Origin of the sequence: Streptomyces bambusae (genome assembly GCF_020532645.1) — a bacterium.
GTDB lineage: Bacteria > Actinomycetota > Actinomycetes > Streptomycetales > Streptomycetaceae > Streptomyces > Streptomyces bambusae.
Genome location: NZ_JAJAUZ010000008.1, coordinates 57,672 through 114,918, shown reverse-complemented (window position 1 = coordinate 114,918; position 57,247 = coordinate 57,672). Strand labels below are relative to the sequence as shown.

Genomic DNA, 57,247 nt, shown 5'->3' with positions numbered 1-57,247 from the left:
CTACAGGGGATCGCGCTCCCCCGACTGGACTCGAACCAGTAACCTGCCGGTTAACAGCCGGCTGCTCTGCCAATTGAGCTACAGGGGATTGCTGCGTTGCACCGAACAGCCCCACCTCCGGCTTGCCGGGGGGCGGGCGCCCGTTGCGAGACATAGATTAGCGCAAGCAGGGGGGTGCTCCGCCAATCGGTATCGACAGACGTACCGCGGGGCGGCCGGCACCGGCACAACGAAGGGTGGCAGGCATGCGGTACAAGCTCACGTTCGTCGTCGGACTGGCCCTCGGGTACGTGTTCGGGACCCGCGCGGGACGGGAGCGTTACGAGCAGCTGAAGAAGTCCGCGCAGGACCTCGCGCACAACCCGGCGGTGCGGAACGCCGCCGAGACCGCCGGGCAGACCGGGCGGCAGTACGCGGGCAAGGCGCTGCACGCGGTCGGCGACAAGGTCGGGGACGCGATGCCGGCCGCGCTGGCCGGGCGGATGCGCTCGCTGCGGGACCGGAACGGCTTCGACGACGAGTGGGGCACCAGCAACACGTGACCGGGCCGGCGGGCGGCCGTACGGCAGGGACCGGGGCGCCGTCCGCCGGACCGGGTGGTGCGGCACAATCTCCGGCATGGGGATAGTCGCCGGGCTGGACAGCTCATCCACTTTCACTCGCATCGTCGTCTGCGACACGGACACGGGTGCCGTACTGCGGCAGGGCTACGCGCCCCATCCCCAGCCCGAGGGCGAGACCACACCGCACGAGACCGATCCGCAGTCCTGGCTGCTGTCGCTGGGCGAGGCCGCCGGCGGCGGCCTGCTGGAGGGCGTGCAGGCCATCGGGGTCTCCGCGCAGCAGCACGGGCTGCTGCCGCTGGACTCGCAGGGCGCGCTGGTGCGGCCCGCGCTCGTCGGCAACGACAAGCGCGCCCAGGTCGCCGCCCTCGACCTGATCGACGCGCTCGGCGGCCGGCAGGCGTGGAGCGAGGCGGTGGGCTGCGTCCCCCAGTCGGCCCAGCCGGTGGCGAAGCTGGCCTGGATGGCGCGCACCGAGCCCGAGGCGGCCCGCCGCACGGCCGTGCTGATGCAGCCGCACGACTGGCTGGTCTGGCAGCTGCTGGGCCGGCCCGCCCGCCGCACCACGGACCGGGGCGCCGCCTCCGGCACCGGCTACTGGTCGCCGCGCACCGGCTCGTACCGGCCCGATCTGGTGGAGCTGGCGCTCGGCCACCGGGCGATGCTGCCGGAGGTCCTGGGACCCGCCGAGGCGGCCGGCACCACCCCCGAGGGCCTGCTGATCTCCGCGGGCACCGGCGAGACCATGGCGGCGGCCCTGGGCCTGGGTCTGGCGCCGGGTGACGCGGTGGTGTCCCTGGGGGCCTCCGGGTCGGTCATGGCGGTGCACCACGAGGCGGTGACCGAGCCGAACGGCATGGTGACCTCGCTCGCCGACGCGGCCGGGCTGCACCTGCCGGTCGTGTACACGTCCAACGCGGTACGGACCCTGCGCGGCACGGCCGAGTTGCTGGGCACCGACCTGGAGGGGCTGTCCGCACTGGCCCTGAAGTCCACCCCGGGCGCCCACGGCCTGGTGATGCTCCCCTACCTGGAGGGCGAGCGGACCCCGGAGCTCCCGCACGCGGCCGGCACCCTCAGCGGGCTGCGGCGCGACTCGATGAAGCCGGAGCACCTGGCCCGGGCCGCCTTCGAGGGCATGCTCTGCGGGCTCGTGGACGCGCTCGACGTGCTGCGCAGCCGGGGCGTGGAGATCCGGCGGGTGTTCCTGCTGGGTGCCGCGGCCGGGCTGCCGGCCGTGCAGGCGGCCGCGCCGGGCCTGTTCGCCACCCAGATCGTGGTGCCGCAGCCCGCGGACTACGCGGCCCTGGGCGCGGCCCGGCAGGCCGCGTGGGCGCTGGGGGTGCAGCAGGGCACCCTGGCCCCGCACACACCGCCGGCCTGGCAGGGTGCAGCCGTGCAGGTGTTTGAGGCGGGTGAGGAGTTCGCGTCCTGGCAGGCGGTGCGGCAGCAGTACGTCGCGACGCGGGAGCAGCTGCACCCCGGGGCGTTCTGAGACCCGAACGGGCGTAGGTCGTAGGTCTCCGGGCTGGTCTGCGGAAGGCTTTGGCCCGGCTTTGCGAAAAAGGGTGGGGCTGGGCGTCCGGGTTGGTTGAAGATGGGGTGAACCCCCCCGATCTTGCCGACCCGGAGCCTACGCGTGCTCATCAGACTTCTCCGGACCCACCTGGGCCCGTACCGGAAACCGATCGCACTGCTGGTCCTGCTCCAGCTGCTGCAGACCAGTGCGACCCTCTACCTGCCCACCCTGAACGCCGACATCATCGACAACGGCGTCATCAAGGGCGATACGGGCTACATCCTGGGCTTCGGCTCGCTGATGCTGGCCGTCAGCCTGGTGCAGCTGGTGTGCAACACCGGAGCCGTCTACTTCGGCGCCCGCACCGCGGCCTCGCTGGGCCGGGACGTGCGGGCCGCCGTGTTCGACCGGGTGCAGAGCTTCTCGGCCCGCGAGGTGGGCCACTTCGGCGCACCGTCGCTGATCACCCGGACCACGAACGACGTCCAGCAGGTCCAGATGCTGGTGCTGATGGCGTTCACCCTGATGGTGTCGGCTCCGATCATGTGCATCGGCGGCATCGCGATGGCGCTGTCCCTGGACGTGCAGCTGTCCGGCGTGCTGCTGGCCGTGGTGCCGGTGCTGGGCATCGCCGTCGGCAGCATCGTGTACCGCACCCGGCCGCTGTTCCGGCAGATGCAGACCCGGCTGGACACCGTGAACCGGGTGCTGCGCGAGCAGATCTCCGGCAACCGGGTGATCCGCGCCTTCGTCCGCGACGCGTACGAGCAGGACCGCTTCCGGCAGGCGAACGCCGGGCTGACCGACGTGTCGCTGTCCGCCGGGCGGCTGATGGCCTTCATGTTCCCGGCGGTCATCGTCGTGGTGAACGTGTCGAGCGTGGCCGTGGTCTGGTTCGGGGCGATGCGGATCGACAGCGGCGGCATGGAGATCGGGGCGCTGACCGCCTTCCTCGCCTACCTGATGCAGATCGTGATGTCCGTGATGATGGCCACGTTCATGTTCATGATGGTGCCGCGCGCCGAGGTGTGCGCCGAGCGCATCCAGGAGGTCCTGGACACCGAAACGAGCGTGGTGCCGCCCACCGACCCGGTCCGGGAGCTGGGCGTGCGTGGATCGCTGGAGCTGCGCAGTGCGGACTTCCGCTATCCGGGTGCCGAGGCCCCGGTGCTGATCGGCGTGGACCTGCTGGCCCGGCCGGGCGAGACCACCGCGGTGATCGGCTCGACGGGCAGCGGCAAGTCCACCCTGCTGGGGCTGGTGCCGCGGCTGTTCGACGCGACGGGCGGTGAGGTGCTCGTCGACGGCGAGGACGTCCGGCGGATCGATCCGGAGCTGCTGGCGCGGACGGTCGGGCTGGTGCCGCAGAAGCCGTACCTGTTCTCGGGGACGGTCGCGAGCAACCTGCGCTACGGGCGGCCGGACGCCACCGACGACGAGCTGTGGCGGGCCCTGGAGGTCGCGCAGGCCAAGGAGTTCGTCACCGCGTTGGAGGGCGGCCTGGACGCGCCGGTCACCCAGGGCGGCACCAACGTGTCGGGCGGCCAGCGCCAGCGCCTGGCCATCGCCCGGACCCTGGTCCAGCGGCCGGAGATCTACCTGTTCGACGACTCGTTCTCGGCGCTCGACTACGCGACGGACGCGGCGCTGCGCGCGGCGCTGGCCCGGGAGACCGTGGACGCGACGGTGGTGATCGTGGCGCAGCGGGTGTCCACGATCCGCGACGCCGACCGGATCGTGGTCCTCGACGAGGGCCAGGTGGTGGGGGTCGGCCGGCACCACGAGCTGATGGCCGGCAACGAGACCTACCGGGAGATCGTGCTCTCCCAGCTGACGGAGGCGGAGGCCGCATGAGCGGGCCCGGTGGACGGATGATGATGGGACCCGCCCAGCGGTCCCTGGACTTCAAGGGCTCGGGCAAGCGGCTGCTGAAGCAGCTGGCGAAGGACCGGGTCAAGCTGGCGGGCATGGTCGCGGCCGTGGTCGCCAGCGTCGCGTTGACGGTGATCGGGCCGAAGATCCTGGGCCGGGCGACCGACCTGGTGTTCGCGGGGCTCGTGGGCCGGGAGATGCCGGCGGGCACCACCAAGGAGCAGGCCCTGGAGGGACTGCGGGCCCGCGGCGAGGGCGGCATGGCGGACATGCTGTCCGGCACCGACTTCACCCCTGGCGAGGGCATCGACTTCGGTGCGGTGGGTGCAGTGGCCCTGTGGGCGCTGCTGGTGTTCGCGCTGGCCGGCGTGTTCATGCTGGTGGCGACGCGGCTGTCGAACCACGTGATGAACGGCATGCTGTTCCGGATGCGCGAGGAGCTGCAGGCGAAGCTGTCGCGGCTGCCGCTGTCGTACTTCGACCGGCAGAAGCGCGGTGAGGTGCTGAGCCGGGCGACCAACGACATCGACAACATCGGGCAGACGCTTCAGCAGACGATGGGCCAGCTGCTGAACTCGCTGCTGACGATCGTCGGCGTGCTGGCGATGATGTTCTGGATCTCGCCGCTGCTGGCGCTGGTCGCGCTGGTGACGGTGCCGGTGTCGATCGTGATCGCGGCGCGGATCGGCAAGAAGTCCCAGCCGCAGTTCGTGGCGCAGTGGAAGACCACGGGTGCGCTGAACGCGCACATCGAGGAGATGTACTCGGGCCACACGCTGGTGAAGGTCTTCGGCCGCCAGCGGGAGTCGGCGGAGGTGTTCGCGGAGTCCAACGAGGCGCTGTTCCGGGCCTCGTTCAAGGCGCAGTTCGTCAGCGGTCTGATGCAGCCGGTGATGTTCTTCGTCTCGAACATCAACTACGTGCTGGTGGCGGTCGTCGGCGGGCTGCGGGTGGCCTCGGGCACCCTGTCGATCGGTGACGTGCAGGCGTTCATCCAGTACACCCGGCAGTTCTCGATGCCGCTGACGCAGGTGGCGTCGATGGCGAACCTGGTGCAGTCCGGTGTGGCTTCGGCCGAGCGGGTGTACGAGCTGCTGGACGCGCCGGAGCAGGAGCCGGACGCGGAGCTGCCGGAGCGGCCGGCCGCGCTCAAGGGGCAGGTGACGCTGGACCGGGTGGCGTTCCGCTACGAGGCGGACAAGCCGCTGATCGAGGACCTGTCGCTGACGGTGGAGCCCGGGCACACCGTGGCCATCGTCGGCCCGACCGGCGCCGGCAAGACCACGCTGGTCAACCTGCTGATGCGGTTCTACGAGGTCACGGGCGGCACGATCGCCCTGGACGGGGTGGACATCTCGAAGATGACCCGCGAGGAGCTGCGGGCCGGGATCGGCATGGTGCTCCAGGACACCTGGCTGTTCGGCGGGACCATCGCGGAGAACATCGCGTACGGCGCGACCCGCGAGGTGTCCCGGGAGGAGATCGAGGAGGCGGCCCGCGCGGCGCACGCGGACCGGTTCGTCCGGACGCTGCCGGACGGCTACGACACGGTCCTCGACGACGAGGGCGCCGGGGTCAGCGCGGGCGAGAAGCAGCTGATCACGATCGCCCGGGCGTTCCTGTCGGACCCGGTGATCCTGGTCCTCGACGAGGCGACCAGTTCCGTGGACACCCGTACCGAGGTGCTCATCCAGAAGGCGATGGCACGGCTGGCGCACGGCCGGACCTCGTTCGTGATCGCGCACCGGCTGTCGACGATCCGGGACGCGGACGTGATCCTGGTGATGGAGAACGGCTCGATCGTGGAGCAGGGCTCGCACGAGGAGCTGCTCGCGGCCGGGGGCGCGTACGCGCGGCTGTACGCGGCGCAGTTCGCGCAGGCGGTGGCCGAGGTGGACTGAGGCGGGCCCGTCGGGTCCGGGAGCGGGGGGAGGGCTGCGGCCCTCCCCTTCCGCTTGTCCGGGGCCGTCGGGGCCGGGCGTCAGTCGAGGTAGCCACGGAGCTGGTCGGCGAAGGCGTGGTCGCGGAGCTTGTTGAGGGTCTTGGACTCGATCTGGCGGATCCGTTCGCGGGTGACGCCGAAGATCCGGCCGATCTCCTCCAGCGTGCGGGGGCGGCCGTCGACGAGTCCGTAGCGGAGCTGGACGACCTTGCGTTCCCGTTCGCCGAGGGTGGAGAGGACGGCTTCGAGGTGCTCGCGGAGCAGGAAGAACGCGGCGGACTCGACCGGGGAGGCGGCGTCGCCGTCCTCGATGAGGTCGCCGAGGGCGACGTCGTCCTCTTCGCCGACGGGGGCGTGCAGGGAGACCGGCTCCTGGGCGAGGCGGAGCACTTCGCCGACCCGTTCCGGAGTCAGTTCGAGGTGCCCGGCGACCTCTTCGGCGGTGGGCTCGTAGCCGCGTTCCTGGAGCATCCGGCGCTGCACCCGCACGACCCGGTTGATGAGCTCGACGACGTGCACCGGGACGCGGATGGTGCGGGCCTGGTCGGCGAGGGCCCGGGACATGGCCTGGCGGATCCACCAGGTGGCGTACGTCGAGAACTTGTAGCCGCGGGCGTAGTCGAACTTCTCGACGGCGCGGATCAGGCCGAGGTTGCCCTCCTGCACGAGGTCGAGCATGGTGAGGCCGCGGCCGATGTACCGCTTGGCGACGGAGACGACCAGGCGCAGGTTGGCCTCGATGAGGCGGCGCTTGGCCATCCGGCCCATGACGACGAGCCGGTCGAGGTCGACGGCGAGCTGGGAGTCGAGGTCGGTGGCGGTGCCCAGCTTCTCCTCGGCGAACAGTCCGGCCTCGACCCGGCGGGCGAGTTCCACTTCCTCCGCCGCGGTGAGCAGCGGAATCCTGCCTATCTCGCGCAGGTACTGGCGGAACAGGTCCGAGGTGGGACCGCCGGTGTCGTTCCGTTTGGGCTCGGGGGCGGCCTCGTCGAGTTCGGCCGCGGCGGCGTCTCCGTCGGGCAGGTCCGGCCCGGGGCCGTCCTCGTCCGGTGCGTCGGGTTCGGGCGCTTCCGCGGCCACGGGGTGCTCGGCCGGGTGCGCCGGGTCCGCCGGGGACGCAGCTTCGGTCAGGGTCTGGGTCTGCACGGGGGCGACCTCCAGGGCTCCGAGGACTCAGGCACCGTTCCTCAGTGTGGGGTACGACACATCGCCGCCACGAGGGGCGTGCGGGCACTTTCTGAGTCCGGTGCGTGACCGGATGGTTACCCGCCGGAGGAACTCCGATGCCGCTCGCACACACGTCTGAGAAGATCGCGCGGTGTACGAGTACGAAACGCACGTCACCGTCCGGTGCGCGGGTGCGGAGCTGGGCCGGCTGGAACGGTGGGCCGCCGCGCGCGGCCTGAAGGTGACCCACATCGTCCTGGCGCGGGGCCGGATGACCTCGCAGCCGATGCTGACCCTGCGGGACCGGGACGGACACCGGGCGCTGGTGGCCGCGCTGCGGGCGGACGGCTTCGACCCGGTGCGGGTCAAGGTGGAGACGGTGCCGTGGACGACGGTGCCGGCCGGCACCGGCGGCGGCTACTTCGAGCACCACCTGAAGCTGCTCCTGGAACCCGGCCACGACCGCCCCGCCCTGGAGTCGCTCGCCGTCCGGCACGGCGCCCACGTCTCGTGGAACGCCCGCCGGGTACTGGCGGGCGGCCGGCACGAACGGTTCGTCACCCAGCGCTGCCCCGGCCGGTCCGGTGCCGTGCCGGCCGGGGCGGCGTGCGACGCGCTGGCCGCGGAACTGCGGGCGGCCGGGTACGAAATCCGCTCGGAGGAACGCGAGTACGTGCTGTACGACAGTGACCTGTCGGTGGACGACGGGTGGATCGAGGAGGGGGCGGCGGTATGAGCACGGCAGCAGACGGGGCCGGGACCTGGGAGCGGTTCAGCACGTGGAGCACGGAGGTGCCGCGGGCCCCGCTGTCCGATGAGACCCGGGAGGAGCGGGACCTGCCGCACACCCTGCGGCCCGTCGCCGGGGAGGACCTCGTGCAGGTGCCGCTGTTCGACCCCGCGCTGAAGCACTTCTCCAACGGCTACCGGGCGGGCGACCCGGTCTTCGAGGACCCGGCGCGGACCGACGCCTGGCGGCGGGCCCGGCGTGCGGGGCTGGACACGGTGCTGGCGGCGGTGGCCGACTCGCCGTGGGTGGACTCGCTGGTGCTGCGCGGCAGCGTGCTGCTCGCCGGCTGGTTCGGCGAGGCCGCGCGCGAGCCGGGCGACCTGGACTTCGTGGTCGTCCCGCACACCTGGCGACTGGAGGACGGCCGCACCGGGCGGATGCTGGACGGCATCGCCCGGGGCGCGCAGGAGCGGGCCGGGGCAGCCGGGCTCCGGATCCGCGCGCAGGACGCCGTGACGGACGAGATCTGGACGTACGACCGGGTGCCGGGGCGCCGGATGGTGCTGCCCTGGGAGGCCGACGGGCTGCCGGGCGGGCACGTACAGCTGGACTTCGTGTTCAACGAGCGGCTGCCGCAGCCGCCCGGGCCGGTGCACGTGCCGGGGCTCGCGGGCGGCGACGGGGCCGTGCTCCAGGCGGCCACCCCGGAACTGTCCCTCGCGTGGAAGCTGATGTGGCTGCTCACCGACCGCCACCCGCAGGGCAAGGACCTGTACGACGCGGTGCTGCTCGCCGAGCGGCACCCCGCGCCGCGCGAGCTCGTGACCGCGCTGTGCCGGGAGTCGGGCGAGTGGGGTCCCGACGAGGTCCGGCTCGGCCACTTCGAGCGGCTGGTCGAGGAGATCCGCTGGGAGTGGCGGCACACCGAGCGGGAGTACCCGGCGCTCGCCGGCCGCGAGGAGCTGGGCGGCCGCCTGCTCGCCGCCCTGGCGCCGGTGTTCAGGGCCTAGAGGGCCGCCGCGCCGCGGTTGCGGAGGGACTGGCCGTACTGCTGGAGGACCCAGAGTTCGTTCTGGACGGCGGCCAGCCGGTCGGCGGGGCCGCCCTGGCCGAGGCGGGCCAGGGAGCCCTGGATGTCGTGGACCCGGCGGTCCACCGCGCGCAGCCGGACCTGGACGAGCTGGACGCCCGCGTACACCTCGTCCACGGTCTTGGCGTGGATGGCCTCGACGGCCAGCTCGGTGACCATGGCGCGGACCGTGTCGTTCGGCGCGGCCTCGCGGACGCGGGCCAGGTAGTCGTCGCCGCCCCGGGCGACGCCGCCGGCGTCCTGGATGGCCTGCCGGACCGTCGCGTACGGCGGGGCGGTGAACTCGTCGACCCCGTACGCGTCGAAGGCCGGCGAGACCAGGTCGGGGCGCTGGAGGGCGAGTTTGAGCAGCTCGCGCTCGGTGCGGTGGGCGGGGCTGCGCAGGTTGAGCGCGGGGCCGGGCGGGGCCGCGGCCGGAGCGGGGGCGGCGCTCGCGGACCCGGAGCCGGCGCGCGGGGGCTGCTGGGGGGCCCGGCCGCCGCGGTCGCGGGCCCAGCGGGCGAGCTGGGCGACCCGCTTGACGACGAACTGCTCGTCGCGGACGCCGAGCATCCCGGCGAGCTGGACGGCGGACTCGTGCTGGATGGCGATGTTCTTGATGTGGGCGACCACGGGCGCGGCCTCGTCGAGGGCGGCGGCCCGGCCGGCCGGGTTCTCCAGGTTGTGCCGGGCCACGATGTGGCGCAGGGCGAACTCGAAGAGCGGGGTGCGGGACTCGACCAGGTCCTCGACGGCCTGGTTGCCCTCGGCGAGCCGCAGTTCGCAGGGGTCCATGCCGCCGGGCGTGATCGCGATGGACGTCTCGGCGGCGAACTTCTGGTCGTCCTCGAAGGCCCGCAGGGCGGCCTTCTGGCCGGCCGCGTCACCGTCGAAGGTGAAGATCACCTCGGCGGTGGCGTTGTCCATCAGGAGCCGCCGGAGGATCTTGATGTGGTCGCCGCCGAACGCGGTGCCACAGGTGGCGATGGCGGTGGTGACGCCGGCGAGGTGGCAGGCCATGACGTCGGTGTAGCCCTCGACGACGACGGCCCGGCTGGTCCGGACGATCTCCTTCTTGGCGAGGTCGATGCCGTAGAGGACCTGCGACTTCTTGTAGATCGCCGTCTCCGGCGTGTTGAGGTACTTCGGGCCGTTGTCGTCGTCGCGGAGTTTGCGCGCGCCGAAGCCGACGACCTCGCCGGTGATGTCGCGGATGGGCCACATCAGGCGGCCGCGGAACCGGTCGATCGGCTTGCCGCTGCGGCTGTCCTGGGCGAGGCCGGAGAGCAGCAGCTCCTTGTCGCTGAACCCCTTGCCGCGCAGGAAGCGGGTCAGGTGGTCCCAGCCGGCCGGGCTGTAGCCGACGCCGAAGTGCGCGGCCGCGGCCTGGTCGAAACCGCGGGAGGCGAGGAAGGCGCGGGCGATCTCCGCCTCGGGGCTCTCCAGCTGGCCCGCGTAGAAGACGGCGGCCGCCTTGTGCGCCTCGACCAGCCGGATCCGCTCGCCGCGGCCGCTGGTGCCGGCGGTGTAGCCGCCCTCCTCGTACCGGAGGGTGATGCCGGCCTGGCCGGCCAGCCGCTCGACCGCCTCCGAGAAGGAGAGGTGGTCGATCTTCATGATGAAGTCGAGGGTGTCCCCGCCCGCCTGGCAGCCGAAGCAGTGGTACAGGCCCTTGCTGGGGCTGACCTGGAAGGACGGGGACTTCTCGTCGTGGAAGGGGCAGAGGCCCTTGAGGTTGCCGCCGCCGGCGTTGCGCAGCTGGAGGTACTCGGACACCACGGCGTCGATCGGGACCGCGTCCCGTACCGCCTTCACGTCGTCGTCGTTGATCCTGCCTGCCACGCGTGAAGTCTACGGGCCCCGGTCCGGCGCAGCCGTCGGCGGTCAGCCGGTGAGGGAGTCCAGCGGCACCGACGGGTCGGCGAGCCGGTCGGGATCGGGGGTGGCACCGCTCCTGATCAGGGCCTGGATGGGGGCGGTGACGTCCCACACGTTCACGTTCATGCCGGCGAGCACCCGGCCGTCGGACAGCCAGAAGGCGATGAACTCGCGCTTGGCGGCGTCGCCGCGGATCAGGACCTGGTCGTAGCTGCCGGGCGGGGCGTAGCCGGAGTACTCCATGCCGAGGTCGTACTGGTCGGAGAAGAAGTACGGGACGCGGTCGTACGAGACGTCCTGGCCGAGCATGGCGCGGGCGGCGGCCGGGCCGCCGTTGAGGGCGTTGGCCCAGTGCTCGACGCGCAGCCGGGTGCCGAGGAGCGGGTGCTCGGCGGCGGCGACGTCGCCGGCGGCGAAGACGTCGGGGTCGGAGGTGCGCAGCGAGGCGTCGACGGCGATGCCGCCGCCGTGCTCGCGGGCGGCCAGGGTCAGGCCGGCGGCCTCGGCGAGGGCGGTGCGGGGGGCGGCGCCGATGGCGGCGAGCACGGCGTGCGCGGGGTGCTCCTCGCCGTCGTCGGTGCGGGCGGCGAGGACCATGCCGTCCTGGCCGGTGATCTCGGTGAGGCGGGCCCCGAAGTGGAAGCGGACGCCGTGGGCGGCGTGCAGGTCGGTGAAGAGGCGGCCGATCTCGGGGCCGAGGACCGCGTGCAGCGGGGTCGGCTCGGGTTCGACGACGGTGACCTCGGCGCCGTAGCCGCGGGCGGCGGCGGCTACCTCCAGGCCGATCCAGCCGCCGCCGGCGATGACGAGGTGCCCGTTGTCGCGGCCGAGGGCCGTCAGGACCCGGCGGAGCCGTTCGGCGTGGGCGAGGCGGCGCAGGTGGTGCACGCCGGCGAGGTCGGTGCCGGGGATGTCGAGGCGGCGCGGCTCGGAGCCGGTGGCCAGCAGCAGCCGGTCGTACGGGACGAGGGTGCCGTCGCCGAGGGTGACGGTCTTCGCCGCGCGGTCCAGGTGCACGGCGGGCTGGCCGAGGTGGAGTTCGACGTCGGCACGCGCGTACCAGGCGGGTTCGTGGACGAAGACCGAGTCGCGCTCCTCCTTGCCGGTGAGGAACCCCTTGGACAGCGGCGGCCGTTCGTAGGGGTGGTCGCGCTCGTCGCAGATCATGATCACCCGGCCCGTGAACCCTTCGGACCTGAGCGTTTCGGCCGCCTTTGCTCCGGCCAGTCCTCCGCCGACGATGACGAACGTCCGGTGTGCGTCGACCACCTGATGCCTCCTCGTTGCCTCTGCGCCACATGCGACCGTATGCGAGCGTCCCGCACTGAGCCTGCCCCGTGAAGGGGACGTGGCCCGATCGGCTCACCCGCGGCGCGCCGTGAGCCGTGCGTGGAGGGTGCGGGCGGAGGCGTCGGTGAGCGAGGCGATCTGGTCGATGACGGCCCGTTTGCGGGCCTTGTCGTCGGGTGCGGCGTCGAACAGGGCCCGGAACTGGGGGTCGAGCCCTTCGGGGGCGCGGGCGCTGAGGGCCTCGGCGAGTTCGGCGAGGACGATGCGCTGGTCGGCGCGGAGGCGTTCCTGTTCGTCGCGCTGCATGACGTACAGGTCGGCGACCGCCTTGAGGACGGCGCACTCGTTGCGGGTGGCGCGGGGGACGACGAGTTCGGCGCCGTAGCGGGTGAGCCGGCCGGAGCCGTACGCCTCGCGGGTGGCGCCTTCGGCGGCCAGGCAGAACCGGCCGATGAGCTGGCTGGTGGCGTCCTTGAGGCGGGCCTGGGCGACGGCCGATCCGTCGTACCCGTGCGGCCACCAGTCCTCGGCCATCAGCCGGTCGAGGGCTTCGCGGAGTTCCTCGGGCGCGGTGCCGGCGGGCACGTAGCGGCCGATGGCGACGCGCCAGATGTCGGCGCGTTCGGGTTCGGCGAAGAGGAGGTTGGGGTCGAGGTGGCCGGCGTGCAGGCCGTCCTCGAAGTCGTGGACGGAGTACGCGACGTCGTCGGACCAGTCCATGACCTGGGCCTCGAAGCACTTGCGGTCGGCGGGGGCGCCTTCGCGCAGCCAGGCGAAGACCGGCAGGTCGTCCTCGTACGCGCCGAACTTCACGGAGTCCGGGTCGGTGGGGTGGCCGCCGCGCGCCCAGGGGTACTTGGTGGCGGCGTCGAGGCAGGCGCGGGTCAGGTTGAGGCCGACGCTGGTGAGTTCGCCGGTGCCGGGGTCGGTGGTGAACCGCTTGGGTTCGAGGCGGGTGAGCAGGCGCAGCGACTGGGCGTTGCCCTCGAACCCGCCGCAGTCCTTCGCGAACTCGTTGAGGACTTCCTCGCCGTTGTGCCCGAACGGCGGGTGGCCCATGTCGTGGGACAGGCAGGCGGCTTCGACGAGGTCGGGGTCGCAGCCGAGGGCGGCGCCGAGTTCGCGGCCGACCTGGGCGCATTCCAGGGAGTGGGTGAGCCGGGTGCGGGGGCTGGCGTCCCAGTCCCAGGAGCGGGTGCCGGGGGTGACGACCTGGGTCTTTCCGGCGAGGCGGCGCAGCGCGGCGGAGTGCAGCACGCGGGCGCGGTCGCGCTGGAAGGCGGTGCGTCCCGGGCGTTTGTCGGGCTCGGCGGCCCAGCGCTCGGTGTCGGAGGGTTCGTAGAACGGGCTGGGTGCGGTGCTGCCTTCCATGCAGAGACGTTAACCGGACGGGCCGACAATCCGGGTGCATACCGTCAGGCGGACCCCAGGAGGGCGGGGGCGGGCCGGTGGGCGGGGGCGTGGTCGTAGCGGTGCAGGACGAGCCGGGCGAGGGCGGGGTGGTCGCCGAGCGGGGCGGCGGCCGGGCCGGGCCCGGCGGCGGCGCTCTGGGCGGCGAACCGGCCGGGGGCGGTGAAGTACGAGGCGATGGCGATCCGGTGGAGGCCGCGGGCGGTGAGGGCGCGTACGGCGTCGGGGACGGTGGGGGTGGCGGCGGAGGCGTAGCCGGGGAGCACGGGGGTGCCGCCGAGGCGTTCGGAGAGCAGGCGGGCGGTGTGCCGGGCGTCGGTGGCGGACTGCGGGTCGCGGGAGCCGGCGGCGGCGAGGACGACGGCGGCGCCGCGGCCGGGGGTCCAGCCGGTTTCGTGCAGGCGGTCGTGGAGGGCTTCGACGAGGAGCGGGTGCGGGCCGAGGGGGGCGGCGATGCGGGTGCGCAGGCCGGCGGCGGCCGCGCGGGCGGCGGCGTGGGGCAGGTCGTGCTTGACGTGGTGACCGCGGCCGAGGAGGAGCGGTACGAGGACGGCTCCGGCGGGTCCGCCGGGTAGGTCGGTGGCGGAGGGGCCGGCGGCGAGGGCGTCGAGGGTGTCGTCGAGGAGGGGGGCGTTGAGTTCGATGTGGCCGAGCCGGACGGGGAGGCCGGGGCGGAGTTCGCGGACCCGGTCCAGCAGGGCGGTCACGGTGCGGAGGGCGCGGGGGTCGCGGCTGCCGTGGGCGACGGCGACGAGCGTGGCGGCGGGGCGGGTGCGGTGCATGCGGGGGCTCCGTTCCGGCGGGCCCCCGGCGGGCGCAGGCCGCTGAGCTGGGTGCCGAGCTGGGCGGTGATGCGGCCGAGGAGGTCGGCCGTGCTGGCGAAGGGGAAGAGCGGTGCGGGGTCCGGCTCCGTCATGGACCGATCCTGGCGGGCCGAGGTTGCCGGGCCGTTGCGTGGGCGTGACGGGTGTTTACCGGCGGCTCACGCGGGGGCCGGGCCGGCTGTCAGAGGGTCCCGGGGGCGTTGTCAGTGGGGTGTGCTCTTCTTGTCACGGAGCGTGTTCGGGGTGGTGCGGGCGGTCACGGGGTGAACCGCCCGGGTCCCGGGTGCGTCCACAGGGGAGATCGCCGTGCGGAGATCCGCGCGGGAACAGCGGGGAGGCGACCATGGGTGTACGAGGACGGCGGCGGACCGTTCAGGCGGTGATGGCGTTGTGCGTGCTGGCGCTGCTGCCGTCGGCGTGGACCCACGCGGTGGCCGGGGACCGGCTGCGGACGACCGCGGACGCGCCGGCGTCGGACGTGGCGGTGGTGTTCGGGGCGGGGCTGTGGCGCGGCCGGCCGACGCCGTACCTGGCGCACCGGCTGGACGCGGCGGCGGACCTGTACCGGGCGGGCAAGGTCAAGGTGGTGCTGGTCTCCGGCGACAACAGCCGGGCGGAGTACGACGAGCCGGACGCGATGCGGACCTATCTGACGGAGCAGGGGGTGCCCGCGGACCGGATCGTCAGCGACTACGCGGGCTTCGACACGTGGGACTCGTGCGTCCGCGCCAAGAAGGTCTTCGACGTGGACCGGGCCGTACTGATCAGCCAGGGCTTCCACATACGCCGGGCGGTCGCACTGTGCGAGGCCGCGGGGGTGGAGTCGTACGGGGTCGGGGTGAGCGAGCCGCTGGACTCGGTCTGGTACTACGGCGGCGCCCGCGAGATCCTCGCCGCCGGCAAGGCGGCCCTGGACGCGGCCGTCCGGCCGGACCCGCATTTCCTGGGACCGCGCGAACGCGGGGTGGAGCAGGCGCTGGCGGCGGCGGACGCGGGGTGAGCGGGGCCCGTGGCCGGCGGGCGGCGGGCGGTCTGGTGGAGTGACGGGGCGTCGGCTTAGGGTCGGCGTGATCCGTTCCCGTTCCGGGCTTCGAGGGGTGCTGCGTGACTGTGGTGGATCTGTCCGGCAAAGCGGTCGTGATCACCGGTGGGGCGCGCGGGCTGGGCGCCGCGGCGGCGCGGGCCGTCGTGGCCGGCGGCGGCCGGGTGCTGATCACGGACGTGCTCGCGGAGGAGGGCGAGGCGGCCGCGGCGGAACTCGGGGACGCGGCACGGTTCCTGCGGCACGACGTGACCAGCGAGGCGGACTGGCAGGCGGCGGTGGACCGTGCGGTGGCCGAGTTCGGCCGGCTCGACGGGCTGGTCAACAACGCCGGGATCATCTCCGGCGGGCTGCTGGAGCACGAGAGCGCGGAGTCGTTCCGGCGGGTGCTGGATGTGAACCTGCTGGGCGTGTTCCTCGGCATCCGGGCGGCCGTGCCGGTGCTGCGGGCGAACGGCGGCGGCTCGATCGTCAACGTCTCCTCGGCGGCCGGGCTGACCGGGCTGGCGCTGACGGGCTCGTACGGGGCCTCGAAGTGGGGCGTGCGGGGGCTGTCGAAGATCGGTTCCGTGGAGCTGGCGGCCGACCGGATCCGGGTGAACTCGGTGCATCCCGGGATGACGCTGACCGCCATGACGTCGGCGGCCGGGGTGCGGGGTGGCGAGGGCCGCTTCCCCAGCGCGCCGCTGGGGCGGGTCGCCCTGCCCGAGGAGATCGCCCCGGCCGTCGCCTACCTGCTCTCCGACGCGGCGTCCTACGTCACGGGCGCCGAACTCGCCGTCGACGGCGGCTGGACGGCCGGCCCTTCCCGGGCCCCCGCCTGACCCCGGAACCGGGGCTCCGGATGCTGCGGGCGCGATCCGGCTTCGCCGGCGTTCGAGGCGCGGGGCGAGGCGCTCACCAAGCAGGGCGGGCGGGGCTGAGGGGGGCGTACCCGGTACGTAACGCGGGGCGGCGGCCCGCGTAACACCGCCGTCGCACGATGGGCCGCATGCACTCCCCCACCGCCACCCACTGCCCGTACTGCGCCCTCCAGTGCGGCATGAACCTCCGCCCGGCCGCAGCCGGCCCCGGCGTCACGGTGGCCGAGCGGCCGGACTTCCCGGTCAACAGGGGCGCCCTGTGCGGCAAGGGCCGCACCGCCCCCGCCCTGCTCTCCTCCCGGGTGCGCCTCACCGAGCCCCTGATCCGCGCCCACGCCACCGGGCAGCTCGAACCGGCCACCTGGGAGGAGGCCCTCGACGCGATCGCCGAGGGCCTGACCCTCACCCGCCGCAGCCACGGCCCGGACGCCGTCGGCGTGTTCGGCGGTGGCGGCCTGACCAACGAGAAGGCGTACGCGCTCGGCAAGTTCGCCCGCGTCGCCCTCGGCACCTCGCAGATCGACTACAACGGCCGGTTCTGCATGTCCTCGGCGGCCGCCGCCCACCAGCGCGCGTTCGGGCTCGACCGCGGTCTGCCGTTCCCGCTGGCGGACGTCCCCCGCACCGGCTGCGTGATCCTCGTCGGCTCCAACCTCGCCGAGACCATGCCGCCCGCGCTGCGCTACCTCACGGAGCTGAAGGAGAACGGCGGCACCCTGATCGTCGTCGACCCCCGCCGCACCAAGACCGCCGAGCAGGCGGACCTGCACCTGGCCCCCCGCCCCGGCACCGACCTCGCCCTGGCCCTGGGCCTGCTGCACCTCGTGGTCGCGGAAGGCCGCACCGACGAGGAGTTCATCGCCGCCCGCACCGCCGGCTGGCCCGAGGCCCGGGCCGCCGCCATGGCGCACTGGCCGGAGCTGGTCGAGCGGATCACCGGCGTGCCGGTGCCGAAACTGCGCGAGGCGGTGCGGATGTTCTGCGCCCCCGAGGCGGCGATGGTGCTCACCGCCCGCGGCCCGGAGCAGCAGTCCAAGGGCACCGACACGGTGGGCGCCTGGATCAACCTGTGCCTGGCCACCGGGCGCGCGGGCCGCCCGCTGTCCGGGTACGGCTGCCTGACCGGCCAGGGCAACGGGCAGGGCGGCCGCGAGCACGGCCAGAAGGCCGACCAGCTGCCCGGCTACCGCAAGCTGACCGACCCGGCGGCCCGGGCCCACGTGGCCGGCGTCTGGGGCGTCGACCCCGACTCGCTGCCTGGTCCCGGGCGCAGCGCGTACGAGCTGCTGGACGCGCTGGGCGGCGAGGTGAAGGCGCTACTCCTGATGGGGTCGAACCCGGTGGTGTCGGCCCCGCGGGCCGCGCACGTCGAGGAGCGGCTGCGGTCGCTGGACTTCCTGGCGGTGGCGGACGTGGTGCTGTCGGAGACGGCGGCGCTGGCGGACGTGGTGCTGCCGGTGACGCAGTGGGCGGAGGAGACGGGGACGACGACCAACCTGGAGGGCCGGGTGCTGCTGCGCCGGCAGGCCCTCACCCCGCCGCCGGGGGTGCGCAGCGATCTTTCCGTGCTGCACGGGCTGGCGTCGCGGCTGGGCGTCGCGAAGGGGTTCCCGGAGGACCCCGAGGAGGTGTTCGAGGAGCTGCGGCGGGCGTCGGCGGGCGGTCCGGCGGACTACTCGGGCATCGACTACGCGCGGATCGCGGAGGAGGACGGGGTGTTCTGGCCGTGCCCGGAGGGGGGCACGGGCACGCCCCGGCTGTTCCTCGACCGGTTCGCGACGGAGGACGGGCGGGCCCGGTTCGTGCCGGTGGCGCACCGGGACGCGGACGAGGTGCCGGACGCCGAGTACCCGCTGCTGCTGACGACGGGCCGGGTGGTGGCCCAGTACCAGTCGGGGGCGCAGACCCGGCGGGTGGAGGAGCTGAACGCGGCGGCGCCGGGGGCGTTCGTGGAGCTCCACCCGCGGCTCGCGGAACGCATCGGGGCGGTCGAGGGCGGCCCGCTGGAGGTGGTCTCGCGGCGCGGCCGCGCGGTGGCCCCGGCCCGGATCACGGACGCGATCCGGGCCGACACGGTCTTCATGCCGTTCCACTGGCCCGGCGAGGGCCGTGCCAACTCCCTGACCAATCCGGCGCTGGACCCGGTGTCCCGGATGCCGGAGTTCAAGGTCTGCGCGGTACGGGTCCGTCCGGCGTAGCCGGGCCGGACCGGGCCGGGTGCTCGCGGTCGAGCCAGTCGCCGGTGGGGATGGGGGTGCCGGAGGCGGTGAGGCGGGCGGCCAGGGTGGGGGCGGCCAGGTAGACCCAGGCGTCGGCGCCGGTGCCGTCGGTGAGGCGGACCCGGCAGGCGACGCGGTCGTACACGTTTCCCGGGCGGTCCGGACCGTGGTACTCCTCCAGCCGGTCGAGTTCGGCGAGGAGTTCCGGGTAGCGGCCGGCGGCGGGGGTGACGAGTTCGCCGACGATCTCGGAGCCGTCCCGGGCCACGGCGTACGGGTATCCGGGCCCGTCGTACAGGGCGGCGCCGGGGAGGCGGGCGGGGACCTCGGCGGTGGTGCGGCCGCGGAGGAACAGGTCGTGGTTGACCTCGCCCGGGCGGAGGGTGCCGTAGACGAAGAACGGCAGTTCGGGCGCGGAGGGCCGGGTCACGCGGTGACCTCCGCGGCCACCCAGGCCAGGTAGGCGGGACTGCCGTGGACGACGGGGGTGGCGATGATCTCCGGGGTGTCGTACGGGTGGATGGCGAGCAGCCGGGACTCCAGGGCGGGGTAGGCCGATTCGGTCGTCTTGAAGAGGACCTGCCACTCCTGGTCGGTGGTCAGCCTGCCGTGCCAGTGGTAGACGGACGTGATCGGGCCGGATATCTGGGCGCAGGCGGCCAGACCCTCGCCGACGGCTCCCTCGGCGAGGGTCCTGGCCGCCTGCTCCGTGTCGACGGTGGTGAGGACGGCCAGAACGGGTGGGGCGGGCGGGGGTGTCACGGGGGCCTCCCTCGTGCGGCGGGCTGTGCGGGCGCATCGTACGCGCCCCCGCGGTGATTCCGGGGCTCCGCCCCGGACCGCGCACCGTCGGCGCCGGCGGGGGTGCCCGCGGCCCACGCGGCGGTGGCTTCGGGGCTCCGCCCCGGATCCCGGTCCTCAAACTCCCCCAGCCCCAGGGGGCTGGGAGGTGCCCCCTGGACGGGCTGGATCTTCCCGCCCCGCGGCGTCCGCCCGGCCGCGCCGGATACGGCGAGGCACACCCGGCCCCGCGGGCGGTTGAGGCGCCGGGCGGGGTCCCGTTTCGGTCCGGTCGGTGGGTGGGGGTCACCCGGACGGCGTGGTGGGGGGTGGGGGGTGTTGTGGGGGTGTGAGCTGGGGGGATGGGGGGCGGGGCGGGGTCGGCGGGGGACGGTCGGCGGGCGCGGGGAAGGGGGAGGGTGTTGGCTCGGGGTACGGCCCCGGAAGGGACGGCCGTACCAGCCCGAGGGAAGGAACCGCATGCGCCGCCGCACCGCAACCCTGCTGCTGACGGCCACCCTGCTCTCCCCCACCGCCGCCCACGCCGCCGCCGGCGACTTCGCCCCCCTGGAGGTCACCCCCCGCTCGGCCGCCCCGGGCGACACGGTGACGGTGGACACGACCGCCTGCGGCAGGGCCGGCACGGCCGACGGGGACGCCACCACCGTCGGCGGCGGCCGGTTCCGGCTGGCACCGGGTGCCGGGGAGGCCGTCGCCGGCAGCTTCCGGATCGCCCCCGGCACCCCCGCCGGCACCTACGGCATCGGCGTGACCTGCGCCAACGGCCGGTTCGCCACGGGCGACATCGCGGTCACCGGACCCGATCCGCAGGGGCACGTGCAGTCCGGCGTGGGCGGCGGGGTGCAGGAGACCTCCGACCCCGTCCTGATCTCGGCGGGAGTGGCCCTGCTGGCCGCGGCCGCCGTCGGCGGTACCTGGATCCTGCGGCGCCGGGCGAGCGGCGCACAGGTCTGACGGACCCCACGGTCCGCGGTACCGCCCACCCCGTCGCCCGCCCCGCGAGGTCCCCGCTCGCGGCGGCGGGCGACGGCCGTACCGGCAGCCGGCCGCCCGTCCGGCGATCGCCCCGGCCGGCACGGGCCACGCACCCCACCACCCCACCCACCACCCCACCGCCGGCCGCCGGGCCGCCGCGGACGTGCAGGCGGCCACCACCACTCGCGGCCGCCCCTGCCCCACCCGCACGCGCGGACCGCCCGGGCGGCGGCCGTACCCCGAGCAGCAGCCCCACCACCCCGCCAGACTGAGGGGGTCGACCCCATGACCGGTGTGCATCGCAACGTCCGCCTCGGCGGGCTCGTGCTCGTGGCCGCCTGGGCCGGGGTCTGGCTGATCGGAGCCGGGATCGGCGGCGGGCGGGAGGAGCCGCCGCAGCCCGCCGCCGAGGAGTCGGCCGCGGCGCGGACCGGTGGGCGGGAGCTCGCGCCGCTGGCCCCGTCGGCGCCGCTGCGGATCCGGATTCCCGCCATCCGGGTGGACGCCCCGCTGACCGGGCTCGGCCTGCGGCCCGACGGCCGGCTGGAGGTGCCGCCGCCGGAGCACGGGGACCTGGCCGGCTGGTACCGGGACGGCACCGCGCCCGGGGCCGCCGGGACGGCCGTCGTCACCGGGCACGTGGACGACGCCCGCGGCCGCGCCGTGTTCTACGAGCTGGGCGCGCTGCGCCGGGGCGCGGCCGTCGAGGTGGCGCGGCGGGACGGCCGTACCGCGGTGTTCACGGTGTACGCCGTCGAGGTCTACGACGCGAAGGCCTTCCCCGACCACACGGTGTACGGCCGGTCCCCGCGCGCCGAGCTCCGCGTGATCACCTGCGGCGGCGGCTTCTCGGCCCGGACCGGCTACCGCGGCAACGTGGTGGTGTTCGCCCACCTCACGGGCACCCGCTGACCCCGCTGACCCCGCTCACAGTGTGCCGCCGGTCCGGTGAGGGCAGCGTTCCGCGGGGGAAACAGGAGGGATGCCCGCGGGAAACAGCGGGCCCGCACCGTTGGCGGCATGACCTCGCAACAGCGTGTGGTGGTGATCGGCGGCGGACTGGCCGGGCTGCGGCTCGCCCAGCGCCTCGGCGCCGCCGCCTCCGTGACCGTACTCGGCGAAGAGTCGCACGCCCCGTACAACAGGGTGCTGCTCGCCGAGGTCCTCGCGGGCCGTTACGGCCCCGAGGTCGCGGCCCTCCCGGACCCCGGCCCGGTGCTGCGCCGCGGTGTCCGGGCGGTGCGCATCGACCGGGAGGACCGGACGGTGCAGTGCGACGACGGTACGGCGGTGCCGTACGACACGCTGGTGCTGGCGACCGGGTCCAACCCGGTGCTGCCGCCGCTGCGCGGGCTGTTCGAGCCGGAGGGCCGTGAGCTGCCGGACGGGGTGCACCCGTTCCGGACGATGGCCGACTGCCTGGCGCTGTCGGCGCAGGCGCGTCCGGGGCTGCGGGCCGTGGTGATCGGCGGCGGGCTGCTGGGGGTGTCCGCGGCGCGGGCGCTCGCCGAGCGGGCCGGGCCGGACGGCGCGGTGGTACTGGCCCAGCAGGGCGACCGGCTGATGGAGCGCCAGCTCGACGACGACGCGTCCGCGCTGCTGCTGGAGCACGTGGCCGGGCTCGGCGTGGAGGTGCACACCGAGTGCCGGGTCCGCGGTCTGCTGACCGCGGACGGCCCGCGCCGGGTGACGGGCGTGGAACTCGCCAACGGGCTCCGCCTGGACGCCGAGCTGGTGGTCCTGGCCTGCGGGGTCCGGCCCCGTACCGGCCTGGCGCAGGCCGCCGGCCTGACCGTCCGCAGGGGCGTCGTCGTGGACGACGAACTGCGCACGAGCGACCCGCGCATCCACGCGATCGGCGACTGCGCCGAACACGCCGGCCGCGTCTACGGCCTGGCCGGCCCCGCCCTCGAACAGGCCGACGTACTGGCCCGGATCCTCACGGCCCCCTCGCACGCCCCGGTGGACTCCGGCGCCGCCCACCCGGCCGGTAGGGGCACCCCCCACCCGGCCGGTACGGGCGACACCGCAAGCCCCGGCACCCCGACCGGCACGACCGCGGCGACCGGCACCGCACCGGCCGCACCGGCCGCCCCCGTGGCGGCGGGTCCGGCCCGCACGGCCGCCACCCACGCCGCCGCTGCGGACGGCCCGCCGAGCCCCGGCTCGGCGGCAGGTGCGGCAGGCGCAACCGCCACCGCCATGCCCGGCCCGGCCGGCGCCGCCCACCGCCCCCGCTACACCGGCACCCGTGCCCTCACCCGGCTCACCCTCGTCGCCGGGGAGCGCCCGCTGGACCTGGCCGCGTTCGGCGAGACCACCCCGCAGCCCGGCGACGACGTGCTGCGGCTGGCCGACGCCACGCGGAGCACCTACCGGAAGGTCGTCGTGCGGGGCGACCGGCTGGTCGGCGGGGTGCTGCTCGGCGAGCTCTCCACCGTGGGGGCGCTGGCCCGCACCTGGGAGGGCGACGAACCGCTTCCGGATTCCCCCCGGAATCCGCTGCTCCACCTGCTCACCGACGACGGAGGCTCCTGACATGACCAACCCCCCGACGATCGTGCTCATCGGGCACGGCATGGTCGGTCAGCGCTACCTCGAAGCGCTCACCGAACACGGCGTGACCGGCCGCACCCACCGGATCGTCGTGCTCTGCGAGGAGCCCCGGCCCGCCTACGACCGCGTCCACCTGACCTCGTACTTCTCCGGCAGCACGGCCGAGGACCTGTCACTGACCCCGGCCGGCTTCATGGCCGAGCACGGCATCGAGCTGCACCTCGGCGACCCGGCCGAGGCGATCGACCGGGCCGCCCGCACCGTGACCGCGCGCTCCGGCCGGGTGTTCGCGTACGACACGCTGGTGCTGGCCACCGGCTCGTACCCGTTCGTGCCGCCGGTCCCCGGGAAGGACGCCCCCGGCTGCTTCGTGTACCGCACCATCGAGGACCTGCTGGCCATCGAGGAGTACGCGAAGGGCCGCACCCGCGGCGCGGTCGTCGGCGGCGGGCTGCTCGGGCTGGAGGCCGCAGGCGCCCTGCAGGGGCTGGGGCTGGAGACGCGGATCGTCGAGTTCGCCCCGCGGCTGATGCCCGTCCAGGTCGACGAGGGCGGCGGCGCGGCGCTGCTGCGCACGATCGAGTCGATGGGCCTGACCGTGCACACCGGTACCGGCACCCAGGAGGTCGTCACCGGTGCGGACGGCTCGGTCAGCGGCATGCTGCTGTCCGACGGCAGCACCGTGGACACCGAACTGGTCGTCTTCTCGGCCGGCGTCCGGCCGCGCGACCAGCTGGCCCGGGACGCCGGGCTGGAGGTCGGCGAGCGCGGCGGGATCGCCGTGGACGAGCGGTGCCGGACCTCCGACCCGCACGTGTACGCGATCGGCGAGTGCGCCCTGGCCTCCGACGGCCGGGTCTACGGTCTGGTGGCGCCCGGCTACGAGATGGCGCAGACGGCCGCCGCCGACCTGGCCGGCGGCCCGGACCGCACCTTCACGGGCGCCGACCTGTCCACCAAGCTGAAGCTGCTCGGCGTGGACGTGGCCTCGTTCGGCGACGCCCACGGGACGGCCGAGGGCTGCCTGGACGTGGTGTACTCCGACTCCCGGTCCGGCGTCTACAAGAAGCTGGTGATCGGCGCCGACGGCACCCTCCTCGGCGGTGTCCTGGTCGGCGAGGCCGAGGCCTACGGGCTGCTGCGCCCGCTGACCGGCTCGGTGCCGCCGGCCGCCCCCGAGCAGCTGGTGCTGCCCGCCGGGGTGGGCGCACCCGCGGCCCTCGGCCCGGGTTCGCTGCCCGACGACGCGGTGATCTGCTCCTGCCACAACGTCACGAAGAAGGCGATCACCGCCTGCGCGACGCTGCCCGAGGTGAAGAAGTGCACCAAGGCGGGCACCGGCTGCGGCTCCTGCGTGAAGGTGATCGGCCAGCTGCTGCCGCCGGCGGGAGACAAGGGCCTGTGCGGCTGCTTCCCGCACACCCGCGCCGAGCTGTACGAGATCGTCCGGACGCTGCGGCTGTCCTCGTTCGCCGCGCTGCTGGACGGGCACGGCCGGCCGGAGGCCCGCGGCGGCGACGGCTGCGAGGTGTGCAAGCCGGCGGTGGGCTCGATCATCGCCTCGCTGGCCCCGACCATCGGCGCGGACGGCTACGTGCTGGACGGGGAGCAGGCGGCCCTCCAGGACACGAACGACCACTTCCTCGCGAACATGCAGCGCAACGGCTCGTACTCGGTGGTGCCGCGGATCCCCGGCGGGGAGATCACCCCGGACCGGCTGATCGTGATCGGCGAGGTGGCCCGTGACTTCGGGCTCTACACGAAGATCACCGGCGGCCAGCGGATCGACCTGTTCGGCGCCCGGGTGGACCAGCTCCCGCAGATCTGGGCCCGGCTGGTGGACGCGGGCTTCGAATCGGGGCACGCGTACGGCAAGGCGCTGCGGACGGTGAAGTCGTGCGTGGGGCAGACCTGGTGCCGCTACGGGGTCCAGGACAGCGTGCGGATGGCGATCGGTCTGGAGCTGCGCTACCGGGGGCTGCGGGCCCCGCACAAGCTGAAGTCGGCGGTGTCCGGCTGCGCCCGCGAGTGCGCGGAGGCACAGAGCAAGGACTTTGGTGTCATCGCCACGGCGAATGGCTGGAATCTGTATGTCGGAGGCAACGGCGGAGCCACTCCGCGCCATGCCGACCTGCTCGCCCAGGACCTGTCCGACGCGGAACTGGTCCGTCTCATCGACCGTTTCCTGATGTTCTACATCCGAACCGCCGACCGGCTGGAACGGACGTCGACATGGCTGGAACGCCTCGAAGGCGGACTCGGCCATCTGCGGGACGTGATCGTGCACGATTCCCTGGGCCTGTGTGCGGAACTCGAATCCCTGATGGCCGATCACGTGGCGCATTACCGCGATGAATGGGCCGAAACGCTCGGTGATCCGGACCGGCTGCGCCGATTCGTCTCCTTCGTGAATGCGCCCGGCGCCCCGGACCCGTCGGTGCGCTTCGTACCGGAGCGCGACCAGGTCAAGCCCGATCTGGTGCTGCTCGACATCAGCCCCGCGGCTCCCGCGGGCCGTCCCCTGGAAGGAAGCGCCGCCCGATGATCCCCGAGACCCTCGAACTGTGCCTGGACGGCACCTGGCTGGCGGTGTGCCCGGTGACCGCGCTGACCCCCGGCCGGGGCGTGGCCGCGCTGCTGCCCGACGGCAGCCAGGCCGCGGTGTTCGTCGACCGGGCCGGCCGGCCGTACGCCATCGGGAACCAGGACCCGTTCACCGGCGCGCAGGTGCTCTCCCGCGGGCTGCTCGGCTCGGCGTCGGGGCGGGCGTTCGTGGCGTCGCCGCTGCTCAAGCAGCGGTTCGACCTGGAGTCGGGGCGTTGCCTGGACGACGACGGGGTGGCGGTGCCCGCCTACCGGGTGCGCACCGCCACCGCGCCGGCGCCCGCCGCGGTCTGAGCCGCGGCCGGGCGGCCGGCGCCGGGATCCCGGTGGTCAGCCCTGGGACTCGACCTGGGCGGGGTCCATCCAGACGACCTCCCAGAGGTGGCCGTCGAGGTCGCCGAACGAGCGGCCGTACATGAAGCCGTAGTCGTCGGCGGGCCGGGTCTCGGTGCCGCCGGCGACGATGGCCGCGTCGGCGAGGGCGTCGACCGCCTCCCTGCTCTCGGCGCTCAGCGCGATGATCGCCTCGGTGGTGCGGGTGGCGTCCGCGATCTCCTTCTTGGTGAACTCCCGCATCTTCGGCTCGGTCAGGAGCATGGCGTAGATGGTGTCGCTGATGACCATGCAGGCGGCGGTCTCGTCGCTGAACTGCGGGTTGAAGGAGTAGCCCACCTTCCCCCAGAAGGTCTTGGCGGCTTCCAGGTCCTTGACCGGCAGGTTCACGAAGATCATGGTGGCGGGCATGGCGCTCTCGTCTCTCTCGGTGCTGCGTGCTGCGTGCTGCGTGCTGTGTGCTGCGTTCGAGAGGTAGACCGGGCGGTCGCGGAGAACTCATCGGTCATCCGCAGATTTCTTCGAATGTTTTTCGCCGGACTGCGAAACCGCAGGTCAGGGCCGGTGGCGTCAGGCCGCCGAGCGGAGTTTGACGTGGCCCGCTCGGCGTACGGGCCGCGGTGCAGCCCGTCGACGGTGGCCCGCCACAGCTGCACCCAGCGGCCGAAGTCCGCGGCGGTCATGGGCCGGGTCAGGTGCAGGGCGGCGTGCGGGGCGAAGGCGTTGCGCCCGTAGGCCGCGGTGCGGAACACCCAGCCTCCTCCACCGCGCCGGGCCGCCCGCAGCCGGCGGCCGCAGGGCCGCTCCCACGAGCCGTGGCCAACGCCGTGACCCGGCCCGACCGGAGGCGGTCCCCGGCCCGACACGCCGCGTTGCCCGGGAGGCCACGCGGCGCGCCTAGTTTCCTCGGCGCTCGACCTCTGCGGCCGGCCGGTCCGCAGGGCAGCCCTCCCTCCCCTGGAGTGACCGTGGAACGTCGCAACTTCCTGCGCGGAGCCGTCATCGGCACCTCGGCCGCCGCTTTCGGCGGCTCCCTGATGCGCGGCGCGGCCTACGCCGCCCCCGCCCAGCCCGGCCCGGGCCCCTACGGGGCGCTCGGCGCTGCGGACGCGAACGGCATCATGCTCCCCAGCGGCTTCACCAGCCGGGTGATCGCCCGCTCCGGCCAGACCGTCTCCGGCACCTCGTACAGCTGGCACAACGCCCCCGACGGCGGCGCCTGTTACACCGACGGCACGGGCTGGATCTACGTGTCGAACTCCGAGATCAACCCGTCCGGCGGGGCGAGCGCGGTGCGCTTCAACTCCTCGGGCACGGTCACCTCCGCCTACCGGATCCTCTCCGGCACCCGGCAGAACTGCGCCGGCGGCAAGACCCCGTGGAACACCTGGCTGTCCTGCGAGGAGGTCAGCCTCGGCTTCGTGTACGAGACCGACCCGTGGGGCGTGAACGCGGCCGTGCAGCGGCCCGCGATGGGCAGGTTCAAGCACGAGGCCGCGGCCGCCGACCCGGTCCGCCAGGTGGTGTACCTGACGGAGGACGAGAGCAACGGCTGCTTCTACCGGTTCATCCCGAACACCTGGGGCAACCTGTCCTCCGGCACCCTCCAGGTGATGGTCGCCGGCACCGGCACCTCGGGCTCGTTCACCTGGCAGAACGTGCCGGACCCGGACGGTTCGCCGACCGCGACCCGCAGCCAGGTGTCGGCCTCGAAGAAGTTCAACGGCGGCGAGGGCTGCCACTACGCCAACGACACGGTCTGGTTCACCACCAAGGGCGACAACCGGGTCTGGCAGCTCAACCTCGCGAACAGCACGTACGAGCTGGCGTACGACGACTCCCTCGTGGCCGGCGGCGGCGCCCCGCTGACGGGCGTGGACAACGTCACCGGCTCCTCGTACGGCGACCTGTACGTGGCCGAGGACGGCGGCAACATGGAGATCTGCGTGATCACCCCGGACGACGTGGTGGCGCCGTTCCTGCGGATCACCGGCCAGTCCTCCTCCGAGATCACCGGCCCGGCCTTCTCCCCCGCCGGCAACCGGCTGTACTTCTCCAGCCAGCGCGGCACCAGCGGCAGCTCCTCGGGCGGCATCACGTACGAGGTGACGGGCCCGTTCCGCACCTGATCCCCGGGCCAGGCGAGACGGCCCCCGGCCGGGCGTACCAGCCCGGCCGGGGGCCGTCGTGCGTCCCGGGGACGCTCCGGAACGCTCCGGGCCGCTACGAGGCCACCGCGCCGCCGCGCAGCAGGGCCGCGCCCAGCGGGGTGACCGTGTGCAGCACGGCGTTGCCCTGCCGGGCGGTGGTGACCAGGCCCGCCTCGCGCATCACGCAGGCGTGCTGGCTGGCCGAGGCCAGGGACACGCCGGCCCGGCGGGCCAGCTCGCTGGTCGTGGCCCCGTCGCCGATGGCGCGGAGCACCACCGAGCGGGTGTGCCCGACCAGCTTCCCCAGGGTCCGCTGCCGGTGCTCCTCGGGCCGTACGTGCTCGCCGCCGCGGCCGGCGGTGGCGTGCTCGGCGGCGGCCGGGTAGACGAGCACCGGGGGCAGCTCCGGGTCCTGGAGGGTGACGGCGGTGCGCCGGCAGAAGAACGAGGGCTGCAGCAGCAGCCCGCGCCCGCGCAGCCGGACGTCCCGGTCCACCGGGTAGTCGCACTCCAGCACCGGGGCACGCCAGCGCATCATCGACGGCAGCGAGGACAGGAGTTCGTCCGCGCCGCCGTCGAGCAGCGCCCGGCCCCGGGCGGCCCGCTCGGCCTCGATCTGCGCCTGGATGTGCGTCCAGTACGGCTCCACGGCCGCCCGGTGGTACCGGCGCAGCTCCGTCACGAGCCGGGACAGCTGCGGCGGCCCGCCTTCGGCGAACTCGCGTATCCGGCCCGGCGCCTGCTGCCCGGAGCCGGCCAGCAGCCCCGTCTCACGGCGGATCCGGTGGCTGCGCGTCCCCATGAGCGCATCGAGCCCGAGGTCCATGCCGTACTGCCCCTCGCCGGGGGTCAGGAAGTCGGGGAAATAGCCACGAGCCGGTATCAGCGCGCTCAGGAGGCGTGTTTCAGTATTCAACCGGGTACGTGTTTCTGTACGCCATTCACCGAACAGTCGGACATCCCGCCGGTCTCTTAATCGATGAAAACTCAGAATCGTTTCCCACAACGCATCGGGTCTTCCCGCCATCCGCACCCGTGCCAGGTCCACTCCAGTGAAATGGATACGCAGCACCGAACCCCCACCTGTGCAACCGCAATCCCCCCGCCCCACGAGTATGCACACCGTCACGGGACGTGACCACGCCCTTTCGGCCACAGTTGAAACCCCTTTCGGCAGGGGCGTGACAAGCGAAATGCTGTACTCCGCCGGGCACACTCCGGGGCGACCGGAAACGCTCCGCGAAGGCCGTGGGGGGCTTTGCGGAGCCTGGCGGTCGGTCGACCTGGGAAGCGCCGACGTGTCCGGCAGATTGACAGGAGGCGGCGGGCGGGTGGGGATCCGTCCGCCGCCTGCTGGTGTTCAATTCCCGTTTCTCTTTGATCAGCCCTGGATGGCTGTCCGCATGCCGTCGCGGAAGCCGTGCGGGACGGCCTTCCGGATGCCGCGCCGATGCTGCGCGGGTGCCGGTCCCGGATGTGACGGAACCGCCGCCGGCATGAGGGTGCCGACGGCGGTTCCGAGTGGGTGCGCCCCTCCCCAGGGGGTCAGGGTCCCCGGGGGAGGGCGCGGATCGCGGGGCGGGGTCAGCGGCTGTCGCTGCCCTGCGCCTCGGCGGCGGCCCGGCCGGCCTCCAGGCGCGCCACCGGGATCCGGAACGGCGAGCAGGAGACGTAGTCGAGGCCGGCCTCGTGGAAGAAGTGCACCGACTCGGGGTCGCCGCCGTGCTCGCCGCAGACGCCGAGCTTCAGGTCGGGGCGGGTGGCCCGGCCCAGCTTGACGGCGTGCTTGACGAGCGAGCCGACGCCGTCCTTGTCGATGGTCTCGAACGGGGAGACCCCGAAGATGCCCTTCTCCAGGTAGGCGGTGAAGAAGCTGGCCTCGACGTCGTCGCGGGAGAAGCCCCACACCGTCTGGGTCAGGTCGTTCGTGCCGAAGGAGAAGAACTGCGCGGCCTCGGCGATCTGGTCGGCGGTCAGCGCGGCCCGGGGCAGCTCGATCATGGTGCCGATGGTGAGCTTGAGGCTGGTGCCGGTGGCGGCCTCGACCTCGGCGATGATCGCGTCGGCCTCCTCGCGGACGATCTCCAGCTCCTGGACGGTGCCCACGAGCGGGATCATGATCTCGGCGCGCGGGTCGCCCTTGGCGTCCTTGCGCACGGCCGCGGCCTCGGCGATCGCGCGGACCTGCATGGCGAACAGGCCGGGGATGACCAGGCCCAGGCGGACACCGCGCAGACCGAGCATCGGGTTCTGCTCGTGCAGCTTGTGGACGGCCTGGAGCAGGCGCAGGTCGTTCTCGTTGTGGTCCTTGCGGGCCTCGGCGAGGGCGACGCGCACCGACAGCTCGGTGATGTCGGGCAGGAACTCGTGCAGCGGCGGGTCGAGCAGGCGGACGGTGACGGGCAGGCCGTCCATCGCCTCGAACAGCTCGATGAAGTCCTTCTTCTGCAGCGGCAGCAGCTCGGTCAGGGCGGCCTCGCGCTCCTCCTCGGTGTCCGCGAGGATCAGGCGCTCGACCATCTCCCGGCGCTCGCCGAGGAACATGTGCTCGGTGCGGCACAGGCCGATGCCCTGGGCACCGAAGCGGCGGGCGCGCATCGCGTCCTCGGCGTTGTCGGCGTTGGCGCGCACCCGCAGGCGGCGGACCCGGTCGGCGTAGGCCATGATCCGGTGGACGGCCGCGACCAGCTCGTCGGCGTCGTCGGCGCCGGCGTGCATGCGGCCCTCGAAGTACTCGACGACCGGGGACGGTACGACGGGTACCTCGCCGAGGTAGACCTTGCCGGTGGAGCCGTCGATGGAGACGACGTCGCCCTCCTCGATGACCTGCCCGGAGGAGGTGGTCATGCGGCGGCGCTTGGTGTCGACGTCCAGCTCCTCGGCGCCGCAGACACAGGTCTTGCCCATGCCGCGGGCGACGACGGCGGCGTGCGAGGTCTTGCCGCCGCGCGAGGTCAGGATGCCCTCGGAGGCGATCATGCCGTCGAGGTCGTCGGGGTTGGTCTCGCGGCGGATCAGGATGACCTTCTCGCCGGAGCGGGACCACTTGACGGCCGTGTAGGAGTCGAAGACGGCCTTGCCGACGGCCGCACCGGGGGAGGCGGCGATGCCGCGGCCCAGGAGGGTGGTCTTCGCGTCCTCGTCGAAGCGCGGGAACATCAGCTGGGCGAGCTGGTGGCCGGTGACCCGCTGGAGGGCCTCGGCCTCGTCGATCAGGCCCTGGTCCACGAGCTGGGTGGCGATGCGGAAGGCGGCGCCGGCGGTGCGCTTGCCGACACGGGTCTGGAGCATCCACAGCTGACCGCGCTCGATCGTGAACTCGATGTCGCAGAGGTCCTTGTAGTGGGTCTCCAGCGTCTCCATGATCTGCATCAGCTGGTCGTAGGACTTCTTGTCCAGCTGCTCCAGGTCGGCGAGCGGCACGGTGTTGCGGATGCCCGCGACGACGTCCTCGCCCTGGGCGTTCTGCAGGTAGTCGCCGTAGACGCCCTGGTGGCCGCTGGCGGGGTCACGGGTGAAGGCGACGCCGGTGCCGGAGTCGGGGCCCAGGTTGCCGAAGACCATGGAGCAGACGTTGACGGCGGTGCCGAGGTCGCCGGGGATGCGCTCCTGGCGGCGGTACAGCTTGGCGCGGTCGGTGTTCCACGAGTCGAAGACGGCCCTGACGGCCAGGTCCATCTGCTCGCGCGGGTCCTGCGGGAACTCGCGGCCCGTCTCCTTGGCGACGATCTTCTTGAAGGTCTTGACGACCTTCTTGAGGTCGGCGGCGTCGAGGTCGGTGTCGACGGTGACCTTCTTGGCGGCCTTGGCCTCGTCGAGGGCCTCCTCGAAGTGCTCGCCGTCGACGCCCAGGACGGTCTTGCCGAACATCTGGATGAGGCGGCGGTACGAGTCCCAGGCGAAGCGCTCGTTGCCGGCCTGCGCGGCCAGGCCCTGGACGGACTCGTCGGAGAGGCCGATGTTGAGGACGGTGTCCATCATGCCGGGCATCGAGAACTTGGCGCCGGAGCGGACGGAGACCAGCAGCGGGTCGTCGGACTGACCGAGCTTCTTGCCCATCTTCGCTTCGAGGGCGACCAGGTGGGCGCTGACCTCGTCGCGCAGCGCGGCCGGGGCCTCGCCGCTCTCCAGGTAGACCTTGCAGGCCTCGGTGGTGATGGTGAAGCCGGGGGGCACCGGGAGGCCCAGGTTGGTCATCTCGGCGAGGTTGGCTCCCTTGCCGCCGAGAAGGTCCTTGAGGTCGCGGTTGCCCTCGGTGAAGTCGTAGACGAACTTCTGATCTTTGTTTTCCGACACGGGTCTCGACTCCTCGACGACTCGGTGCTGCCCTGACGGCGAGGAACATACCCAGATCGAAGGCATCTGGGTACGTCCACTTGGCCGTCGCACGGCTTCGACCACCCGTCCGCCACCAGATCGAAAGTGACCGGACGGTAGCCCAAACGCCCGAAGAGCATTCATCTCCCGAAGGAGCAGGTGCCCGCATCCGCTTGTTTACGCTCAGGTGAGCGATCATCGATCCATTTGTGTTCAACTCTTGAACGAACAAAGGGTGGCACCCAGTGCCACCCTTTGAGAAGTGCATCCGCGATTTAAGCGCTCATCTGAGCGCAACCCCTCGCATGCGTGGCGCATATCACGCCTGCCGTTCAGCCCCCGGACGTGTCCAGTTCGGCTTCCTCGCTCACTCCGGCGCAGTCGTACGGATCCTTCAGCCAGCCGTCCGGGAGGACAACCCGGTTGTTTCCGGACGTCCGACCGCGCGGGCCGTCCGCACCCTCGGGCCACGGCTGGTCCAGGTCGAGCTCGCTCAGATGAGCGTCGAGTTCGGCCAGGGACGAGGTGACCGCGAGCTTCTTGCGCATCTCGGAGCCCACCGAGAAGCCCTTCAGGTACCAGGCCACGTGCTTACGGAAGTCGATCACGCCGCGGGCCTCGTCGCCGATCCACTCCCCCAGCAGCCGGGCGTGCCGCAGCATGACGTCCGCGACCTCCCGCAGCCCGGGGGCCGTGTAGTCCTCGGGCCGGCCCTCGAAGGCCGCCACCAGGTCGTTGAACAGCCACGGCCGGCCCAGGCAGCCGCGCCCGACGACCACGCCGTCGCAGCCGGTCTCGCGGACCATCCGCAGGGCGTCCTCGGCGCACCAGATGTCGCCGTTGCCGAGCACCGGGATCTCAGGCACGTGCTCCTTGAGGCGGGCGATGGCCTCCCAGTCGGCGGTGCCGCCGTAGTGCTGGGCGGTGGTGCGGCCGTGCAGGGCGATGGCGGTGACGCCCTCCTCGACGGCGATCCGGCCCGCGTCGAGGTAGGTGAGGTGGTCGTCGTCGATTCCCTTGCGCATCTTCATCGTCACCGGCAGGTCGCCGGCCCCGGCCACGGCCTCCTTGAGGATGGCCCGCAGCAGGTTCCGCTTGTACGGCAGCGCCGAGCCGCCGCCCTTGCGGGTGACCTTGGGAACCGGGCAGCCGAAGTTCAGGTCGATGTGGTCGGCGAGGTCCTCTTCGACGATCATCCGCACGGCCTTGCCGACGGTCGCCGGGTCCACGCCGTACAGCTGGATCGAGCGCGGGGTCTCGGTCGCGTCGAAGTGGATCAGCTGCATGGTCTTCTCATTGCGCTCGACCAGCGCCCGGGTCGTGATCATCTCGCTCACGAACAACCCCTTGCCGCCGCTGAACTCGCGGCAGAGGGTACGGAAGGGAGCGTTGGTGATACCGGCCATGGGCGCGAGCACCACCGGCGGCTGCACGGTGTGCGGGCCGATCTGCAGGGCGGCGGGGAGCGTGGTCATCCCCCCATTGTCGCCCATTCGGCGCCCGAACCATTAGTTAGACGTACTATCGAGGCATGTCCGAGCCCGGTCCCCGGCGGCGCGCACTGGTGCTGGCGATCTGCTGCATGAGTCTGCTGATCGTCAGCCTGGACACCACGGCCCTCAACGTCGCCCTGCCGTCGATGCGCCGCGAGCTGCACGCCTCGGTCGCCGGCCTGCAGTGGACGATCGACGCGTACACGCTGACACTGGCCTCACTGCTGATGCTCGCCGGGGCCACCGCCGACCGGATCGGGCGCCGCCGGGTGTTCACCGCGGGTCTGGTCCTGTTCACCGCCGGCTCGGTGCTCTGCTCGCTGGCACCCGGCCTCGGCTGGCTGATCGCCTTCCGGGTGGTCCAGGCGGTGGGCGGCTCGATGCTCAACCCGGTGGCGATGTCGATCATCACCAACACGTTCACCGACCCCCGGGAACGGGCCCGCGCCATCGGCGCCTGGGGCGGCGTCGTGGGCCTGTCCATGGCCGCGGGCCCGCTGGTCGGCGGGCTGCTGGTGGACACGGTCGGCTGGCGCGCGGTGTTCTGGCTGAACCTGCCCGTCGGCCTGCTCGCCCTCGCCCTCACCCTGCGGTACGTGCCCGAGTCGCGGGCGGACCGGCCGCGCCGCCCCGACCCGGTCGGGCAGCTCCTGGTCGTGGCCCTGCTCGGCTCCGTGACGTACGGGATCATCGAGGCGCCGGCGGCGGGCTGGACCTCGCCGACGGTGCTCGGCTGCGCCGCGGTGGCGGCCGCCGCGCTCGCCGCCCTGCTGCGGTACGAGCGGCGGCACCGGGAGCCGCTGATCGACCCGCGGTTCTTCGGCAGCGCCCCGTTCAGCGGTGCCGTCGTCATCGCGGTCTGCTCGTTCGCCGCCCTGTCCGGGTTCCTCTTCCTGAACACCCTCTACCTCCAGGACGTCCGCGGGCTCGACGCCCTGCACGCCGGGCTCTGGATGCTGCCGATGGCGGCCCTGACCTTCCTGGTGGCGCCGCTGTCCGGCCGGCTGGTCGGCAGCCGGGGCCCCCGGCTGCCGCTGCTCGCCGCGGGTCTGGCGATGGGGGCCAGCGGGGTGCTGTTCGCCCTCGCCCCGCCGGGGTCGGGCACCGCGCTGCTGTTCACCGGATACGTCCTGTTCGGCCTGGGGTTCGGACTGGTCAACGCGCCGATCACCAACACGGCGGTGTCCGGGATGCCCCGCGCACAGGCGGGGGTGGCGGCGGCCGTCGCCTCCACCAGCCGCCAGACCGGCACCGCCCTGGGCGTGGCCGTGACCGGCGCCGTGCTGGCTGCGGGCCTGACCGGGGCACCGTTCGCGGAGGCGGCCCGCCCGGCCTGGTGGATCCTCGCGGGCTGCGGGTTCGCGGTGCTCGTCGTGGGCGCGGCGACCAGCGGGCCCTGGGCGAGGGCCACGGCGGAGCGGACGGCGCGCACGCTGGCCGCTCCGGAGGCGGCGGCCGGGGCCACACCGGCCGCCCGGAGCTGACGCCCCCTCCCCTCCCCCCCCCCCGGAGCCGGCCCCTCCGACATGGCCACGAATGACAAATATTGAAATCTGTCATCCGTCATGCCATTCTCGTTGCATGACCACCCACACCCCCCGTCGTCTCGGCACCACCGGCCCCTCCGTCTTCCCCCTCGGCCTCGGCTGCATGGGGATGTCCGCCCTCTACGGGGAGGCCGACCGCGCCGAGTCGCTCGCGACGATCCACGCCGCCCTGGACGCCGGCGTCACCCTCCTCGACACGGGTGACTTCTACGGCATGGGCCACAACGAGCTGCTGATCAACGAGGCCCTGCGGACCGCCCCTGCCGCACTCCGCGACCGGGCGCTGACCAGCGTGAAGTTCGGCGCCCTGCGCACCGTCGAGGGCGGCTTCACCGGCTACGACGGCCGGCCCGAGGCCGTGAAGAACTTCCTGGCCTACTCGCTCCAGCGGCTCGGCCGGGACCACATCGACATCTACCGGATCGCCCGCGTCGACCCGGACGTCCCCGTCGAGGAGACGATCGGCGCGATCGCCGAGGCCGTCGAGGCCGGGCACGTCCGCCACATCGGCCTCTCCGAGGTGGGCGCCGACACCCTGCGGCGGGCCGCCGCGGTGGCCCCCATCGCCGACCTCCAGATCGAGTACTCCCTGATCTCCCGCGGCATCGAGGCGGAGATCCTGCCCACCGCCCGCGAACTCGGCATCGGCGTCACCGCGTACGGCGTCCTCTCGCGCGGCCTGATCAGCGGCCACTTCACCCGGGACCGGCTGCTGTCCCCCGGCGACTTCCGCGGCATGAGCCCGCGCTTCCAGGGCGAGAACCTCCACCGGAACCTCGACCTGGTCGAGGCGTTGCGCAAGGTCGCCGACGGCAAGGGCGTCTCCGTGGCGCAGACCGCCATCGCCTGGGTGCTGGCGCGCGGCGAGGACATCGTGCCGCTGATCGGCGCCCGCCGCCGGGACCGGCTGACCGAGGCACTCGGTGCCATGGAGGTGGTACTGGACGCGGGCGACCTGGCCGCGATCGAGGCGGCCGTGCCCGTCGGCTCCGCCGCCGGCGACCGCTACCCGGCCGCCCAGATGGCCCACCTCGACAGCGAGCACTGAGCGCCGGGTACCGTCGTGCCATGTCCGCTGCCGCTGCCCTGACGCCCGAGCGCATCCTCGAAGCGACCGAGGAGGTGCTGCGCCGCTACGGCCCGACGAAGGCCACCGTGGTGGACGTGGCGCGCGCCCTGGGCGTCAGCCACGGCAGCGTCTACCGGCACTTCCCCTCCAAGGCCGCGCTGCGGGAGGCCGTCACCGACCGGTGGCTGGGCCGGACCGTCGGCGTGCTGGAGCGGATCACCGCCGAGCCCGGCCGGCCGGCGGCGGAGAAGCTGGCCGCGTGGCTGGCCGCCCTGTTCGAGGCCAAGCGGCACAAGGCGGGCGACGATCCCGAGCTGTTCGCCACGTACACCGTGCTGCTCGCCGAGAACAGCCGGGTCGTCGACGCCCACCTGTCCGAGCTGGTCGCCCAGCTGGCCCGGATCGTCGCCGAGGGCGCGGACGCCGGCGAGTTCAGCGTCCCGGACGTCCCGGCGGCGGCCCGCGCGGTCTTCGACGCGACCGGCCGCTTCCACGACCCCCAGTACGCCCCGGAGTGGTCCCGCCCGGAGATCGCGGCCGCCTTCGAGGCCGTCTCCGCCCTGGTGATCCGCGGCCTGCGGGCCTGAACGGGGCCGCCACCGCCCTCTTCGTCCGGGACCTGACGGCTAGCAGCCGATCAGGCGCGCGCCGAGGTAGGCCTGGATCTGGTCCAGGGAGACGCGCTCCTGCTTCATGGTGTCGCGCTCGCGCACGGTCACCGCGTTGTCGTCGAGGGTGTCGAAGTCGACGGTGACGCAGAACGGCGTGCCGATCTCGTCCTGGCGGCGGTAGCGGCGGCCGATGGCGCCCGCGTCGTCGAACTCGATGTTCCAGTTGCGGCGCAGGTCGGCCGCGAGGCCCTTGGCCTTCGGGGAGAGCTGCGCGTTGCGGGACAGCGGCAGGACGGCGACCTTGACCGGGGACAGGCGCGGGTCGAGGCGCATCACGGTGCGCTTCTCCATGACGCCCTTGGCGTTCGGGGCCTCGTCCTCGTTGTACGCGTCGAGCATGAAGGCGAGCATGGCGCGGTTGACACCGGCCGCCGGCTCGATGACGTACGGGACGTAGCGCTCGTTGGCCTCCTGGTCGAAGTAGAACAGGTCCTGGCCGGAGGCCGCGGAGTGGGCCTTGAGGTCGTAGTCGGTGCGGTTGGCCACGCCCTCCAGCTCGGAGAACTCACTGCCGCCGAAGTTGAAGCGGTACTCGATGTCGGCGGTGCGCTTCGAGTAGTGGGACAGCTTCTCCTTCGGGTGCTCGTACCAGCGGATGTTCTCCTCGCGGATGCCGAGGCCGCGGTACCAGTTCCACCGCTCCTGCATCCAGTACTCCTGCCACTGCTCGTCCTCGCCCGGCTTGACGAAGAACTCCATCTCCATCTGCTCGAACTCGCGGGTGCGGAAGATGAAGTTGCCCGGAGTGATCTCGTTCCGGAAGGACTTGCCCATCTGCGCGATGCCGAACGGCGGCTTCTTGCGCGAGGTCTGCTGCACCTGGGCGAAGTTGGTGAAGATGCCCTGGGCGGTCTCGGGGCGCAGGTAGGCCTTGGAGCCGGTGTCCTGGGTCGGGCCGAGGTGGGTCTCCAGCATGCCGGAGAACTGCTTGGGCTCGGTGAACTGGCCCTTGGTGCCGCAGTTCGGGCAGTTGATGTCGGCCAGGCCGTTCGCGGGCAGGCGGCCGTGCTTGGCCTCGTACGCCTCTTCCAGGTGGTCGGCGCGGTGACGCTTGTGACAGGCGGTGCACTCGGTCAGCGGGTCCGAGAAGGTCGCGACGTGACCGGAGGCCACCCAGACCTCGGGCGCCAGGATCACGGAGGAGTCGATGCCGACGACGTCCTCACGGCCCGTCACCATGGCCTTCCACCACTGGCGCTTGATGTTCTCCTTGAGCTCGACACCCAGCGGTCCGTAGTCCCAGGCGGCCTTGGAGCCGCCGTAGATCTCACTGCACGGGTAGACGAAGCCACGGCGCTTGCTGAGGCTGACGATGGTGTCGATCTTGTCGGCGGCCACGGTGCTCTCTTCATTACGAGGATGAACGCGAAGGCCTCAGGGTACCGGCGCCCCGGGCCCCACTTTCAAATCGGTTCCCCTTATACCGCGCGCGAGGAAGATCCGCTTACGAGGCTTTTGACAATCGTTTCCATCTTTGATGAAAATGAGTGTCATGAACGTACGACGCCTCATATCCGCCACCGCCCTCGCCGGCGCCGTCGCCCTCGGCGCCACGGCCCTGACCGCCTGTTCCGGAGCCAGTGCCGCCGGCACGGCCGACGGCAAGTTGAACGTGGTCGCGTCGTTCTATCCCCTCCAGTTCCTCGCCGAGCAGATCGGCGGGACGCACGCGGAGGTCTCCTCCCTGACCAAGCCGGGAGTCGAGCCCCACGACCTGGAGATCACCCCGCGCCAGACCGCCCGCCTCGACGAGTCGGACGTCGTCCTCTACCTGAAGTCGCTCCAGCCGGCCGTGGACAAGGCCGTCGAGCAGGCCGGCACCAAGACCAAGGTCGACGCCGCGGAGCTGACCACCATGGAGGTCCACCTCGAAGGCGAGGAGGGCCACGCCGAGGAGGGCGGGGACCACGGTCACGACCACGGCGAGGCCGGCGAGGACCCGCACGTCTGGCTGGACCCGGTGAAGTACGCCGAGATCGCCAAGGGCGTCGGCAAGGCCTTCGAGAAGGCGGACCCCGCGCACGCGGCCGACTACAAGAAGAACACCGAGGCCCTCGTCGCGAAGCTGGGCGCCCTGGACACCGAGTTCCGCAACGGCCTGAAGGCCGTCCCCGGCAAGACCTTCATCACCACCCACTCCGCCTTCGGCTACCTCGCCGAGCGCTACGGGCTGGACCAGGAGGGCATCGCGGGCGTCGACCCCGAGTCCGAGCCCAGCCCCGCCCGCATGAAGGAGCTCCAGGCGCTGGCGAAGAAGGAGAAGGTCACCACCGTCTTCTTCGAGACCCTCGCCAGCCCCAAGACCGCGGACACCCTCGCCGCCGACCTCGGCCTGAAGACGGACGTGCTGGACCCCCTGGAGGGGATCTCCGACAAGTCCCAGGGCAAGGACTACTTCGAGGTCATGCGCGCGAACCTGAACAACCTCGAAAAGGCGCTCGGCGCCAAGTGACCACCACTGCACTGACGGAGGCGCAGGCCATGGAGTCGACCGTGTCCGCGAAGTCCGGCGAGCCCGGCGCGGAGCAGCCCGTCATATCCCTGCGCGGGGCCACCGCCTCGCTCGGCTCGCGCACCGTCCTGCGCGGGGTCGACCTCACCGTGCGGCGCGGTGAGGTCGTCGCCCTGCTCGGCGCCAACGGCTCCGGCAAGTCCACCGCCGTGCGGTCCGTGGTCGGGCAGGTGCCGCTGAGCGGCGGCGAGCTGGAGCTGTTCGGAACGCCGTTCAAGCGGTTCCGCCAGTGGTCCCGGATCGGCTACGTGCCGCAGCGCACCACCGCCGCCGGCGGGGTGCCCGCGACCGTCCGCGAGGTGGCCTCCGCGGGCCGGCTGGCCCGGACCCGGTTCGGCTTCCTGCGCAAGGCGGACCGGGCGGCCGTGGACCGGGCACTGGCCCTGGTCGACATGCTGCCGTACGCCGAGGCCTCGGTGAACGCGCTGTCCGGCGGGCAGCACCAGCGGGTGCTGATCGCCCGCGCGCTGGCCGTCGAGCCCGAACTGCTGATCATGGACGAGCCGATGGCCGGCGTGGACCTCGCCAACCAGGAGGTGCTGGCGAGCGCCCTGCGCCAGCAGGTGTCCGTCGGCGCCACCGTGCTGCTGGTGCTGCACGAGCTGGGCCCGCTGGAGCCGCTGATCGACCGCGCCGTCGTGCTGCGCGACGGCTGCGTCGTCCACGACGGTCCGCCCCCGGAAGCCGTCGGCCAGCACGCGCTGCCCGGCCACGACCACGTACACCCCCACGCGGCCCACGACGCCGAGCCGCTCCGGACGGGACTGCTGAGCTGATGGAATTCCTGACCCCCGCCTTCATGCAGCGGGCGCTGATCGCCGCCGCCCTCGTCGGCATCACCGCACCCGCCATCGGCACGTACCTCGTGCAGCGCCGCCAGGCCGTCATGGGCGACGGCATCGGCCACGTGGCCATGACCGGTGTCGCCCTCGGCTTCTTCCTGCAGACCAGCCCGGTGTGGATGGCCACGCTGGTCGCGATCGTCGGCGCGGTCGGCATGGAGCTGATCCGCTCCCGCGGCCGCACCAGCGGCGACATCGCGCTCGCCGTCCTCTTCTACGGCGGCATGGCCGGCGGCGTCATGATCATCAACATGGCGCCGGGCGGCTCCACGGCGAACCTGATCAGCTACATGTTCGGCTCGATCACCACGGTCGCGCCGGAGGACGTCACCGCCATCGCGATCCTCGCGGTGTTCGTCATCGCGGTCACGGTGGGTCTGCGCCGGCAGCTGTTCGCGGTCTGCCAGGACGAGGAGTTCGCCAAGGTCACCGGCCTGCCGGTGCGCGCCCTGAACCTGCTGATCGCGGTCACGGCCGCGGTGACGGTGACCGTCGCCATGCGGATCGTGGGTCTGCTGCTGGTCAGCGCCATGATGGTGATCCCGGTCGCGGCCGCCCAGCGGCTCACCCGCGGGTTCATGGCCACGCTGGCGCTGGCCATCGGGATCAGCCTGACCGTCTCGCTCGCCGGGACCGTCACCACGTACTACGTGGAGGCCCCCTCCGGCGCCGCGATCGTGCTCCTGGCCATCGGCGTCTTCCTCGTCCTGTCACTGGTGTCGGCCCCGCTGGCCAGGCGGCGCGCGAAGGCCGCCCGGGCGGCGTCGGAAGTGTGCACCGGGGACGACGTGAAGGTCTGACGTCCGGGGCCGCACGGAGCGACCCGGGCACGGGGGGCCTGGCACAATGGCCCTTCGGCCGATGTGAGGAGGAACCGGTGGGGACTGCGCCTGGCGAGACGAGCAGCGCGCCAGTACGGGGCCGGTCGACCCGGCAGCGCGCGGCCGTGGCGGCCGCGCTGGACGAGGTGGACGAGTTCCGCAGCGCCCAGGAGCTGCACGACATGCTCAAGCACCGCGGTGACTCCGTGGGCCTGACCACCGTGTACCGCACCCTCCAGTCGCTGGCGGACGCCGGCGAGGTCGACGTGCTGCGCAACAGCGACGGCGAGGCGGTCTACCGCCGCTGCTCCAGCGGCGACCACCACCACCACCTGGTCTGCCGTATGTGCGGCAAGGCCGTCGAGGTAGAGGGACCGGCCGTGGAGAAGTGGGCGGACTCGGTCGCCGCCGAGCACGGCTTCGTGAACGTGGCCCACACCCTGGAGATCTTCGGCACCTGCGCCGACTGCGCGGCCGGTTCCTAGGGCCTCCCGGACGTGCGCGAAGGCCCCCGGACGGATTCCGTCCGGGGGCCTTCGCGCGCGTGCGGCCCGCGGTCAGGAGGGCTGGCCCTGGCCGGGGATGTCGTTCGGGAGGGCGCCGCCGAAGCGGCGGTCGCGCTGGGCGTACTGGAGGCAGGCGCGCCAGAGGTCGCGGCGGTCGAAGTCGGGCCACAGCACGTCCTGGAAGACCATCTCGGCGTAGCTGCTCTGCCAGATCAGGTAGTTGGACGTGCGCATCTCGCCGCTGGGGCGCAGGAACAGGTCCACGTCCGGCATGTCCGGGTAGTACAGGTACTTCGCGAAGGTCTTCTCGTTGACCTTGGACGGGTCGAGCCGGCCGGCCGCGACGTCGCGGGCGATGGCCTGCGCCGCGTCGGCGATCTCGGCGCGGCCGCCGTAGTTCACGCAGAAGTACAGGGTCATCGCGTCGTTGTCGACGGTCTGCTCCTGGGCGACCTGGAGCTCCTGGACGACGGACTTCCACATCTTCGGCATCCGGCCGACCCAGCGGATGCGGATGCCCAGCTCGTTCATCTCGTCGCGGCGGCGGCGGATGACGTCGCGGTTGAAGTTCATGAGGAAGCGGACCTCGTCGGGCGACCGCTTCCAGTTCTCGGTGGAGAAGGCGTACAGGGAGAGGTTCTTGACGCCCATCTCCAGACAGCCCTTGAGGACGTCGAGGACCACGCCCTCGCCGACCTTGTGGCCCTCGGTGCGCGGCAGGCCGCGGTCCTTGGCCCAGCGGCCGTTTCCGTCCATGACGATGGCGACGTGGTTGGGGACCAGCTCGCCGGGGATCTTCGGCGGGCGGGCACCGGAGGGGTGCGGCTCGGGAGTGAGGTACTCGCGGCGGGTGCGTCCCAGGATCCCGCGTCGTGCCATGTCGCTGCGCTCCTTATTTCTCTACGTAACGCAAGGAGCGTAGCCCGCGCTCCAGGTGCCAGTGCAGGTAGGCGGAGACCAGCCCGCTGCCCTCCCTGACGTACCGCGGCTCGCAGGCGTCCGCGGTGGCCCAGTCGCCCGTCAGCAGGGCGCTGAGCAGTCCGATGGCCTCTGCCGAGGGTACGACGCTTCCGGGGACGCGGCAGTCGCCGCATATCACTCCGCCCGCGGCCACGGAGAAGTGCCGGTTGGGGCCGTGGATGCCGCATTTCGCGCAGTCCCGGAAGGAGGGCGCATAGCCGTTGACGGCGAGGGAGCGCAGCAGGAAGGCGTCGAGGATCAGGTGCGGTTCGTGCTCGCCGCGGGCGAGGGTGCGCAGGCCGCCGACGAGCAGCAGGTACTGCTGGACGGCGGGTTCGCCCTCCTGGTCGGTGAACCGCTCGGCGGTCTCCAGCATGGCGGTGCCGGCGGTGTAGCGGGCGTAGTCGGTGACGATGCCGCCGCCGTACGGGGCGATGGTCTCGGTCTGCGTGCACAGCGGCAGGCTGCGGCCGACGAGGTCGCTGCCGCGGGCGAAGAACTGCACGTCGACATGGGAGAAAGGTTCCAGCCGGGAGCCGAACTTCGATTTGGTGCGGCGCACTCCGCGGGCGACGGCCCGGACCCGGCCGTGGCCGCGGGTGAGGATCGTGATGATGCGGTCCGCCTCGCCCAGCTTCTGGGTGCGCAGCACGATGCCGTCGTCGCGGAACAGACTCATGGGCCCATTCTCCCGTACCGGCGCCGCGGCGGGGACGGGTGTACGGGCCGCGGCCGGGCATCCGTACGGGCGGCCCGGGACGGCAGTGTCCCCGGCCGGGGCAGGTACCCGGCCGGGGACACCCCTTGGGAGGCCTATGCGGTCGGCGCCGGGGCGGTCGTGCCGCCCTCCGCGGCCGGGGCCGCCGGCGCGGCGTCCTCGGCCGGCTCCGCGGGTCCGGCCGGCGCCGGCTGGGCCGGGATGACTGCCGGGGGCTCCTCGGCCCGATGGGCGTCGCCCTTGCCCAGGCCGTTGAAGATCAGGTTGAGCACGATGGCGGCGGTGGCACCGAGGGTGACGCCGCTGTTGAGCAGCGAGGACAGGTCGGCGTCCATGTGCTCCTTGAAGAGCACCGGGACGGTGGCCGGGAGCAGCGCGAAGGCCAGCGAGACGCCGATGACCAGCGCGTTCTTCTCCTCCTTGAGGTCGACCTTGGCCAGGGTCTGGATGCCGGCCAGGGCGACCATCGCGAACATGACGGTCGCGGCGCCGCCGAGCACCCCGTGCGGGACGGAGGCGACGATCGCGGCGGCCTTGGGCAGCATTCCCAGGACGATCATGAAGACGCCCGCGGCGACCACCACGAACCGGCTCTTGACCTTGGTCATCCGCACCAGGCCGACGTTCTCGGCGAAGGCCACGTACGGGAAGGAGTTCAGCACGCCGCCGAGCGCGGTGGCGGCGCCGTCGGCGCGCAGGGCGCGGGCCACGGTCTCGCTGTCGACGTCCTTGCCGACGATGTCGCCGACGGCGTACGTGTCACCGGTGGTCTCGACCATCGTGATCAGCATGACGATGAGCATGAGGAGGATGGGGAACCACTCGAACTTCGGGGCGCCGAAGTGGAACGGCGTGGTGACGCCCACCCAGTCCGCCCGGCCGACGTCGCCGAACTTCGCGTCGCCGAGCAGGAAGGCGACGGCGGTGCCGCCGACCAGGCCGAGCAGGATGGCGATGCTGGACAGGAACGGCCTGCCGAGCTTCATCAGGACGAGGATGAAGAGCATCGTGCCGCCGGCGTACGCGAAGTGCTTCGGGTCGCCGAAGTCGGGGCTGCCGAGGCCGCCGGCGGCGTCGTTGAGGCCGACCGGGATGAGCACGATGCCGAGGACCGTGATCACCGTGCCGGTGACGACCGGCGGGAACAGCCGCATGACGGCGCGGAAGGCCCTGGCCGGCAGCCAGGCGAACGCGAACGTCGCGAGGCCGGCCGTGATCACGGCTCCGTAGATCACCAGGAGGGCGGCGGTGCCGCCGCCGGCGCCGAGCCCGATGGCGATCATCGGGGAGACGGCGGTGAAGGTGACCCCTTGGATCAGCGGCAGCCGCGCGCCGATCCGGCCGATGCCGAACGCCTGGATGATCGAGGCGATTCCGCAGGTGAAGAGGTCTGCGTTGATCAGGTAGACCAGCTGTTCGGTGCTGAGTCCCAGAGCACCACCGACGATGATCGGGACGATCACCGCTCCCGCGTAGAAGGCGAGTACGTGCTGGAAGCCGTACAGCGCGAGCTGGGGAAGGGGGAGCACCTCGTCGACCGGGTGCGTGCTCTGCTCTCCGGAGCCGGAAAGCCGGGCGGCGACACGTGCCATCTCTGCCTTGCCCTTCAAGAGGTAGGTAAGTGAGAGGAGATCTGGTTGTCCCTGGGCGGCGCTCGGGGGTCCGCCAGGGTTGTCAGTGCAGTCACGTGAATCGAAGCGGTGCTCTGTTTCGAGCAGGGCCTCGGCGTGTGACCGGAATCAAACGCCCGTGACCCGCCTCACGAACATCGTCGTCTTCTACAAACTGTTGATGCGCGAGCGTCGGTGATTTGTGGGATCGCCCCATGGCGACGACCGGCCGGGTGCGCTACGGGGACCCGGGCGCGACGGCTGCGCTTTGCCCTGCACACCCGTGAAGATTCCCGGCCGACGAGGCCGCCGACCAGCACACACGCGCGTTCCGCGGCGCGAAGCGGAACAGCTTGTGAACGTGCCGTGAAAGGTTCCGTCCTGGTGGATCCACCGAGGCCGATCGGAGGTCGGAACGATCAATTCCGGCCACGCAGGAGCCCTTCGACGGGCGGGTAGGGGCAAATCGTTACCGCCCCGCGGCCCCCGACGCGCCCGCACGTGCGCAGCGCGACAGCACCAACGGACGCCGAATGTGCTGTTGACGGGGGGCGGCCGGCTCGGCCGGCGGCCCGGGAGCGCCCCGAGCCGCCCCGGAGCGCCCCTCTCCCGGTCTCAGCCGGACGCGCGGACCCCCGCCAGCAGCCGGGCCACGTCGTCGCCGGTCAGCCGCAGCGCGGTGCCCACGGTCGACAGCACCTCCCGCTCGGCGGGGCTGTACGGGCCGTCGGAGAGGGCGATCCGGGCGCCCTGGAGGAGCACCGACTCGCGCCCGGCCGGTGCCAGGTGCGCCGACAGCGGCTCCAGCGCCTCGTGCAGCTCGATGGAGAGCGCGGCGCCGAACATGTCCGCGGACAGCCGCCCGGAGTCCACCGCGAGGGCGTCGACGGTGGCCGCCAGCTCCTCCTCGGTGCACTCCTCGGAGCCCGCCGCCCGCACGGTGGCTGCGGCGGCCTCCAGTGCGGTCCGTGAGCCGGTGCCGCCCGCGGCGAGCACCGCGAGGGCGACGGTGTGCACCGCGTCCCGCAGCATCGCGGAGAACCGGGTGCAGGTGGGGTGCTCCAGCACCTCGGTGCCGAACCGCTCGCGGCAGCTGCCGCACTCGACGACCGGGCCGGCCAGCCCGCGCGGCAGCAGCGGTACGCCCAGCAGGGTGAAGCGGCGGCGGCCGGTGCGCCGGCGGTAGTTGCGGTCCCCGCCGCAGCCCGGGCAGAAGAACTCGCCGTCCCCGATGGTGTTCCAGGTGGTGCGGACGCCGCACACGGTCCACTTCCGGCCGGTCTCACCCCGAGCAGGCAGCACGCCCCACCTCCGTAACCCTTCGGCAACATCGCCGCGTGGGCGTGATGTTAGCCACACCGGTGTGGCGACGGCAGCCCTGTGACAAGACAACTCCCCCGCCCTGACGGCAGTTGGCCGAAGTGCGCCCCTGCGCGCCCCGGTGCGCGCCCCTGCTCCCCTTACGGTGTCGGCCGTGAAGGACAAGTCGTGTCTGGTGACCGGAGCCGCGAGCGGGATCGGCCGGGCGACCGCCCTGCTACTGGCCCGCGAGGGTGCCGGGGTCACCGCCTCCGATGTGAACGAAGCGGGCCTGGCGGCCCTGCGCGCCGAACTCGCCGCCGAGGACGTGCCGGTCGAGACGGTCACCGGCGACGTCGCGGATCCGGCTGACAACCGCCGTATGGTCGCGGCCGCGGTGCGTGCTTTCGGCCGCCTCGACGTGGCCGTGGCGAACGCCGGGATCCTGCCGCTGTCGGACGTCCGCGAGACCACCCCGGAGGACTGGGACCGGGTGATGGCGGTCGACGGCCGCGGCATGTTCCTGACCTGCAAGTACGCCATCGAGGCGATGACCGCCCAGGAGCGGCCGGGCGGCGCCCTGGTGTGCGTGTCCTCGATCTCCGGGCTGGCCGGGCAGGCCCGGCAGGCGGCGTACGGGCCGGCGAAGTTCGTGGCCTCGGGGCTGACCGCGCACCTGGCGGTGGAGTGGGCCGCGCACGGCATCCGCGTCAACGCGGTGGCGCCCGGAACCATCCGTACGGAGCGGGTGCTGGCCCTGCCCGACGAGCCGGGCGGCCCGGAGTACCTGGCGGAGATGGTGGCCGCGCACCCGATGGGGCGGCTCGGCGAGCCTGCCGAGGTGGCCCGCGCCATCGCCTTCCTGGCCTCCGACGCGGCCTCGTTCATCACGGGCGTGGTGCTCCCCGTGGACGGCGGCTACCTCGCCCGCTAGGACCCGGCGGAAACGCCGGGACCCCGCCCCTCCCGGTGGGGAGGAGCGGGGTCCCGGCGCGCCGGTGTCAGCGGAAGGTGCGGTTGACCGCGGAGACCACGGCCTTCAGCGAGGAGCGCGTGGTGTTGGCGTCGATGCCGATGCCCCACAGCACGCGGCCGTCGATCACGCACTCGATGTACGAGGCGGCCTGCGAGGAGGCGCCCTCGCTCATGGTGTGCTCGCTGTAGTCCAGCAGACGGGCGTCGATGCCCATGCCGGCCAGGGCCTCGAAGAAGGCCGAGATCGGGCCGTTGCCGGTACCGGTCAGCTCGGTCTCGATGCCGTCCACGACCGCCTCGACGGTCAGCGTGTCCGAGCCGTCCTTGTCGGTGGTCGACTGGCCCGAGCGCAGCTGGATGCGGCCCCACGGGTTCTCGGGGTTGGGCAGGTACTCGTCCTTGAAGACGTTCCAGATGTCCTTCGGCGTGACCTCGCCGCCTTCGGCGTCGGTCTTGGCCTGGATGATCCGGGAGAACTCGATCTGCATCCGGCGCGGCAGGTCCAGCTTGTGGTCGTTCTTCAGGACGTACGCGATGCCGCCCTTGCCGGACTGCGAGTTGACGCGGATGACGGCCTCGTAGGAGCGGCCGACGTCCTTCGGGTCGATCGGCAGGTACGGGACCGCCCACTCGATGTCGTCGACCGTCTTGCCCTGGGCGGCCGCGTCGGCCTCCATGGCGTCGAAGCCCTTCTTGATGGCGTCCTGGTGGGAGCCGGAGAAGGCGGTGTAGACCAGGTCGCCCGCGTAGGGGTGGCGCGGGTGGACCTCCATCTGGTTGCAGTACTCGGAGGTGCGGCGGATCTCGTCGATCTGGGAGAAGTCGATCTGCGGGTCGACGCCCTGCGAGAACAGGTTCATGCCCAGGGTGATCAGGTCGACGTTGCCGGTGCGCTCGCCCTGCCCGAACAGGCAGCCCTCGACCCGGTCCGCGCCGGCCATCAGCGCCAGCTCGGCGGCGGCGACGGCGGTGCCGCGGTCGTTGTGCGGGTGTACGGAGATGCAGATGTGCTCGCGACGGGTCAGGTTGCGCGCCATCCACTCGAACCGGTCCGCGTGCGTGGACGGCGTCGAACGCTCCACGGTGGCGGGCAGGTTGAGGATGATCTCGCGGCCCTCCTCCGGCTGCCACACGTCACAGACGGCCTCGCAGACCTCCAGCGCGAAGTCCAGCTCGGTGTCGGTGAAGATCTCGGGGCTGTACTGGTACCCGAAGATCGTCTCATCGTCCAGGATCTTCTCGGCGTACTCCATGACCAGGCGGGTGCCGTCGACGGCGATCTGCTTGATCTGCTCCTTGGAGCCGCGGAAGACGACCCGGCGGAAGGTCGGGGCGGTCGCGTTGTACAGGTGCACGGTGGCGCGCCGGGCGCCGCGCAGGGACTCCACGGTCCGCTCGATCAGGTCCTCGCGGGCCTGGGTCAGGACGGAGATGGTGACGTCGTCCGGGATGGCGCCCTCTTCGATGATGGAGCGCACGAAGTTGAAGTCGGTCTCGCCGGAGGACGGGAAGCCGACCTCGATCTCCTTGTAGCCCATGCGCACCAGCAGGTCGAACATCTCGCGCTTGCGGGCGGGGCTCATCGGGTCGATCAGCGCCTGGTTGCCGTCGCGCAGGTCGGTCGACAGCCAGCGGGGCGCCTTGGTGATCCGCTGGTTCGGCCAGGTGCGGTCGGGCAGGTCGACCTGCTCGTAGACGCCGTACTTGTGGATCGGCATCCCGGACGGCTTCTGCAGCTGGGTCGCGTTGGTGATGGGCGTGGGGCGACCGATGGGCTGAGTCATTGCGTAGGGCTCCTCGCGTGTCCGCGTGTCTTTCGCTGAACGGCCGACGGGTCGTAACGGCATCACCAGACTCCGCGGGGAGGGGGTCGGCCTACGACTACAGGCCCTCGCCGCGGCAGCTAAGGAGAAGCAGCCCGAAACGCATGATGGACCGAACCCTAGCCGAGCCGCACCGGGGGCGCGTGGCCGTTCCAGTATGCGGGACCGCATTTCCGCCATGTCCGAAATGTGACGTATGCCGCTCGGGCCGGCCTGGAGGTCCGGTCGAAGCGTCAACGAGCCCCGTCGCGTTTCAGACAAGCGAATGAATCATGGTCGCACCTAGTGACACCACCGTTACCCGGTGCCACATTGCTGTCGCATGGATCCCATGGCTGCTGCCTTCCACCCCGTGTTCTGCACGATCGTGCCGCCCCACCTGCTGGACCGGCTCGCCCAGTCCGACAACCAGCTCGTCGCCGAGCCGGCCCGCCGGACCCTCATCGCCGACGCCTCCCTGCGCACCACCCGACGGCTGAACACCGTCATCGGGGTGCCCGCGCTCGACCTGGCCGAGCCGGGCGGCGACCGCCCGAACCGGACCATCCACGACGCCCGCAACGGCCTCGACCTGCCCGGCGAGATCGTCCGGCGCGAGGGCTCGGAAGCCGGCCAGGACGCCACCGTCAACCGCGCCTATGCCGGTCTCGGAGCCACCTTCGACCTGTTCCTGAAGGCCTTCGGACGGAACTCGATCGACGGCGAGGGCCTGCCGCTTCTCGCCACCGTCCACTACGACGAGAACTACGGGAACGCCTTCTGGAACGGCGAGCAGATGGTGTTCGGCGACGGGGACGGGGAGATCTTCCTCGACTTCACCATCCCCGTGGACGTCATCGGCCACGAGCTCGCCCACGGCGTCACCCAGTACACGGCGAACCTCACGTACTTCGGCCAGCCCGGCGCCCTGAACGAGTCCATGTCGGACGTCTTCGGCTCCCTGATCAAGCAGTACACCCTCGGCCAGACCGCCGCCGAGGCCGACTGGCTGATCGGCTCGGGCCTCTTCGCCCCCTCCGTCGAGGGCACCGCCCTGCGCTCCATGAAGGCCCCGGGCACCGCGTACGACGACGACGTGCTGGGCAAGGACCCGCAGCCGGCCACCATGGACGACTACGTCCGCACCGGCCGCGACAACGGCGGCGTGCACATCAACTCCGGCATCCCCAACCACGCCTTCTACCTGGCGGCCACCGCCCTCGGCGGACACGCCTGGGAGCGGGCCGGACAGATCTGGTACGACACCCTCACCGGCGGCGAGCTGGACAAGAAGGCGAGCTTCGCCGACTTCGCCCGGCTGTCGGTGGCGGCGGCCGTGACCCGCTTCGGCGAGGGCGAGGAGCAGCAGGCGCTGCTGAAGGCCTGGGCGCAGGTGGGTGTGCCGACCGGCTGACCGCGGTAGAACTCCTGCCATGCGGATCGAAGTGCACCGGACGGGCGGTTTCGCCGGCATCGAGCGGCGGGCCGAGGTGGAGGTCACCTCCGGGGAGGACGCGGACGAGTGGCGGGCGCTGGCGGAGCTCGCGCTGCGCCCCGGCCCGCCGCGGCCCGCCTCCTCAGGGGTCCGGGACGGCTTCTCGTACCGGATCACCGTGGACGGCCGGACGGTGCACTGCGCCGATCCGGACCTGACCGACGCCCAGCGGCAGCTGGTCCGGCGGGTCCTCAAGGAGGGCGCGTGACGCTGCCGCGGTGCGGGCCGAAACCGGGGTGCCCGGCCGCCGGGTCCCTGCTTGGATGCCCTGGTGATCATTTCTGACGATGCCCTGCCCGCCCTGGAGCGGTACTACGACACCGTGCCGCGCCTGGGCGGCGCCCGCGCCGAGGACTTCGGCCCGCTGACCCTGTTCGTCCAGGAGGACCCGGAGGGCTGGCAGTACTACGCGCGGCCCGCGCTGGGCGGCGGCGGGGCGGTGACCCCGGCCGACGTGACGCGGGTGCTGGAGCGCCAGCGGGAGCTGAAGGTGCCGCAGGCCTTCGAGTGGGTGGCCGAGACCACCCCGGGGCTGCGCGCGGCCGTCGAGGCGGCGGGCGTCCCGGTGCACGCCCACCCGCTGATGGTGCTGGACCCGGCGGCGGAGACCGTGCCGCCGCACCCGGAGGTCCGGCTGCTCGGCGCGGACGACCCGATGCTGCTGGCCGCCGTCACCGTGCCGACCCTGGCGTTCGCGGCCCCCGGCACCGCGCTCGGCGAGGCCGGCGTCGCGGAGCTGGGGCGGCAGATGGCCGACCCGGGGAGCGAGGCGCGGCGGACGTACGTGGCGCGGAAGCTGGCGGCCGGTACCACGGCGCTGGCCGCGGTCGTGCGCGACGGGGTGGTGCTGTGCTCGGGCCAGTACCTCCCCGCGGGCGACGTCGCCGAGGTGGTCGGCGTGGGGACGCTGCCCGCCGCCCGCCGGCAGGGTTTCGCCCTCGGCGTGACGGCCGCGCTGGTGGCCGCGGCCCGCGAGGCGGGTGCCGCCACGGTGTTCCTGTCCGCGGGCGACGAGGACGTGGCCCGGATCTACACCCGGGCGGGCTTCCGCCGGGCGGGCACGGCGCTGATCGCGGAGATCTCGTAGCGCGGCGGTCGTGAAGGGAGGGAGGGGCGGCACCCGTGCGGTGCCGCCCCTCCCCCGTGGTCCGTCGCCGGGATCAGAAGCCCAGCTTGCGGAGCTGCTTGGGGTCCCGCTGCCAGTCCTTGGCGACCTTGACGTGCAGGTCGAGGAAGACGGGGGTGCCCAGCAGCGCCTCGATGTGCTTGCGGGACTTCATGCCGACCTCCTTCAGGCGCGAGCCCTTGGGGCCGATGATGATGCCCTTCTGGCTGGGGCGCTCGATGTAGACGTTGGCGTGGATGTCCAGCAGCGGCTTGTCCGCCGGCCGGTTCTCGCGCGGCAGCATCTCCTCGACGACCACGGCGATCGAGTGCGGGAGCTCGTCGCGGACGCCTTCGAGGGCGGCCTCGCGGATCAGCTCGGCGACCATGACCATCTCGGGCTCGTCGGTGAGGTCGCCCTCGGGGTAGAGCGGGGGGCTCTCCGGCAGCAGCGGGGCGATCAGGTCGGCCAGCAGCTTGACCTGGGTGTCGCCGACGGCGGACACCGGGACGATCTCCGCCCACTCGATGCCCAGCTCGGCGCCGAGCTGCTGGATCGCGAGCAGCTGCTCGGCGAGCGCCTTGGAGTCGACCAGGTCCGTCTTGGTGACGATGGCGATCTTGGGGGTCTTCTTGATCCCGGCGAGTTCCTTCGCGATGAACTTGTCGCCGGGGCCGATCTTCTGGTCGGCGGGCAGGCAGAAGCCGATCACGTCGACCTCGGCCCACGTGGTGCGCACCACGTCGTTCAGCCGCTCGCCGAGCAGGGTGCGCGGCTTGTGCAGGCCGGGCGTGTCGACGAGGACCAGCTGGGCGTCCGGGCGGTGCACGATGCCGCGGACGGTGTGCCGGGTGGTCTGCGGCCGGTTGGAGGTGATCGCGACCTTCGTGCCCACGAGTGCGTTGGTCAGGGTCGACTTGCCCGCGTTGGGCCGGCCCACGAAGCAGGCGAAGCCCGCGCGGTGCGCGGTGGTGGACGAGGGGGAACGATCGCTCATGCGGGCCATTCTCCCCGATGCCGCCGCGCGTGCCGACCAGTACCGCCGCCCGGCGAACGCGGAGGCCCCGGCGAGCAGCACGCCGGCGGCGGTGCCGGCCGGGGTCCAGGGGCCGGTGGCGAATCCGGCGGCGGCCCGGTCGGCGGCCTCGCCCGCGGTGACCGTGACGCGGATCTCGGGCCGGTCGAAGGCGGGCAGCCCGCGCCAGCGCTCGGTGAGCCGGACCCTGGTGCCGGGGAGCAGGTCGGCGGGCAGCCGGGCGAGCGGCCGGTCCAGCAGGTCCCGGCCGAGCAGGCCCTCGGCGCGCAGCCGGCCGGCGGGGTGCAGGGTGACGTTGCCCTGGTTGTGCAGGGTGTACGTGACGACGGCGGTGTCCGTGCCGGGCGGCCGGGTCACGGTGAGCCCCTCCACGGCCAGCATCGGTGCGGTGGGGCCGGTGACCCGCAGGTGCACCCGGGCGGCGACGGCCCGCTGGACGCCGATGCCGGCGGCCGGCCCGTCCGCGGGCCGCTCCGGCTGCTCGGCGAGGGCGACGACGGCGCCGGGGTGGTCGCCCGGTTCGGCCCGCTCGGGGACGGCGAGGGTGAAGGGGACGGTGACGGTGGAGCGCGGCGGCACGGTGATCCGGTCCCGGGCGAGCCGGGTCCAGGCGCCGACGCCCCGGCGGGGCTCGTCGGGGCCGCGGACGGCGAAGCCGCCGTCCCGGGCGGTGTTGTAGGCGTCGGCGGCGTAGAGCCGGAAGACCAGCGGGCGGCGGGTCCGGTTGCCGACGGTGACCCGGTCGGTGACGGTGGCGCCGGGGGCGGCGGCGAGGTGGAACCAGGGCCGCTGGGCGATCCGGGTGGCGGCGGGCTGCACGGACCACTGACCGTTGTCGGCGGCGTGGGCGGGGGCGGCGCTGAGGGCCGCGGCCGCGGCGAGGAGGAGGGCTGCGGCGGTGCGGGTCCGGTTCACGACAGGGTCAGGGTCAGGACCGCGGTGTAGGCGCCCGGTGCGGTGTACGCGGGGACGTCCAGGGACACCTCGGCGTCCACCGTGAACTCGCCGCCGACCAGGCCGGCGTCCGGGGTGCTCGCCAGGGTGGCGCCGTCGCCCAGCGGTCCGGGGCTGCCGGCGGCGCAGGTGCTGGGGCTGCCGGCGCGGGTGACGCAGACGGGCCTCCAGGTCAGCCGGGCGCCGTCGAGGCGGGCGCCGCCGGGGCCGGTGAAGTCGGTGAGGCGGCCGGTGAGGGACCAGCCTGCGGGGCCCCCTCGGAGGTCCTTGACGGTGACGGTCCGGATCCGTCCGGTGGCCGCGCCGCCCTCGCCGTACGGCACCGGGGAGAGCGCGATCTCCGCGCCCTCCTGGAGCATCGACAGGGCGCCGGGGGTCACGTCCACGGTCACCTTCTGGCTGCCGGGCGGCGGCGGGACTTCCCGGATCACGGCGTACGCGGCCGGGCCCGTGCCGCGTTCCGCCGTCCACGCGGGTCCCTCGTACGCGATGACGGCGGTGGTCGTGCGGTCGGCGGCGGGCAGTTCGGCGGTGAGGGTGCCGAGCCCGTCGGCGGTGGCGGTGACCCGGTCGGCGGTCTCGGCGGCCCCGGCCCGGCCGGCGACCGTGACGGCGGCGCCCGGGGTGAAGCCGGCGCCGGTCACGCGGACCTTGGCACCGGGCGGACCGGAGGGGGCGGCGAGGGCGAGGGCGCGCCGGTTGGCGGCGGGGTCCGGGGCGGCCGTGAGGCGGGCCGCGACCGGTGCCCGGTCGGCCGTGCAGCGGGTGTCCAGCTCCATGAGGTGGCTGGTGTGGAGGGCGTAGTCGCCTGGGGCGAGGGTGATCACGCCGGGGTCGGTGACGGTGAAGGTGCCGGTCATGTCGAACGCGGCGAAGGCGCCGCGGGCGGGCACCGGGTCGTTGCGCTTGGCCCCGACGACGGTCACCTCGCCCTGCTGGGCGCCGCCGAGCCGGACCTTGCCGGTGGGGGTGACGGTGTCGGCGGGCAGCGGGGTGTCGAGCGGGTTCCCGGCGACGGTGGTCACGACCCGGTAGGTCACGGTGACGGTGTCCCCCGCCTTCGGCGCGGCGTTGTCCACGGTCACGGTGGCGCGGGTCCGGCCGTCCGCGGGGGCCAGGCCGGACTCCTGGGGGGCCAGGCAGTGCGTGCGGAACGCGACGTCCTGCGCGGCGGCGCCGGAGGCGGTCGCGCTCGGCGCGGCCGAGGCTGCGAGTGCGACCACTCCGAGCGTCGCCGCCCAGCGGTGTCCCCTGCGTGCCTCCATGCGCGCGTCCCCCGCCCTGTCCCCGGGTCCCCCGGCTGGGCCCATTCACGAGCGCCACACCCCAGAAGTCAATGCCGCCATCCCCCACGACCTGATGACCCATCAACTATTGGCAGCATCCGCCGGGTGTCCCGCGCCTCGGTCTCCGGCCGCGCTCGAAGATCCGGGGCTCCGCCCCGTACCCCGCGCCTCAAACGCCGGCGGGGCTGGATTTGCCGCATCGGCCCCACGGGCGGGGTCGCAGGCGAAGTGCAGGGCGGGGAAATCCAGCCCGTCCGGCGCTTGAGGACCGGGGTGCGGGGCGGAGCACCGGTTCGCAAGGCGGTCAGGCCGGGCGGAACGTGCGCCGGTAGGCCGTCGGCGTGACACCCAGAGCGGAATGAAAGTGCTTGCGCAGAGACTGCGCGGTGCCGAAACCCGCCTCCCGGGCCACCGCCTCCACACCCAGCGAGGTCGTCTCCAGCAGAACCCTGGCCCGCTCCACCCGCTGCCGCACCAGCCACTGCCCCGGACTGACCCCCGCCTCCTCCCGGAACCGCCGCGTGAACGTCCGTACCGACATCGCCTCCTCCCGGGCCAGCTCACTGAGCCGCACCGGCTCGTGCAGCCGGTCCAGGATCCGCCCCCGCGCCCCCGCCGTACTCGCCACCGCCGACGACGGCAGCGGCCGCGAGACGAACTGCGCCTGCCCCCCGTCCCGGTGCGGCGGCACCACCGTCCGCCGGGCCACGTCGTTCGCGACGGCCGCCCCGTGGTCCCGCCGCACCACGTGCAGGCACAGGTCGATCCCGGCCGCCACCCCCGCCGACGTCAGCACGTCCCCGTCGTCGATGAACAGCACGTCCGGATCGACCTCGACCGCCGGGAACAGCCGCTGGAAGTGCGCCGCCGAAGACCAGTGCGTCGTCGCCCGCCGCCCGTCCAGCCGCCCGGCCGCGGCCAGCACGTAACTGCCCGTGCAGATCGACAGCAGCCGCGTCCCGGGCCGTACGAGGTCCAGCGCGGCGGCGAGCTCGGGCGTCAGCCGGCCCTCCTCGTACACCGGCCCCAGCTCGTACGAGGCCGGCACCACCACCGTGTCCGCGGTCGCCAGCAGCTCCGGTCCGTGCGCGACGGCGACCGCGAAGTCTGCGTCCGTGGGCACGAGCCCGGCGTCCAGACCGCAGGTCAGGATCTCGTACAGGGGCCGCCCGCCGGCGTCCCGGGCCCGCCCGAAGATCCGGTGCGGGATCCCGAGCTCGAAGGGCAGCAGCCCCGGCAGGGCGAGCACGACGACCCGGTGCTGCGCCGCCTCCGCGCCGGTTCCGGTCATATCAGCAGCCATGGCCCGATCGTAGCGAACCATGTCTCCCGGGCCACTCGAACCGGCCACCCGCCCCGGCCAGCATGGTCCGCGTGACCCGTACAGCCACCCGCCCCGCCGCTCCCACCGTCCGCCGCCGCCCCCACCGCGCCTGGTCCGTCGCCGCCGTCACCTTCGTGACGATCATCGGCGCGGCCGCCTTCGCCTCCCTGCCGGGCCTGCTCATCGGCCCCCTGCACGAGGAGTTCGACTGGTCGCGCGGCACGATCGGGTTCGCCGTTTCGGTCAACCTGGCCCTCTACGGCCTCACCGCCCCCTTCGCCGCCGCCCTGATGGACCGTTTCGGCATCCGCCGGGTGGTGGCCGCCGCGCTCACCGTCATCTCCGTGGGCTCGCTGCTCACCGTGTGGATGACCGCCGCCTGGCAGCTCGTCCTGTTCTGGGGCCTGCTCGTCGGCCTCGGCAGCGGCTCCATGGCACTGGCCTTCGGCGCCACCGTCACCAACCGCTGGTTCACCGCCCGCCGCGGCCTGGTCACCGGCATCCTCACCGCCGCCGGCGCCTCCGGCCAGCTGGTGTTCTTGCCGCTGCTGTCCTGGCTGGTCAGCGCCCACGGCTGGCGCCCGGCCGCGGTCACGGTGGCCCTCGCGGCGATCGCCGTGGTCCCGTTCGTCTGGCTGCTGCTGCGCGACCACCCGGCCGACCTCGGGCTCGCCCCGTACGGCAGCACCGACGTGGTACCGAAGCCGGCGCCGGTGCCGGGAGCGGCCCGCCGGGCCGTGACCGTGCTCTTCGACGCGGCCCGCACCGGCCCGTTCTGGCTGCTCGCCGGCGCCTTCGCGATCTGCGGCGCCTCCACGAACGGCCTGGTCAAGACGCATTTCGTGCCTTCGGCCCACGACCACGGCATGCCCATGACCACGGCCGCCGGGCTGCTCGCGGTCATCGGCGTCTTCGACGTCGTCGGCACCGTCTGCTCGGGCTGGCTCACCGACCGCTTCGAATCCCGCCGACTGCTGGCCGTCTACTACGCGCTGCGCGGGATCTCGCTGCTCTTCCTGCCGATGCTGCTCGCCCCGGCCGTCCACCCCCCGATGCTGTTCTTCATCGTCTTCTACGGGCTGGACTGGGTCGCCACCG

47 protein-coding genes and 2 tRNA genes (2 of these 49 only partly in view) are annotated in these 57,247 nt (G+C 73.0%); 27 read left to right on the top strand and 22 right to left on the bottom strand.

The window, feature by feature from the left end:
• Positions 1–10: transfer RNA gene (locus LG634_RS08400), tRNA-Asn, on the bottom strand; it reaches 63 nt to the left of the window's first position.
• Between the two features lie 5 nt (positions 11–15).
• A tRNA-Asn gene (locus LG634_RS08395) sits at positions 16–88 on the bottom strand.
• 157 nt (positions 89–245) lie between these two features.
• Between LG634_RS08395 and LG634_RS08390 the strand changes: the two genes are divergently transcribed.
• The 4 genes from LG634_RS08390 (at position 246) to LG634_RS08375 (ending at position 5,855) form a co-directional block, all read left to right on the top strand.
• Entirely contained in the window at positions 246–542 is a 297-nt protein-coding gene (locus LG634_RS08390) for a YtxH domain-containing protein (protein ID WP_226733020.1), read from the top strand.
• 76 nt (positions 543–618) lie between these two features.
• The gene (locus tag LG634_RS08385) at positions 619–2,058 is read left to right on the top strand and encodes an FGGY family carbohydrate kinase (protein WP_226733019.1); all 1,440 of its coding nucleotides are present in this window, start codon (positions 619–621) and stop codon (positions 2,056–2,058) included.
• A gap of 144 nt (positions 2,059–2,202) precedes the next feature.
• On the top strand, positions 2,203–3,936 hold the full coding sequence (locus tag LG634_RS08380) for an ABC transporter ATP-binding protein (RefSeq protein WP_226733018.1): 1,734 nt from the start codon (positions 2,203–2,205) through the stop codon (positions 3,934–3,936).
• On the top strand, positions 3,933–5,855 hold the full coding sequence (locus tag LG634_RS08375; RefSeq protein ID WP_226733017.1) for an ABC transporter ATP-binding protein: 1,923 nt from the start codon (positions 3,933–3,935) through the stop codon (positions 5,853–5,855). Before LG634_RS08380 ends, LG634_RS08375 begins: the two co-directional genes overlap by 4 nt.
• A gap of 80 nt (positions 5,856–5,935) precedes the next feature.
• Here the strand turns inward: LG634_RS08375 and LG634_RS08370 are convergent, their stop codons facing one another.
• The gene (locus tag LG634_RS08370; RefSeq protein WP_226733016.1) at positions 5,936–7,042 is read right to left on the bottom strand and encodes an RNA polymerase sigma factor; all 1,107 of its coding nucleotides are present in this window, start codon (positions 7,040–7,042) and stop codon (positions 5,936–5,938) included.
• A 172-nt stretch (positions 7,043–7,214) separates the two neighbouring features.
• Here LG634_RS08370 and LG634_RS08365 point away from each other — a divergent pair, with 172 nt between their 5' ends.
• Positions 7,215–7,799, top strand: coding sequence for a hypothetical protein (locus LG634_RS08365; protein ID WP_226733015.1), 585 nt, complete (start codon positions 7,215–7,217; stop codon positions 7,797–7,799).
• Positions 7,796–8,803 (top strand): nucleotidyl transferase AbiEii/AbiGii toxin family protein, encoded by a 1,008-nt coding sequence (locus tag LG634_RS08360; protein ID WP_226733014.1) that lies wholly within the window; start codon positions 7,796–7,798, stop codon positions 8,801–8,803. Before LG634_RS08365 ends, LG634_RS08360 begins: the two co-directional genes overlap by 4 nt.
• On the opposite strand, the gene dnaG is transcribed toward LG634_RS08360, so the two are convergent.
• The 4 genes from dnaG to LG634_RS08340 all read right to left on the bottom strand — a co-directional run bounded on the left by dnaG (position 8,800) and on the right by LG634_RS08340 (position 14,222).
• Entirely contained in the window at positions 8,800–10,704 is a 1,905-nt protein-coding gene (gene dnaG / locus LG634_RS08355; protein ID WP_226733013.1) for a DNA primase, read from the bottom strand. The two genes, LG634_RS08360 and dnaG, sit on opposite strands and share 4 nt — an antisense overlap.
• Before the next feature lie 42 nt (positions 10,705–10,746).
• Positions 10,747–12,009 carry an NAD(P)/FAD-dependent oxidoreductase gene (locus LG634_RS08350; protein WP_226733012.1) on the bottom strand — a complete coding sequence of 421 codons (1,263 nt, stop codon included), beginning with the start codon at positions 12,007–12,009 and terminating at the stop codon, positions 10,747–10,749.
• A gap of 93 nt (positions 12,010–12,102) precedes the next feature.
• Complete coding sequence (locus tag LG634_RS08345; protein ID WP_226733011.1) at positions 12,103–13,401, bottom strand: deoxyguanosinetriphosphate triphosphohydrolase; 1,299 nt, start codon at positions 13,399–13,401, stop codon at positions 12,103–12,105.
• A 44-nt stretch (positions 13,402–13,445) separates the two neighbouring features.
• Complete coding sequence (locus LG634_RS08340; protein ID WP_226733010.1) at positions 13,446–14,222, bottom strand: sirohydrochlorin chelatase; 777 nt, start codon at positions 14,220–14,222, stop codon at positions 13,446–13,448.
• A gap of 385 nt (positions 14,223–14,607) precedes the next feature.
• Between LG634_RS08340 and LG634_RS08335 the strand changes: the two genes are divergently transcribed.
• The 3 genes from LG634_RS08335 (at position 14,608) to LG634_RS08325 (ending at position 18,367) form a co-directional block, all read left to right on the top strand.
• Positions 14,608–15,264, top strand: a complete 657-nt coding sequence (locus tag LG634_RS08335) for a SanA/YdcF family protein (RefSeq protein ID WP_226733009.1) — start codon at positions 14,608–14,610, stop codon at positions 15,262–15,264.
• Positions 15,265–15,374: 110 nt separating this feature from the next.
• Positions 15,375–16,130, top strand: a complete 756-nt coding sequence (locus tag LG634_RS08330) for a glucose 1-dehydrogenase (protein ID WP_226733089.1) — start codon at positions 15,375–15,377, stop codon at positions 16,128–16,130.
• Positions 16,131–16,297: 167 nt separating this feature from the next.
• A complete protein-coding gene (locus tag LG634_RS08325) occupies positions 16,298–18,367 on the top strand; it encodes a molybdopterin oxidoreductase family protein (RefSeq protein WP_226733008.1) in 2,070 nt (689 codons plus the stop codon).
• Here the strand turns inward: LG634_RS08325 and LG634_RS08320 are convergent.
• Both LG634_RS08320 and cutA read right to left on the bottom strand, forming a co-directional pair.
• Positions 18,333–18,818, bottom strand: a complete 486-nt coding sequence (locus LG634_RS08320) for a gamma-glutamylcyclotransferase family protein (RefSeq protein ID WP_226733088.1) — start codon at positions 18,816–18,818, stop codon at positions 18,333–18,335. The genes LG634_RS08325 and LG634_RS08320 overlap by 35 nt on opposite strands.
• Entirely contained in the window at positions 18,815–19,150 is a 336-nt protein-coding gene (gene cutA / locus LG634_RS08315; protein ID WP_226733007.1) for a divalent-cation tolerance protein CutA, read from the bottom strand. Before cutA ends, LG634_RS08320 begins: the two co-directional genes overlap by 4 nt.
• 498 nt (positions 19,151–19,648) lie before the next feature.
• Between cutA and LG634_RS08305 the strand changes: the two genes are divergently transcribed.
• From LG634_RS08305 to nirD, 5 genes are all read left to right on the top strand, one after another.
• On the top strand, positions 19,649–20,143 hold the full coding sequence (locus tag LG634_RS08305) for a GVDTG sorting domain-containing protein (protein ID WP_226733006.1): 495 nt from the start codon (positions 19,649–19,651) through the stop codon (positions 20,141–20,143).
• A 306-nt stretch (positions 20,144–20,449) separates the two neighbouring features.
• Positions 20,450–21,076: a class F sortase gene (locus LG634_RS08300; RefSeq protein WP_226733005.1), complete on the top strand. Its 627-nt coding sequence runs from the start codon at positions 20,450–20,452 to the stop codon at positions 21,074–21,076.
• A 108-nt stretch (positions 21,077–21,184) separates the two neighbouring features.
• Positions 21,185–22,702, top strand: coding sequence for an NAD(P)/FAD-dependent oxidoreductase (locus LG634_RS08295; protein ID WP_226733004.1), 1,518 nt, complete (start codon positions 21,185–21,187; stop codon positions 22,700–22,702).
• Position 22,703: 1 nt separating this feature from the next.
• Complete coding sequence (gene nirB / locus LG634_RS08290) at positions 22,704–25,265, top strand: nitrite reductase large subunit NirB (protein WP_226733003.1); 2,562 nt, start codon at positions 22,704–22,706, stop codon at positions 25,263–25,265.
• On the top strand, positions 25,262–25,618 hold the full coding sequence (nirD, locus tag LG634_RS08285; protein ID WP_226733002.1) for a nitrite reductase small subunit NirD: 357 nt from the start codon (positions 25,262–25,264) through the stop codon (positions 25,616–25,618). The genes nirB and nirD overlap by 4 nt, the downstream gene beginning before the upstream one ends.
• Positions 25,619–25,654: 36 nt before the next feature.
• Here nirD and LG634_RS08280 read toward each other — a convergent pair whose 3' ends face one another.
• Positions 25,655–26,068 carry a VOC family protein gene (locus LG634_RS08280; RefSeq protein WP_226733001.1) on the bottom strand — a complete coding sequence of 138 codons (414 nt, stop codon included), beginning with the start codon at positions 26,066–26,068 and terminating at the stop codon, positions 25,655–25,657.
• A gap of 557 nt (positions 26,069–26,625) precedes the next feature.
• On the opposite strand from LG634_RS08280, the gene LG634_RS08275 reads away from it, so the two are divergent.
• Positions 26,626–27,786 carry an alkaline phosphatase PhoX gene (locus LG634_RS08275; protein ID WP_226733000.1) on the top strand — a complete coding sequence of 387 codons (1,161 nt, stop codon included), beginning with the start codon at positions 26,626–26,628 and terminating at the stop codon, positions 27,784–27,786.
• 94 nt (positions 27,787–27,880) lie between these two features.
• Here LG634_RS08275 and LG634_RS08270 read toward each other — a convergent pair whose 3' ends face one another.
• From LG634_RS08270 to dusB, 3 genes are all read right to left on the bottom strand, one after another.
• Positions 27,881–28,879, bottom strand: a complete 999-nt coding sequence (locus tag LG634_RS08270) for an ArsR/SmtB family transcription factor (RefSeq protein ID WP_226732999.1) — start codon at positions 28,877–28,879, stop codon at positions 27,881–27,883.
• 512 nt (positions 28,880–29,391) lie between these two features.
• The gene (gene ppdK / locus LG634_RS08265; protein ID WP_226732998.1) at positions 29,392–32,103 is read right to left on the bottom strand and encodes a pyruvate, phosphate dikinase; all 2,712 of its coding nucleotides are present in this window, start codon (positions 32,101–32,103) and stop codon (positions 29,392–29,394) included.
• Between the two features lie 353 nt (positions 32,104–32,456).
• Positions 32,457–33,599 (bottom strand): tRNA dihydrouridine synthase DusB, encoded by a 1,143-nt coding sequence (gene dusB, locus LG634_RS08260; protein WP_226732997.1) that lies wholly within the window; start codon positions 33,597–33,599, stop codon positions 32,457–32,459.
• A 56-nt stretch (positions 33,600–33,655) separates the two neighbouring features.
• Here dusB and LG634_RS08255 point away from each other — a divergent pair, with 56 nt between their 5' ends.
• The 3 genes from LG634_RS08255 to LG634_RS08245 all read left to right on the top strand — a co-directional run bounded on the left by LG634_RS08255 (position 33,656) and on the right by LG634_RS08245 (position 36,820).
• The gene (locus LG634_RS08255; RefSeq protein WP_226732996.1) at positions 33,656–35,101 is read left to right on the top strand and encodes an MFS transporter; all 1,446 of its coding nucleotides are present in this window, start codon (positions 33,656–33,658) and stop codon (positions 35,099–35,101) included.
• 97 nt (positions 35,102–35,198) lie between these two features.
• On the top strand, positions 35,199–36,212 hold the full coding sequence (locus LG634_RS08250) for an aldo/keto reductase (RefSeq protein WP_226732995.1): 1,014 nt from the start codon (positions 35,199–35,201) through the stop codon (positions 36,210–36,212).
• A 20-nt stretch (positions 36,213–36,232) separates the two neighbouring features.
• Positions 36,233–36,820 (top strand): TetR/AcrR family transcriptional regulator, encoded by a 588-nt coding sequence (locus LG634_RS08245; RefSeq protein WP_226732994.1) that lies wholly within the window; start codon positions 36,233–36,235, stop codon positions 36,818–36,820.
• Between the two features lie 39 nt (positions 36,821–36,859).
• Here LG634_RS08245 and LG634_RS08240 read toward each other — a convergent pair whose 3' ends face one another.
• Positions 36,860–38,242 carry a glycine--tRNA ligase gene (locus tag LG634_RS08240; RefSeq protein ID WP_226732993.1) on the bottom strand — a complete coding sequence of 461 codons (1,383 nt, stop codon included), beginning with the start codon at positions 38,240–38,242 and terminating at the stop codon, positions 36,860–36,862.
• Between the two features lie 145 nt (positions 38,243–38,387).
• Here LG634_RS08240 and LG634_RS08235 point away from each other — a divergent pair, with 145 nt between their 5' ends.
• The 4 genes from LG634_RS08235 (at position 38,388) to LG634_RS08220 (ending at position 41,564) form a co-directional block, all read left to right on the top strand.
• Entirely contained in the window at positions 38,388–39,356 is a 969-nt protein-coding gene (locus LG634_RS08235; protein ID WP_226732992.1) for a metal ABC transporter substrate-binding protein, read from the top strand.
• Between the two features lie 29 nt (positions 39,357–39,385).
• Positions 39,386–40,192 carry a metal ABC transporter ATP-binding protein gene (locus tag LG634_RS08230; RefSeq protein ID WP_226733087.1) on the top strand — a complete coding sequence of 269 codons (807 nt, stop codon included), beginning with the start codon at positions 39,386–39,388 and terminating at the stop codon, positions 40,190–40,192.
• Positions 40,192–41,058 carry a metal ABC transporter permease gene (locus LG634_RS08225; protein WP_226732991.1) on the top strand — a complete coding sequence of 289 codons (867 nt, stop codon included), beginning with the start codon at positions 40,192–40,194 and terminating at the stop codon, positions 41,056–41,058. The genes LG634_RS08230 and LG634_RS08225 overlap by 1 nt, the downstream gene beginning before the upstream one ends.
• A gap of 77 nt (positions 41,059–41,135) precedes the next feature.
• Positions 41,136–41,564 (top strand): Fur family transcriptional regulator, encoded by a 429-nt coding sequence (locus LG634_RS08220; RefSeq protein WP_226732990.1) that lies wholly within the window; start codon positions 41,136–41,138, stop codon positions 41,562–41,564.
• 72 nt (positions 41,565–41,636) lie between these two features.
• Here the strand turns inward: LG634_RS08220 and LG634_RS08215 are convergent, their stop codons facing one another.
• The 4 genes from LG634_RS08215 to LG634_RS08200 form a co-directional block, all read right to left on the bottom strand.
• On the bottom strand, positions 41,637–42,464 hold the full coding sequence (locus LG634_RS08215; RefSeq protein ID WP_226732989.1) for an isoprenyl transferase: 828 nt from the start codon (positions 42,462–42,464) through the stop codon (positions 41,637–41,639).
• A 13-nt stretch (positions 42,465–42,477) separates the two neighbouring features.
• On the bottom strand, positions 42,478–43,224 hold the full coding sequence (gene recO, locus LG634_RS08210; protein WP_226732988.1) for a DNA repair protein RecO: 747 nt from the start codon (positions 43,222–43,224) through the stop codon (positions 42,478–42,480).
• Positions 43,225–43,358: 134 nt separating this feature from the next.
• Positions 43,359–44,855: a nucleobase:cation symporter-2 family protein gene (locus LG634_RS08205; RefSeq protein WP_226732987.1), complete on the bottom strand. Its 1,497-nt coding sequence runs from the start codon at positions 44,853–44,855 to the stop codon at positions 43,359–43,361.
• Between the two features lie 633 nt (positions 44,856–45,488).
• Positions 45,489–46,175 carry a TerB family tellurite resistance protein gene (locus tag LG634_RS08200; RefSeq protein ID WP_372482389.1) on the bottom strand — a complete coding sequence of 229 codons (687 nt, stop codon included), beginning with the start codon at positions 46,173–46,175 and terminating at the stop codon, positions 45,489–45,491.
• Between the two features lie 172 nt (positions 46,176–46,347).
• On the opposite strand from LG634_RS08200, the gene LG634_RS08195 reads away from it, so the two are divergent.
• Positions 46,348–47,106 (top strand): SDR family NAD(P)-dependent oxidoreductase, encoded by a 759-nt coding sequence (locus LG634_RS08195; protein WP_226732986.1) that lies wholly within the window; start codon positions 46,348–46,350, stop codon positions 47,104–47,106.
• A gap of 67 nt (positions 47,107–47,173) precedes the next feature.
• Here the strand turns inward: LG634_RS08195 and leuA are convergent, their stop codons facing one another.
• The gene (leuA, locus tag LG634_RS08190) at positions 47,174–48,931 is read right to left on the bottom strand and encodes a 2-isopropylmalate synthase (protein WP_226732985.1); all 1,758 of its coding nucleotides are present in this window, start codon (positions 48,929–48,931) and stop codon (positions 47,174–47,176) included.
• A gap of 370 nt (positions 48,932–49,301) precedes the next feature.
• On the opposite strand from leuA, the gene LG634_RS08185 reads away from it, so the two are divergent.
• The 3 genes from LG634_RS08185 to LG634_RS08175 all read left to right on the top strand — a co-directional run bounded on the left by LG634_RS08185 (position 49,302) and on the right by LG634_RS08175 (position 51,531).
• Entirely contained in the window at positions 49,302–50,363 is a 1,062-nt protein-coding gene (locus LG634_RS08185; protein WP_226732984.1) for a M4 family metallopeptidase, read from the top strand.
• Between the two features lie 19 nt (positions 50,364–50,382).
• Positions 50,383–50,652 (top strand): protealysin inhibitor emfourin, encoded by a 270-nt coding sequence (locus tag LG634_RS08180; RefSeq protein WP_226732983.1) that lies wholly within the window; start codon positions 50,383–50,385, stop codon positions 50,650–50,652.
• A 63-nt stretch (positions 50,653–50,715) separates the two neighbouring features.
• The gene (locus tag LG634_RS08175) at positions 50,716–51,531 is read left to right on the top strand and encodes a GNAT family N-acetyltransferase (RefSeq protein ID WP_226732982.1); all 816 of its coding nucleotides are present in this window, start codon (positions 50,716–50,718) and stop codon (positions 51,529–51,531) included.
• A 73-nt stretch (positions 51,532–51,604) separates the two neighbouring features.
• On the opposite strand, the gene era is transcribed toward LG634_RS08175, so the two are convergent.
• The 3 genes from era to LG634_RS08155 all read right to left on the bottom strand — a co-directional run bounded on the left by era (position 51,605) and on the right by LG634_RS08155 (position 56,128).
• Positions 51,605–52,555 (bottom strand): GTPase Era, encoded by a 951-nt coding sequence (gene era / locus LG634_RS08170; RefSeq protein WP_372482392.1) that lies wholly within the window; start codon positions 52,553–52,555, stop codon positions 51,605–51,607.
• 941 nt (positions 52,556–53,496) lie between these two features.
• Positions 53,497–54,804: a WxL domain-containing protein gene (locus LG634_RS08160; RefSeq protein WP_226732981.1), complete on the bottom strand. Its 1,308-nt coding sequence runs from the start codon at positions 54,802–54,804 to the stop codon at positions 53,497–53,499.
• 325 nt (positions 54,805–55,129) lie between these two features.
• Positions 55,130–56,128: a GlxA family transcriptional regulator gene (locus LG634_RS08155; protein ID WP_226732980.1), complete on the bottom strand. Its 999-nt coding sequence runs from the start codon at positions 56,126–56,128 to the stop codon at positions 55,130–55,132.
• Between the two features lie 62 nt (positions 56,129–56,190).
• Here LG634_RS08155 and LG634_RS08150 point away from each other — a divergent pair, with 62 nt between their 5' ends.
• Positions 56,191–57,247, top strand: the 5' portion of a protein-coding gene (locus tag LG634_RS08150) for an MFS transporter (RefSeq protein WP_264202857.1). Its footprint extends 227 nt past the window's final position; 1,057 of the gene's 1,284 nt are visible here — the first part of the coding sequence; it begins with the start codon at positions 56,191–56,193; its stop codon lies off the right edge, out of view.

What these genes read in the sequence shown, in the direction of transcription:
- LG634_RS08345 (WP_226733011.1), bottom strand. Translation starts at nt 13,401, where the DNA reads ATGGAAGGCAGCACCGCACCCAGCCCGTTCTACGAACCCTCCGACACC.
- LG634_RS08185 (WP_226732984.1), top strand. Translation starts at nt 49,302, where the DNA reads ATGGCTGCTGCCTTCCACCCCGTGTTCTGCACGATCGTGCCGCCCCAC.
- LG634_RS08160 (WP_226732981.1), bottom strand. Translation starts at nt 54,804, where the DNA reads ATGGAGGCACGCAGGGGACACCGCTGGGCGGCGACGCTCGGAGTGGTC.
- LG634_RS08280 (WP_226733001.1), bottom strand. Translation starts at nt 26,068, where the DNA reads ATGCCCGCCACCATGATCTTCGTGAACCTGCCGGTCAAGGACCTGGAA.
- LG634_RS08300 (WP_226733005.1), top strand. Translation starts at nt 20,450, where the DNA reads ATGACCGGTGTGCATCGCAACGTCCGCCTCGGCGGGCTCGTGCTCGTG.
- LG634_RS08245 (WP_226732994.1), top strand. Translation starts at nt 36,233, where the DNA reads ATGTCCGCTGCCGCTGCCCTGACGCCCGAGCGCATCCTCGAAGCGACC.
- LG634_RS08325 (WP_226733008.1), top strand. Translation starts at nt 16,298, where the DNA reads ATGCACTCCCCCACCGCCACCCACTGCCCGTACTGCGCCCTCCAGTGC.
- LG634_RS08250 (WP_226732995.1), top strand. Translation starts at nt 35,199, where the DNA reads ATGACCACCCACACCCCCCGTCGTCTCGGCACCACCGGCCCCTCCGTC.
- nirD (WP_226733002.1), top strand. Translation starts at nt 25,262, where the DNA reads ATGATCCCCGAGACCCTCGAACTGTGCCTGGACGGCACCTGGCTGGCG.
- LG634_RS08360 (WP_226733014.1), top strand. Translation starts at nt 7,796, where the DNA reads ATGAGCACGGCAGCAGACGGGGCCGGGACCTGGGAGCGGTTCAGCACG.
- LG634_RS08255 (WP_226732996.1), top strand. Translation starts at nt 33,656, where the DNA reads ATGTCCGAGCCCGGTCCCCGGCGGCGCGCACTGGTGCTGGCGATCTGC.
- LG634_RS08215 (WP_226732989.1), bottom strand. Translation starts at nt 42,464, where the DNA reads ATGGCACGACGCGGGATCCTGGGACGCACCCGCCGCGAGTACCTCACT.
- LG634_RS08305 (WP_226733006.1), top strand. Translation starts at nt 19,649, where the DNA reads ATGCGCCGCCGCACCGCAACCCTGCTGCTGACGGCCACCCTGCTCTCC.
- dusB (WP_226732997.1), bottom strand. Translation starts at nt 33,599, where the DNA reads ATGACCACGCTCCCCGCCGCCCTGCAGATCGGCCCGCACACCGTGCAG.
- LG634_RS08225 (WP_226732991.1), top strand. Translation starts at nt 40,192, where the DNA reads ATGGAATTCCTGACCCCCGCCTTCATGCAGCGGGCGCTGATCGCCGCC.
- recO (WP_226732988.1), bottom strand. Translation starts at nt 43,224, where the DNA reads ATGAGTCTGTTCCGCGACGACGGCATCGTGCTGCGCACCCAGAAGCTG.
- LG634_RS08335 (WP_226733009.1), top strand. Translation starts at nt 14,608, where the DNA reads ATGGGTGTACGAGGACGGCGGCGGACCGTTCAGGCGGTGATGGCGTTG.
- era (WP_372482392.1), bottom strand. Translation starts at nt 52,555, where the DNA reads ATGGCCCGCATGAGCGATCGTTCCCCCTCGTCCACCACCGCGCACCGC.
- leuA (WP_226732985.1), bottom strand. Translation starts at nt 48,931, where the DNA reads ATGACTCAGCCCATCGGTCGCCCCACGCCCATCACCAACGCGACCCAG.
- LG634_RS08295 (WP_226733004.1), top strand. Translation starts at nt 21,185, where the DNA reads ATGACCTCGCAACAGCGTGTGGTGGTGATCGGCGGCGGACTGGCCGGG.
- LG634_RS08390 (WP_226733020.1), top strand. Translation starts at nt 246, where the DNA reads ATGCGGTACAAGCTCACGTTCGTCGTCGGACTGGCCCTCGGGTACGTG.
- LG634_RS08205 (WP_226732987.1), bottom strand. Translation starts at nt 44,855, where the DNA reads ATGGCACGTGTCGCCGCCCGGCTTTCCGGCTCCGGAGAGCAGAGCACG.
- LG634_RS08340 (WP_226733010.1), bottom strand. Translation starts at nt 14,222, where the DNA reads ATGCACCGCACCCGCCCCGCCGCCACGCTCGTCGCCGTCGCCCACGGC.
- LG634_RS08385 (WP_226733019.1), top strand. Translation starts at nt 619, where the DNA reads ATGGGGATAGTCGCCGGGCTGGACAGCTCATCCACTTTCACTCGCATC.
- LG634_RS08235 (WP_226732992.1), top strand. Translation starts at nt 38,388, where the DNA reads ATGAGTGTCATGAACGTACGACGCCTCATATCCGCCACCGCCCTCGCC.
- LG634_RS08230 (WP_226733087.1), top strand. Translation starts at nt 39,386, where the DNA reads ATGGAGTCGACCGTGTCCGCGAAGTCCGGCGAGCCCGGCGCGGAGCAG.
- LG634_RS08375 (WP_226733017.1), top strand. Translation starts at nt 3,933, where the DNA reads ATGAGCGGGCCCGGTGGACGGATGATGATGGGACCCGCCCAGCGGTCC.
- nirB (WP_226733003.1), top strand. Translation starts at nt 22,704, where the DNA reads ATGACCAACCCCCCGACGATCGTGCTCATCGGGCACGGCATGGTCGGT.
- LG634_RS08155 (WP_226732980.1), bottom strand. Translation starts at nt 56,128, where the DNA reads ATGGCTGCTGATATGACCGGAACCGGCGCGGAGGCGGCGCAGCACCGG.
- LG634_RS08180 (WP_226732983.1), top strand. Translation starts at nt 50,383, where the DNA reads ATGCGGATCGAAGTGCACCGGACGGGCGGTTTCGCCGGCATCGAGCGG.